General features: G+C 64.5%; 50 protein-coding genes, 1 other RNA gene and 1 CRISPR repeat array (1 of these 52 only partly in view). Of the genes, 25 read left to right on the top strand and 26 right to left on the bottom strand.

Going from position 1 to position 56,172, the window contains the following annotated elements:
• Together CK625_RS11085 and ribD are read left to right on the top strand one after the other, a co-directional pair.
• Positions 1-83 carry the 3' portion of a ParB/RepB/Spo0J family partition protein gene (locus CK625_RS11085; RefSeq protein ID WP_095540386.1) on the top strand. It extends 865 nt beyond the left edge of the window, so 83 of the gene's 948 nt are visible here — the last part of the coding sequence; its start codon lies beyond the left edge, outside the window; its stop codon occupies positions 81-83.
• 112 nt (positions 84-195) lie between these two features.
• Entirely contained in the window at positions 196-1,350 is a 1,155-nt protein-coding gene (gene ribD / locus CK625_RS11080) for a bifunctional diaminohydroxyphosphoribosylaminopyrimidine deaminase/5-amino-6-(5-phosphoribosylamino)uracil reductase RibD (protein WP_095540417.1), read from the top strand.
• A 10-nt stretch (positions 1,351-1,360) separates the two neighbouring features.
• Here the strand turns inward: ribD and CK625_RS11075 are convergent, their stop codons facing one another.
• On the bottom strand, positions 1,361-2,443 hold the full coding sequence (locus CK625_RS11075; RefSeq protein WP_095540385.1) for an MBL fold metallo-hydrolase: 1,083 nt from the start codon (positions 2,441-2,443) through the stop codon (positions 1,361-1,363).
• A gap of 268 nt (positions 2,444-2,711) precedes the next feature.
• On the opposite strand from CK625_RS11075, the gene CK625_RS11070 reads away from it, so the two are divergent.
• Positions 2,712-3,893, top strand: a complete 1,182-nt coding sequence (locus CK625_RS11070; protein WP_095540384.1) for an isovaleryl-CoA dehydrogenase — start codon at positions 2,712-2,714, stop codon at positions 3,891-3,893.
• A 74-nt stretch (positions 3,894-3,967) separates the two neighbouring features.
• On the opposite strand, the gene CK625_RS11065 is transcribed toward CK625_RS11070, so the two are convergent.
• Positions 3,968-4,513, bottom strand: a complete 546-nt coding sequence (locus CK625_RS11065) for a hemerythrin domain-containing protein (RefSeq protein WP_095540383.1) — start codon at positions 4,511-4,513, stop codon at positions 3,968-3,970.
• Positions 4,514-4,745: 232 nt separating this feature from the next.
• Between CK625_RS11065 and can the strand changes: the two genes are divergently transcribed.
• Positions 4,746-5,453, top strand: a complete 708-nt coding sequence (can, locus tag CK625_RS11060) for a carbonate dehydratase (protein ID WP_095540382.1) — start codon at positions 4,746-4,748, stop codon at positions 5,451-5,453.
• 9 nt (positions 5,454-5,462) lie between these two features.
• Here can and cas2 read toward each other — a convergent pair whose 3' ends face one another.
• The 18 genes from cas2 to csm6 (CK625_RS10975) all read right to left on the bottom strand — a co-directional run bounded on the left by cas2 (position 5,463) and on the right by csm6 (CK625_RS10975) (position 27,821).
• A complete protein-coding gene (gene cas2 / locus CK625_RS11055; protein ID WP_095540381.1) occupies positions 5,463-5,780 on the bottom strand; it encodes a CRISPR-associated endonuclease Cas2 in 318 nt (105 codons plus the stop codon).
• A 6-nt stretch (positions 5,781-5,786) separates the two neighbouring features.
• Entirely contained in the window at positions 5,787-6,791 is a 1,005-nt protein-coding gene (cas1, locus tag CK625_RS11050) for a CRISPR-associated endonuclease Cas1 (RefSeq protein ID WP_095540380.1), read from the bottom strand.
• Positions 6,792-6,866: 75 nt separating this feature from the next.
• Positions 6,867-7,145 (bottom strand): CRISPR-associated endonuclease Cas2, encoded by a 279-nt coding sequence (locus CK625_RS11045; RefSeq protein ID WP_095540379.1) that lies wholly within the window; start codon positions 7,143-7,145, stop codon positions 6,867-6,869.
• 108 nt (positions 7,146-7,253) lie between these two features.
• Positions 7,254-7,751 (bottom strand): hypothetical protein, encoded by a 498-nt coding sequence (locus tag CK625_RS11040; protein ID WP_095540378.1) that lies wholly within the window; start codon positions 7,749-7,751, stop codon positions 7,254-7,256.
• A 52-nt stretch (positions 7,752-7,803) separates the two neighbouring features.
• Positions 7,804-12,025: a CRISPR direct-repeat array (repeat unit 36 nt; unit sequence GTCTTAATCCCTTTGATATCAGGGTGGTCTCGAGAC).
• A 241-nt stretch (positions 12,026-12,266) separates the two neighbouring features.
• Positions 12,267-13,424, bottom strand: a complete 1,158-nt coding sequence (locus tag CK625_RS11035) for a Card1-like endonuclease domain-containing protein (protein WP_095540377.1) — start codon at positions 13,422-13,424, stop codon at positions 12,267-12,269.
• A 114-nt stretch (positions 13,425-13,538) separates the two neighbouring features.
• Entirely contained in the window at positions 13,539-13,802 is a 264-nt protein-coding gene (locus CK625_RS11030) for a hypothetical protein (RefSeq protein WP_095540376.1), read from the bottom strand.
• A gap of 1,083 nt (positions 13,803-14,885) precedes the next feature.
• A complete protein-coding gene (locus CK625_RS13940) occupies positions 14,886-15,032 on the bottom strand; it encodes a hypothetical protein (protein ID WP_172425149.1) in 147 nt (48 codons plus the stop codon).
• Positions 15,033-15,652: 620 nt separating this feature from the next.
• Positions 15,653-16,801 carry a CRISPR-associated ring nuclease Csm6 gene (gene csm6, locus CK625_RS11025; RefSeq protein WP_172425148.1) on the bottom strand — a complete coding sequence of 383 codons (1,149 nt, stop codon included), beginning with the start codon at positions 16,799-16,801 and terminating at the stop codon, positions 15,653-15,655.
• Positions 16,802-16,820: 19 nt separating this feature from the next.
• Positions 16,821-17,987: a TIGR02221 family CRISPR-associated protein gene (csx2, locus tag CK625_RS11020; RefSeq protein WP_095540375.1), complete on the bottom strand. Its 1,167-nt coding sequence runs from the start codon at positions 17,985-17,987 to the stop codon at positions 16,821-16,823.
• Positions 17,988-18,017: 30 nt separating this feature from the next.
• On the bottom strand, positions 18,018-18,347 hold the full coding sequence (csx16, locus tag CK625_RS11015) for a CRISPR-associated protein Csx16 (RefSeq protein WP_095540374.1): 330 nt from the start codon (positions 18,345-18,347) through the stop codon (positions 18,018-18,020).
• Positions 18,344-19,594, bottom strand: coding sequence for a CRISPR system precrRNA processing endoribonuclease RAMP protein Cas6 (gene cas6, locus CK625_RS11010; protein ID WP_172425147.1), 1,251 nt, complete (start codon positions 19,592-19,594; stop codon positions 18,344-18,346). The genes csx16 and cas6 overlap by 4 nt, the downstream gene beginning before the upstream one ends.
• Complete coding sequence (gene cmr6, locus CK625_RS11005) at positions 19,594-20,745, bottom strand: type III-B CRISPR module RAMP protein Cmr6 (protein WP_095540372.1); 1,152 nt, start codon at positions 20,743-20,745, stop codon at positions 19,594-19,596. Before cmr6 ends, cas6 begins: the two co-directional genes overlap by 1 nt.
• 25 nt (positions 20,746-20,770) lie before the next feature.
• Complete coding sequence (gene cmr5 / locus CK625_RS11000) at positions 20,771-21,178, bottom strand: type III-B CRISPR module-associated protein Cmr5 (RefSeq protein ID WP_095540371.1); 408 nt, start codon at positions 21,176-21,178, stop codon at positions 20,771-20,773.
• A gap of 14 nt (positions 21,179-21,192) precedes the next feature.
• On the bottom strand, positions 21,193-22,086 hold the full coding sequence (gene cmr4, locus CK625_RS10995; protein WP_095540370.1) for a type III-B CRISPR module RAMP protein Cmr4: 894 nt from the start codon (positions 22,084-22,086) through the stop codon (positions 21,193-21,195).
• A gap of 32 nt (positions 22,087-22,118) precedes the next feature.
• Entirely contained in the window at positions 22,119-23,324 is a 1,206-nt protein-coding gene (locus CK625_RS10990) for a type III-B CRISPR module-associated Cmr3 family protein (RefSeq protein WP_095540369.1), read from the bottom strand.
• Positions 23,321-25,306: a type III-B CRISPR-associated protein Cas10/Cmr2 gene (gene cas10 / locus CK625_RS10985; RefSeq protein WP_095540368.1), complete on the bottom strand. Its 1,986-nt coding sequence runs from the start codon at positions 25,304-25,306 to the stop codon at positions 23,321-23,323. The genes CK625_RS10990 and cas10 overlap by 4 nt, the downstream gene beginning before the upstream one ends.
• Positions 25,299-26,522 (bottom strand): type III-B CRISPR module RAMP protein Cmr1, encoded by a 1,224-nt coding sequence (gene cmr1, locus CK625_RS10980; RefSeq protein ID WP_095540367.1) that lies wholly within the window; start codon positions 26,520-26,522, stop codon positions 25,299-25,301. The genes cas10 and cmr1 overlap by 8 nt, the downstream gene beginning before the upstream one ends.
• Positions 26,523-26,561: 39 nt before the next feature.
• A complete protein-coding gene (csm6, locus tag CK625_RS10975; RefSeq protein ID WP_172425146.1) occupies positions 26,562-27,821 on the bottom strand; it encodes a CRISPR-associated ring nuclease Csm6 in 1,260 nt (419 codons plus the stop codon).
• 773 nt (positions 27,822-28,594) lie between these two features.
• On the opposite strand from csm6 (CK625_RS10975), the gene aceK reads away from it, so the two are divergent.
• The 4 genes from aceK to CK625_RS10955 all read left to right on the top strand — a co-directional run bounded on the left by aceK (position 28,595) and on the right by CK625_RS10955 (position 33,378).
• On the top strand, positions 28,595-30,424 hold the full coding sequence (aceK, locus tag CK625_RS10970; RefSeq protein ID WP_238945637.1) for a bifunctional isocitrate dehydrogenase kinase/phosphatase: 1,830 nt from the start codon (positions 28,595-28,597) through the stop codon (positions 30,422-30,424).
• A 101-nt stretch (positions 30,425-30,525) separates the two neighbouring features.
• Complete coding sequence (locus CK625_RS10965; RefSeq protein WP_095540364.1) at positions 30,526-31,266, top strand: hypothetical protein; 741 nt, start codon at positions 30,526-30,528, stop codon at positions 31,264-31,266.
• Between the two features lie 4 nt (positions 31,267-31,270).
• Positions 31,271-32,452, top strand: a complete 1,182-nt coding sequence (locus CK625_RS10960; protein WP_095540363.1) for an acetyl-CoA C-acyltransferase — start codon at positions 31,271-31,273, stop codon at positions 32,450-32,452.
• 290 nt (positions 32,453-32,742) lie between these two features.
• A complete protein-coding gene (locus tag CK625_RS10955) occupies positions 32,743-33,378 on the top strand; it encodes an MSMEG_1061 family FMN-dependent PPOX-type flavoprotein (RefSeq protein WP_095540362.1) in 636 nt (211 codons plus the stop codon).
• A gap of 452 nt (positions 33,379-33,830) precedes the next feature.
• Here the strand turns inward: CK625_RS10955 and CK625_RS10950 are convergent, their stop codons facing one another.
• The gene (locus CK625_RS10950) at positions 33,831-34,409 is read right to left on the bottom strand and encodes an adenine phosphoribosyltransferase (protein ID WP_095540361.1); all 579 of its coding nucleotides are present in this window, start codon (positions 34,407-34,409) and stop codon (positions 33,831-33,833) included.
• A 244-nt stretch (positions 34,410-34,653) separates the two neighbouring features.
• Here CK625_RS10950 and CK625_RS10945 point away from each other — a divergent pair, with 244 nt between their 5' ends.
• The 3 genes from CK625_RS10945 (at position 34,654) to CK625_RS10935 (ending at position 37,937) form a co-directional block, all read left to right on the top strand.
• The gene (locus CK625_RS10945) at positions 34,654-35,502 is read left to right on the top strand and encodes a 3-hydroxybutyryl-CoA dehydrogenase (RefSeq protein ID WP_095540360.1); all 849 of its coding nucleotides are present in this window, start codon (positions 34,654-34,656) and stop codon (positions 35,500-35,502) included.
• A 120-nt stretch (positions 35,503-35,622) separates the two neighbouring features.
• Positions 35,623-36,840: a nicotinate phosphoribosyltransferase gene (gene pncB / locus CK625_RS10940; protein ID WP_095540359.1), complete on the top strand. Its 1,218-nt coding sequence runs from the start codon at positions 35,623-35,625 to the stop codon at positions 36,838-36,840.
• Between the two features lie 11 nt (positions 36,841-36,851).
• Positions 36,852-37,937, top strand: coding sequence for a bifunctional nicotinamide-nucleotide adenylyltransferase/Nudix hydroxylase (locus tag CK625_RS10935; RefSeq protein WP_095540358.1), 1,086 nt, complete (start codon positions 36,852-36,854; stop codon positions 37,935-37,937).
• 455 nt (positions 37,938-38,392) lie between these two features.
• On the opposite strand, the gene CK625_RS10930 is transcribed toward CK625_RS10935, so the two are convergent.
• The 4 genes from CK625_RS10930 to CK625_RS10915 form a co-directional block, all read right to left on the bottom strand.
• Complete coding sequence (locus CK625_RS10930) at positions 38,393-39,151, bottom strand: ABC transporter substrate-binding protein (protein ID WP_095540357.1); 759 nt, start codon at positions 39,149-39,151, stop codon at positions 38,393-38,395.
• 38 nt (positions 39,152-39,189) lie between these two features.
• Positions 39,190-40,314, bottom strand: a complete 1,125-nt coding sequence (locus CK625_RS10925) for a D-alanyl-D-alanine carboxypeptidase family protein (protein ID WP_095540415.1) — start codon at positions 40,312-40,314, stop codon at positions 39,190-39,192.
• A 157-nt stretch (positions 40,315-40,471) separates the two neighbouring features.
• Positions 40,472-41,137, bottom strand: coding sequence for an alpha/beta hydrolase (locus CK625_RS10920; protein WP_095540356.1), 666 nt, complete (start codon positions 41,135-41,137; stop codon positions 40,472-40,474).
• Between the two features lie 41 nt (positions 41,138-41,178).
• Positions 41,179-42,438 carry a PQQ-dependent sugar dehydrogenase gene (locus CK625_RS10915; RefSeq protein ID WP_238945633.1) on the bottom strand — a complete coding sequence of 420 codons (1,260 nt, stop codon included), beginning with the start codon at positions 42,436-42,438 and terminating at the stop codon, positions 41,179-41,181.
• A 306-nt stretch (positions 42,439-42,744) separates the two neighbouring features.
• Between CK625_RS10915 and CK625_RS10910 the strand changes: the two genes are divergently transcribed.
• Positions 42,745-43,215 carry a Crp/Fnr family transcriptional regulator gene (locus CK625_RS10910; protein WP_095540355.1) on the top strand — a complete coding sequence of 157 codons (471 nt, stop codon included), beginning with the start codon at positions 42,745-42,747 and terminating at the stop codon, positions 43,213-43,215.
• An 18-nt stretch (positions 43,216-43,233) separates the two neighbouring features.
• Here the strand turns inward: CK625_RS10910 and rnpB are convergent.
• Positions 43,234-43,569: RNase P RNA component class A (gene rnpB / locus CK625_RS10905), an RNA gene on the bottom strand.
• A gap of 123 nt (positions 43,570-43,692) precedes the next feature.
• On the opposite strand from rnpB, the gene ruvB reads away from it, so the two are divergent.
• From ruvB to CK625_RS10840, 13 genes are all read left to right on the top strand, one after another.
• The gene (ruvB, locus tag CK625_RS10900; protein WP_095540414.1) at positions 43,693-44,763 is read left to right on the top strand and encodes a Holliday junction branch migration DNA helicase RuvB; all 1,071 of its coding nucleotides are present in this window, start codon (positions 43,693-43,695) and stop codon (positions 44,761-44,763) included.
• 81 nt (positions 44,764-44,844) lie between these two features.
• On the top strand, positions 44,845-45,447 hold the full coding sequence (locus tag CK625_RS10895; RefSeq protein ID WP_172424893.1) for a YceD family protein: 603 nt from the start codon (positions 44,845-44,847) through the stop codon (positions 45,445-45,447).
• A 234-nt stretch (positions 45,448-45,681) separates the two neighbouring features.
• Complete coding sequence (gene rpmF / locus CK625_RS10890) at positions 45,682-45,867, top strand: 50S ribosomal protein L32 (RefSeq protein WP_095540413.1); 186 nt, start codon at positions 45,682-45,684, stop codon at positions 45,865-45,867.
• 344 nt (positions 45,868-46,211) lie between these two features.
• Positions 46,212-47,228 carry a phosphate acyltransferase PlsX gene (gene plsX / locus CK625_RS10885; RefSeq protein WP_275250572.1) on the top strand — a complete coding sequence of 339 codons (1,017 nt, stop codon included), beginning with the start codon at positions 46,212-46,214 and terminating at the stop codon, positions 47,226-47,228.
• 37 nt (positions 47,229-47,265) lie between these two features.
• The gene (locus CK625_RS10880) at positions 47,266-48,243 is read left to right on the top strand and encodes a beta-ketoacyl-ACP synthase III (protein ID WP_095540353.1); all 978 of its coding nucleotides are present in this window, start codon (positions 47,266-47,268) and stop codon (positions 48,241-48,243) included.
• 109 nt (positions 48,244-48,352) lie between these two features.
• A complete protein-coding gene (gene fabD / locus CK625_RS10875) occupies positions 48,353-49,312 on the top strand; it encodes an ACP S-malonyltransferase (protein ID WP_095540352.1) in 960 nt (319 codons plus the stop codon).
• Positions 49,309-50,049, top strand: a complete 741-nt coding sequence (gene fabG / locus CK625_RS10870) for a 3-oxoacyl-ACP reductase FabG (protein WP_095540351.1) — start codon at positions 49,309-49,311, stop codon at positions 50,047-50,049. The genes fabD and fabG overlap by 4 nt, the downstream gene beginning before the upstream one ends.
• 280 nt (positions 50,050-50,329) lie before the next feature.
• Positions 50,330-50,569, top strand: coding sequence for an acyl carrier protein (gene acpP / locus CK625_RS10865; protein WP_095540350.1), 240 nt, complete (start codon positions 50,330-50,332; stop codon positions 50,567-50,569).
• A gap of 105 nt (positions 50,570-50,674) precedes the next feature.
• Positions 50,675-51,919, top strand: coding sequence for a beta-ketoacyl-ACP synthase II (gene fabF, locus CK625_RS10860; protein ID WP_095540349.1), 1,245 nt, complete (start codon positions 50,675-50,677; stop codon positions 51,917-51,919).
• 80 nt (positions 51,920-51,999) lie between these two features.
• Positions 52,000-52,539, top strand: a complete 540-nt coding sequence (locus CK625_RS10855; RefSeq protein WP_143326262.1) for a hypothetical protein — start codon at positions 52,000-52,002, stop codon at positions 52,537-52,539.
• 106 nt (positions 52,540-52,645) lie between these two features.
• Entirely contained in the window at positions 52,646-53,275 is a 630-nt protein-coding gene (gene rpoE, locus CK625_RS10850) for an RNA polymerase sigma factor RpoE (protein WP_095540347.1), read from the top strand.
• Between the two features lie 81 nt (positions 53,276-53,356).
• Positions 53,357-54,163 carry an RseA family anti-sigma factor gene (locus CK625_RS10845; protein ID WP_095540411.1) on the top strand — a complete coding sequence of 269 codons (807 nt, stop codon included), beginning with the start codon at positions 53,357-53,359 and terminating at the stop codon, positions 54,161-54,163.
• A gap of 218 nt (positions 54,164-54,381) precedes the next feature.
• Positions 54,382-55,947 carry a DegQ family serine endoprotease gene (locus CK625_RS10840; RefSeq protein ID WP_095540346.1) on the top strand — a complete coding sequence of 522 codons (1,566 nt, stop codon included), beginning with the start codon at positions 54,382-54,384 and terminating at the stop codon, positions 55,945-55,947.
• Positions 55,948-56,172 lie beyond the last annotated feature (225 nt).

Raw genomic sequence — 56,172 nt, 5'->3', positions numbered from 1 at the left:
GCGAAATCCGCATCCCGTTTGCCTCCATCGAGGTGCTCAATGGCGTGCTCGAACGCATCCAGGGCCGCCAGGAGGAGTTCTGATCTCGCCATGATGGCCACGCCGCACACCGCGCCCTCTGACAGCGCCGATCTCTTGGCCAATCTGGCCACCACCGATGCCGCCAGCCACGCCGCCGCTCAGCCCAGCGAATGGATGCAGCGCAGCCTGGCGCTGGCGCGGCAGGCCGTGGGCCTGTCCAACCCCAACCCGGCCGTGGGCTGCGTCATCGTCAGCGCCGATGGCCGCACGCTGCTCGGCCAGGGCCACACCCAGGCCGTGGGCGGGCCGCATGCCGAGGTCATGGCGCTGCGCGATGCCGCCGCGCGTGGCCACAGCGTGCGCGGCGCGCAGGTCTACGTCACGCTCGAGCCCTGTGCCCACCATGGCCGCACGCCGCCGTGCTGCGATGCGCTGGTGGCCGCCGGCGTGGCGCGGGTCGTGGCCTCGCTGGCCGACCCCAATCCGCAGGTGGCCGGCCAGGGCCTGGCGCGCCTGCGCGCGGCCGGCATTGCCGTGGAGCTGGGCGATGGCCAGGCGCAGGCGCGCGATATCAACATCGGCTTTTTGCAGCGCATGGCCACTGGCCGGCCCTGGGTGCGCGCCAAGGCCGCGGCCTCGCTCGATGGCATGACGGCCTTGCCCAATGGCCAGAGCCAGTGGATCACCAGCGCGCAGGCGCGCCGCGACGGCCAGGCCTGGCGCCAGCGCGCCTGCGTGGTGCTGACGGGCATCGGCACCGTGCTGGCCGACGACCCGCTGCTGAACGTGCGCGACTGGCCTAGCGCGCGCCAGCCCCATCTGGCCATTGCCGACAGCGCGCTGCGCACGCCGCTGCAGGCTCGGCTGTGGCAGGTGCCCGGGCGGCAGGTGCTGGTGTTTGGCCGCCCGCCGCAGGCTGCTGCACAACGGCAGGCCTGGCAGGCTTGGCAGGAGCGGCGCGCGGCGCTGCAGGCCCGGGGCGCGCAGGTCGTGGCGCTGGATGGGCAGGAGGCGGTCGGCAGTGGGGAGCAGGGCGGCGGCCCAGGCCTGGATCTGGCCGCGCTCATCGCCCATTTGGGCCGCCTGCCGGTCAACGAAATCCACGTCGAAGCCGGCGCGCGCCTCAACGGCGGCCTGCTGCAGGCCGGGCTGGTCGATGAATGGCTGGTCTATCTGGCGCCGCAATTACTCGGCGCCGGCCGCCCCATTGCGGCGCTGCCGCAGCCCTGGAGCCGCCTGGAGCAGGCTGCGCGCCTGCACTGGCACGGCATGCACATGCTGGGCGACACGCTGCGGCTGCAATTGCGCGCCCGGCCATTGCAGGCATAGCCCTTGTGCATCATCGCCCGTCGGCGCTGGCCGAGCACTGGCCGGTTTTGGCGCCGCTGTGCAGCGCGTAGATGTCGCAGTCCTGCGCGAAGGCCAGCGGGCCGCCGTAGTGCCGGGCGATGGCCTGGGCCGTGGCCTGCTGCACGCCCTCGGTGCGGCGCATGAAGTGCGACAGCACCAGGCTGCGGCTGCCGGCCTGGGCGGCGATGCGGCCGATCTCCGAAGGCGGCATGTGCAGCAGCCGGGCAATGCGGTCCTCGCTGTCCTCGGGGATGGCGTTGTGCGCGATGAACACATCCGCGCCCTGGGCCAGCGCATCGAGCGTGCGGCCGCGGTTGCTGGTATCGCCGGAGACCACCAGCGCGCAGCCATCCTTTTCGATGCGCCAGGCCAGCGCCGGCACCAGCCCATGCTCGACGGGCATGGCCGTGAGCGCAAAGCCGGCCAGCTCGGTGCGAAACGGCACGGGCTGGGCCCGATCGGCGGCCACGGCCACGGGCTTGAGCGTGAAGGATTCATCGCCGTTGAGGTAATCGGCCAGATAAGGGTAGACGCCCTGCGGGCCGAACTGGCGCTGCACGAACAGCGGCGTGGTCGGGAAAAGCTCGCTGCCCGTGGGCCCGTACAGCGGCAAATCCTGGCTGCGCCGGCTGAAAAAGGCCGCCTTCATCAGCGCCGGCAGATCGCCGACGTGGTCCACGTGCAAATGCGTGAACAGCAGCGCCTGCACATCCTCGATGCGGCCCTGGGCGCGCTCGAAATTCAGCGCCGCGCCCGGCCCCAGGTCGATCAGAAAGCGCGCCTGGCCATTCTCGCGCAGCAAATAGCTGCTGGAGGCGCGCCGGTCGCCCAGCTCCGGCCCGCCCGAGCCCAGCACCACCACATCCAGCCCGGCATTGCGGCAGCGCGCAGGCGCGGCAGGGGTTGCCGCCTGGGCCAGCGGCGGCGGGGCGTCGGCAACGGCATTGGCGGCGGCATCGGTAGTGGCATCGGGCGCGGCCGCAGCCTGCGGCGCAAGCACGGCCCCGGGCAGGGCCAGGGCCAGCGCGCACAGCCAGCGGGCGGCGGGCAAGGGCGGTGACAAGAAGGACATGGGCAGATTGGCTGTGGTCAGGCAAAGCCGTGCATTGTGCGCGATGCGCCAGGCCAGGCCATTGGTGCACAGGGCTATTGGTGGCGCAGACCTTCTCCTAGGGGCAGCGCCCAAGCCTGCAAACGGGGTTGCGTTTCGTGCCAAGCATGGCAGGGCAAAATCCCCATGCCCATGTGCAGCGGGCACAATGCGCGCTGCCTGCGCGCAGCGCAGTCTTGCCCGTTGCACGGCCGTTTTTGTCCAACACACCCCTGAAGGAGACATCCCCATGAGCAACCTGCCCGGCCTGAACTACCAGCTTGGCGAAGACATCGACGCGCTGCGCGACGCCGTACGCAGCTTTGCGCAAGACCAGATCGCCCCGCGCGCGGCTGAGATCGACAAGAGCGACCAGTTCCCCATGGACCTGTGGCCCAAGATGGGCGAGCTGGGCGTGCTAGGCATCACCGTGCCCGAGGCCTACGGCGGTGCCGACATGGGCTACCTGGCGCACATGATCGCCATGGAGGAAATCAGCCGCGCCAGCGCCAGCGTGGGCCTCTCGTACGGCGCGCACTCCAACCTGTGCGTGAACCAGATCAAGCGCAATGGCAACGAGGAGCAGAAGAAAAAATACCTGCCCAAGCTGATCTCCGGCGAGCACGTGGGCGCGCTGGCCATGAGCGAGCCGGGCGCAGGGTCTGACGTGGTGAGCATGAAGCTCAAGGCCGAGGACAAGGGCGGCTACTACCTGCTCAACGGCAGCAAGATGTGGATCACCAACGGCCCCGACGCCGACACCATGGTCGTTTACGCCAAGACCGAGCCCGAGCTGGGCGCGCGCGGCATCACCGCCTTCATCGTCGAAAAAGGCATGAAAGGCTTTGGCACCGCGCAAAAGCTCGACAAGCTGGGCATGCGCGGCAGCCACACTGGCGAGATGGTGTTCGACAACGTGGAAGTGCCCGCCGCCAACATCCTGGGCAGCCTCAACGGCGGCGCCAAGGTGCTGATGAGCGGCCTGGACTACGAGCGTGCCGTGCTCGCCGCCGGCCCCATCGGCATCATGCAGGCCGTGATGGACAACGTCGTGCCCTACATCCACGACCGCAAGCAATTCGGCCAGAGCATTGGCGAATTCCAGCTCGTGCAGGGCAAGGTGGCCGACATGTACACCGTGCTGCAAGCGGGCCGGGCCTTTCTCTACACCATCGGCAAGAATCTGGATGTGCTGGGCACCGAGCACGTGCGCCAGGTGCGCAAGGACTGCGCCAGCGTCATTCTCTGGTGCGCCGAGCAGGCCACCAAAATGGCCGGCGACGGCATCCAGCTCTTTGGCGGCAACGGCTACATCAACGAATACCCGCTGGGCCGCCTGTGGCGCGACGCCAAGCTCTACGAAATCGGCGCGGGCACCAGCGAAATCCGCCGCATGCTCATCGGCCGCGAGCTGTTTGCCGAGACGATGTAAGCCAGCCAGCCCCGCCCGATGCCGGCCCACGCCCCATGGCGGGGCGCAAAAACCGGGCCGGGGCTGCCCTCGTTTTAGCGTGAGCGTCCGGTATGGCCGGTGGCGCGCCGCACGGCGGGGGTGTCGGTTTGCCCGGCGCGCTCGGCGGCATAGCCCCAATCGGCCGCGTACTTGCGCTTCATGCGCGCGTAGTCGCGCAGGTATTGCGAGCCCAGGCGGGTTTTTTGCGCCTCGGTCAGGATCTTGCCGCTGACCTGGAAAAAACCGCGCTCCTCTTCTTTGAGGTGGTGCCGCACCTCGTGCGCCAGCGCCTTGGCTTTTTCTCCCCAGGCCTGGCCTTCGGGCGCCAGCGCGCCCAGCTCGGCCACCAGCTCGTCCAGCTCGTGATGCTCGGCCAGGGCGTGGCGCGCGCTGTCCAGGCCCATGTCGTCCATCATCATGGGCGAATACAGAAAACGCTCCTCGGCGGCCGCGTGGGCGGCCAATTCCAGCTTGAGCATCAGAAAGGCATCGCGCCGGCCCTGCGGGTTGGTGGCGCGGGTGCGTGTGAGGCGGGTGCACCACTGGCGCTGGATGTCGTGGCTTTCGCGCAGGGCTTCGTAAATCGTGGGGGCGGACATAAAGGGTGCTTTCATCGAGGGAAGGGGCGCATGGCCTGGCCTGATGCGGCGGCGCATGCACGAGCATGGTAGCGCGCCGCATGGTTTCGCGTTGGCATTGGCCCTGCGCTCGGCCACCTCTGTGGGCCAGACAGCCATCGCAGGCCGGCAGCGCGCCCAGTTCGTGCTAACTTGCGGGGCTTTGGAACCTGCCCACGCCAGCGCCCCGAAAACAGGCCCTGGCACATCCCCCATGACTGAACCCAACAGCCTCCAACACCTCATCGACGCCAACCACGCCTGGGCCGAACAGGTGGCGCGCGACAGGCCCGGCTTCTTCGAGAACCTGGCGCACCAGCAAACGCCCAAATATCTGTGGATCGGCTGCTCCGACAGCCGCGTGCCGGCCAACCAGGTCGTGGCGCTGGCGCCGGGCGAAGTCTTCGTGCACCGTAATGTGGCCAACGTCGTCGTGCACTCCGATCTGAACGCGCTCTCGGTCATCCAGTACGCGGTCGATTTCCTCAAGGTCGAGCACATCATGGTCGTGGGCCACTACGGCTGCGGCGGCGTGCTGGCCGCGCTGCACGGCACGCGCGTGGGCCTGGCCGACAACTGGCTGCGCCACGTGCACGACGTGAAAATGCGCCACCGCGGCCGCCTCATGCACCTGTGCCGCCACGAGCAGGAAGACGCGCTGTGCGAGATGAACGTCATCGAGCAGGTCGGCCACATCGCCACCAGCACCGTGCTGCAGGACGCCTGGGCGCGCGGCCAGCAAGTGGCCGTGCACGGCTGGTGCTACGGCCTCAAGGACGGCAAGGTCAAGGACCTGGGCGTGACCATGACCTGCCGCGAGCAGGTACTGGAGGTCTACCGCGCCGCCATCAAGCGCTACCCGCGCCGCTCCGACCCGCTGCCCACGGAACTGGTGATCGACGACCTGCAGGACGGCGATTGAGACCGGCCGTCATCCATCGGGCTGGCCTGCCTGTGGCATGCCATCCAGTGCAGGCAGGCCGCTCCAGTGCACCCCTTCGGGCAACAGCCGCCTGCCCAGCAACAATCGCATCCCACGGGCTGGTAGCGGGTAGGCGCGCACATCGTCTTGTGAGAGATCGAGCAGCCCCTCCAGCTGCTGCAGGCAATCCTGCAGCGCCGTGGCACTGCCCTGGAACAGGAAGACCGAATACTGCAGCGCCATGGCCTGGGCTGCCAGCGTGCGATGCACCCGCGCCAGGCGCCGGTGGTCGCCAATGTCGTAGCAAATCACGTAATGGCGTGGCATTGGCGATCACTCACAGGGTTCCTGGCACTGATCCTGGGGCGCCGCAGGCAAAACGGCCTGCCCGGCGGTGGCAGGCTGTTGATCGGTCTGCAGCACATCCTGCAGCCAGGCCACTTGCTGCGCAATGGCGCTGCGCAGTGGCGCCGCCTGTGCTTCATAGGCCTCGTAATAGCGCACGCGCCCAGCCTTGCCCAGCAGGCAGGCGCCCTCGGCCTGACTGAAATGCGCTGGCGTCAGCGTCTGGCTGGCGCACAAATGCAGGCACAGCCGATCGGCCAGCGGGCGAATGGGCTCGAGCACATCGCTGGCCAGTGACTCCCGCCCCCAGCTGGGCTGGTGGTAAAAGCCGATGCAGGGATCCAGCCCAGCGCCATGCAAGGCCATGGCCACCTCGGCATGCGCCATGGTGTAGGTGAGCGACAGCAGCACATTGAACGGATCGCGAGGAGGGCGGCGGTTGCGCTCGTGGAAAGCGAAACTGGCCGGGACGACCTCGCGCAGCCCCGCGAAATACGCCTGGGCCGCAGCACCCTCCATGCCGCGCAGGCTTTCCAGTTGCCGGGCCTGCGCCAGTTGCGATCGCTGCGCCTGCAATTGCCGCATGGCGCGCGTCAGCGCATATCGGGCCCTGGGGTAGGTGCTGCGCAACTGATCGAGCCAATCGTGCTGGCGCGTGAGCTTGCCATCGAGCAACTGGCGTGCCACCTGCAGGCAAAAGCCCTCGTCCAGGCTCATGCGGGTTTGTTGCACACGGCGGCTGGCATCGTGGTGCGGCAAGCTCAGCAACAGACTGGGGCGCGCCAGCCGACCCGAAAGCACCACAACCCCCACGCCCCGTTCCCCCAGCTTGCCCAGCAGCGAGGCCTCCAGCGTCACGCTGCCGCGCAAAAAAACCCGGCGGATCGGCGCCAGCGGCACCGTGCCCACGCGCTGGCCGTTCTCGCGGAACACCAGCGCGCCGGCATCCAGCTCCAGATGCACATTGCGGCGATCGACGAACAGACTGCTCATGCTGCAACAACCAGACATTCAGGCAGGCAGCAGCGCAGGGCCCCGGCAGGGCCGCTGCGCCACCGGCCGGCGGCATCAGACGATGGCGAAATAGCCAGCGCGGAAACTGCTGGCCTGCCCCAGGCAATGCGGCGGCAGGCGCGGATCGAGCGCAATGAGCAGGATGCGGTCTGAAGCCGCATCCATCCAGCGCTGCAAATCGGCGCAAATGGCGCGCAGTTCCGCCGGCGTGACCCAGATCTCCGGCACCGACTTCTGCCCGGCCACACGAAAACTCTTGAGATAGCGCTGGATGCGCAGCCGCGTGCGATCGCAGGCGATGTCGTAGGCAACCAGATACAGCGTGCGGGCCATCGCAGAGCTCCTTTCATGGCATGGCCCCCCAGGGCAGGCACGGCGCCTGCAAGCGCCGCAACGGCTTTGCCTCGAGGAATTTCATGGCAAGACGGGCATTCATTTCAGCTACTCGAAATCGTTGCACAAACCCAGATACGGAGTGTCGAACCACGCCCTGGCTTCATCATCGGCCCTGCGATAGTCCTCCAACGTTGCCTGTTGCACCTTGGCCGGATGGAAGTGATGAAAGATGCGAATGATGTTGAAGACACTCCAGTTGTGGTGGATTGTGAAGAGATTTTTGAGTTGCACCGCCTTGATGGACACAGGCGAAGCCCTCAATGACAAAACGTCATCGAGCCAGAGGATCTCCTGCATGAAATCCTTGGCGAAGTAAGACGATGTCGCGGGGTGCTCGCTGATCTGCGCGATGGCACAGCAGGCCCTCGAGCGAAAACCGGTTTTTTGCTTGCGCCTGTCTTCAATTTCGAGAATCAGCCTGACCTCAGGCTGTCGCCCGGCGATGTCCTCGATCTGGGTGTTGTAGGCCAAGGCATTGAACAGCCCCTGGATCACGGTGCCGAATCCGGGCACGTCTTTGGCCTCAAAAGGTTTTTGCTTCATGTCGCGCTCCCTTGGTCTTGAATCAAAACCGGTCATGAATCTGCCGCGTGGAGTTTTAATCCCTTTGATATCAGGGTGGTCTCGAGACTATACCGACCTCTCAAAACGTCCATCGATTTCGTCTTAATCCCTTTGATATCAGGGTGGTCTCGAGACGTTAACACTCGCATTGGTTGTGCAGTTGCTTTGGTCTTAATCCCTTTGATATCAGGGTGGTCTCGAGACGCGAGGCGGCCTTGACGCGGATCCAGTCGGGCGTCTTAATCCCTTTGATATCAGGGTGGTCTCGAGACGCCGAATTGGTCGTTGGCGGGAAAACTTACCGGTCTTAATCCCTTTGATATCAGGGTGGTCTCGAGACCGCATGGTTAGCCAATACCGACCTAAACCCAGGTCTTAATCCCTTTGATATCAGGGTGGTCTCGAGACTAATGCCTTCGATGTTGCGATTGTAGATACCTAGTCTTAATCCCTTTGATATCAGGGTGGTCTCGAGACTTTCTAGAGACTGGATGTCGTCACTAGATTCATGTCTTAATCCCTTTGATATCAGGGTGGTCTCGAGACCGGAAATCTCCGTCAAGGACTTCGAAAATTCGTCTTAATCCCTTTGATATCAGGGTGGTCTCGAGACTTTACAGCTTCCGTAACTCCGAAAAGGGTTACAAGTCTTAATCCCTTTGATATCAGGGTGGTCTCGAGACTTTCTCGACGTTTTGAATCACGTCATCAGGTACGGTCTTAATCCCTTTGATATCAGGGTGGTCTCGAGACTCCAAGAGATCCAAAGACACGTCAAAGACCACGTCTTAATCCCTTTGATATCAGGGTGGTCTCGAGACCAAGCCCTGTGCCAGCAGGGCAAGGGCTGCTGGGTCTTAATCCCTTTGATATCAGGGTGGTCTCGAGACTCAGATCCTTGGCAAGAAAGTCGCCAAGCTTGTGTCTTAATCCCTTTGATATCAGGGTGGTCTCGAGACCTAAAGTTCAAACCGCAGGTCGCATTGCTGCTGTCTTAATCCCTTTGATATCAGGGTGGTCTCGAGACAATAACAGTGTTTTGACCCATCCAACCAAATGGGTCTTAATCCCTTTGATATCAGGGTGGTCTCGAGACGAAAGCATTGAGCAACTGCCAGAAGGCGAATTCGTCTTAATCCCTTTGATATCAGGGTGGTCTCGAGACACTTGGTCTTTTCGATTAGGATCGAAATAAAAGGTCTTAATCCCTTTGATATCAGGGTGGTCTCGAGACGGCAAGCGCGCGCCCAATCCGAAGTTTCTCAGAGTCTTAATCCCTTTGATATCAGGGTGGTCTCGAGACGGATGACGGCTTCAGGGCCTGGCTCGTTCAGGGTCTTAATCCCTTTGATATCAGGGTGGTCTCGAGACAGTCCGCTCTGCGGTGGGTAAAGGCGATTTGGGTCTTAATCCCTTTGATATCAGGGTGGTCTCGAGACGCAGCTTCTGCCCAAGACAACACTACCTCTAGCGTCTTAATCCCTTTGATATCAGGGTGGTCTCGAGACCAAAACGTTCACAAAGCTGCGTGGCTGGAGAAGTCTTAATCCCTTTGATATCAGGGTGGTCTCGAGACAGACAAGACTGCCAGAGCAGCAGCAGCAATCGGTCTTAATCCCTTTGATATCAGGGTGGTCTCGAGACTTTACACGAATGGCAGCCTGACATCCTCTCCGTCTTAATCCCTTTGATATCAGGGTGGTCTCGAGACGCCATCGACCGCTATAACGATTCGACCGACCTGTCTTAATCCCTTTGATATCAGGGTGGTCTCGAGACTTCTTAGCTGGAACAGATGACGACAAGACCATCGGTCTTAATCCCTTTGATATCAGGGTGGTCTCGAGACCCTACTGCCACAGACCAAGGAGCGAAAAGTTCAGTCTTAATCCCTTTGATATCAGGGTGGTCTCGAGACCATCACCAAAGCCAAGGAGAATACATGAGTACGTCTTAATCCCTTTGATATCAGGGTGGTCTCGAGACAGATCCTCCAAAGCGTCCAGTTGCTGGACGCCGGTCTTAATCCCTTTGATATCAGGGTGGTCTCGAGACCGCAGTTGCGTCGCAGCAGCTCTTCCATGATGGGTCTTAATCCCTTTGATATCAGGGTGGTCTCGAGACAGTACGCATTGAAACCCACGTCAGCACTGTCGAGTCTTAATCCCTTTGATATCAGGGTGGTCTCGAGACTCAAACCTCTTTAAGGAGAAAATCATGATCACGTCTTAATCCCTTTGATATCAGGGTGGTCTCGAGACCCAGCAAACGTGTTGCGCCGGTGCAAATCTGTGGTCTTAATCCCTTTGATATCAGGGTGGTCTCGAGACGTCTCGCGCGAGGATGTCAGTATCGGCGGGGATGTCTTAATCCCTTTGATATCAGGGTGGTCTCGAGACGACACGCCATCCTCAATGGTGCAGCACGGGCAGGTCTTAATCCCTTTGATATCAGGGTGGTCTCGAGACGTAGGCGCGCAAGAAGGCGCTGATGCCCATGAGGTCTTAATCCCTTTGATATCAGGGTGGTCTCGAGACGCAAGCCGCTGATGCTGCAGACCAAGAAGAGGGGTCTTAATCCCTTTGATATCAGGGTGGTCTCGAGACCAATGGGTGAGTAAATCGTTCTCTTGATTGCGTCTTAATCCCTTTGATATCAGGGTGGTCTCGAGACCTAGACAGCCTAGCCCCTATGACGCCCTGGCGTCTTAATCCCTTTGATATCAGGGTGGTCTCGAGACGGACTCCTCCTTCAAAGAGCTTGAGTTCGGTGAGTCTTAATCCCTTTGATATCAGGGTGGTCTCGAGACTCCAATCCGTAGTAACCGAGGTTGCGCAAGATGTCTTAATCCCTTTGATATCAGGGTGGTCTCGAGACACCAAGTAAAAACTTCCCGCCGTCTATGACGGGTCTTAATCCCTTTGATATCAGGGTGGTCTCGAGACCCAATCGCCTCACCTCTCCAGACGTGCGAAGAGGTCTTAATCCCTTTGATATCAGGGTGGTCTCGAGACACATTGAAGGCGATGGCACGACTGCATCACCGTCTTAATCCCTTTGATATCAGGGTGGTCTCGAGACAAAGAAACAACAGTGATCGCACTGTTACTGCCGTCTTAATCCCTTTGATATCAGGGTGGTCTCGAGACGCCAACGCCGCGAAGAGCGTTGGGAAATCCTTGGTCTTAATCCCTTTGATATCAGGGTGGTCTCGAGACTAAACACTTCATCTCAACCAACACACTCGAAAGGTCTTAATCCCTTTGATATCAGGGTGGTCTCGAGACTTCAGTGATGGAGGTATTGGGCAAAGCTACGATGTCTTAATCCCTTTGATATCAGGGTGGTCTCGAGACACCACCGCGCGGCCAATCCAGAACGCGCACTTCGTCTTAATCCCTTTGATATCAGGGTGGTCTCGAGACTCTTTGTCTATGCTCTACATGACCGCATCCAAGTCTTAATCCCTTTGATATCAGGGTGGTCTCGAGACGAACTTGCCATGGTCGTCGTAGATGACCACGGTGTCTTAATCCCTTTGATATCAGGGTGGTCTCGAGACCAATTCATTGTCCATGGCGTGCGGCAATGTCGGTCTTAATCCCTTTGATATCAGGGTGGTCTCGAGACCGAATCGCCCGCCAAGCCGAGCTGCGCAAGAACGTCTTAATCCCTTTGATATCAGGGTGGTCTCGAGACCCATCAAAGATGCCACCTGTGCACAAGTGGCTCGTCTTAATCCCTTTGATATCAGGGTGGTCTCGAGACGAACTTGCCATGGTCGTCGTAGATGACCACGGTGTCTTAATCCCTTTGATATCAGGGTGGTCTCGAGACGAAGGCAAGCTGCTCATCTGCGATGAGATGCTGGGTCTTAATCCCTTTGATATCAGGGTGGTCTCGAGACTTGGGGCGCGCAGCAAGCAGTCACTATCTGACCGTCTTAATCCCTTTGATATCAGGGTGGTCTCGAGACCCAAGCGTATCGCGAAAAGCGCCAAGAGCTGAAGTCTTAATCCCTTTGATATCAGGGTGGTCTCGAGACCGCGTGTGGCGGCCGATGCCTCTTGCACGCCGGGGTCTTAATCCCTTTGATATCAGGGTGGTCTCGAGACATAACTAGCTTGCCAAGGAGTGGTGTGATCGTGGTCTTAATCCCTTTGATATCAGGGTGGTCTCGAGACCAACTGGGTCGAACCCTCGGAAAAGCCCTGAAGGTCTTAATCCCTTTGATATCAGGGTGGTCTCGAGACCGTAAACCGTTAAAAACCTTTATTGATCAAGCACTTGCCAGCGCTGTGATGAATTTTTTGCAGGGTGAGCAAACCTGTGTTTATGTGTGGCATACGGCAAGGCCAGATTGTAGGCCAAATCACGTCGAAAAAATCAAAGCCGGTGCTGCGCGGCAGTGGCGGGAGGTCGGGATTTTCCCGCATGTCCTGCATTACCTGGGCGGCGCGCCGCCCTTGTGCTGCATGTGTTTTTCATTTCCCATTACGCGCCATCACGCCATGCGCGCAGAAAATCGCCGAGCTGGGTGATGCCGGGGCCATCAAGTACGCTGATGCGCAAGTCCCTGGCGCGGGTTTTGCTGGCGGGTGTGATGGGGTGAATGCTGAGGTAGAGCGCCTGGCCGGCAGCCCCGCCGATTTCGTTGCGCAGCTGGCCAAGCTTGTAGAGGGCGTCGCGGGCATCGGCTTCGTTTTGTTTGCCGGTTTTGCATTCGAGCAGCAGGGTGCGATTGCGGTGGACGACGATGCCGTCAAGCTCGTTGGGGGTGCTTTGGCCTTTGCTGTGGCGCTCGATTTTTACGCTCATGGCGTATTGCCCATCCTTGAAATGGCTGTCCAGCTGCAGGAAGGCGTGTTCTTCTAGCCAGAGACCGGCAAAGTACCGGGCGTCGTCCCGGCTGGTGAATTGGACTTGCATGGGTTCGTGCTCGCTCCAGTGCAGCAGGCCGTGGCGATGGGCTTCACGCAGGATATTGGCCAATGCCCTGGAGGGAGGGTGGTGAAACTGCGCCTGCAGCGTGGCTTGGCTGGCAGTGGCGGTCAGAGCGCGCAGGGCCCCGGCGGTGAGCCCGGGGGCCTGCTGGGCCAGGATGCGGGTCATGCCTTGGCGTTTGAGAACCTGCTCCCAGGCGGTCTGGGGTCGGGTGTCGCTGGCGGTGCGGTAACCCTGCAGCAGAAACTGGTCCTGCAGCGTGAGCACATCTTGCATGTCCTGCTGGTTGGTGCGGCCATCGGGGCTGTACCAGTCGAGTTTTTGCTTGAAGGTGTCGGCGTAAACGAGCTGCAGCGTGCCCGTGCCGGCTTCGACCATTTTGAGTTGGTCCTGCAAGGCCAGCACCATGAGCTTGGGGCCGCCGGTGATGTGGAGGATGGTGTGCCGGCCGTCGAGCTTCTCTTCAACCAGGTGGGCTGCGCTTTCCACGATGCTTTGCGGGCTGCTGTCATCGAAGTCAATGCGCTCGGCCTGCACATCCTTGGGCAGGGCGTGTTGCAGGTTTTTGCCGCTGCCTTTGGCCTTCATGTCCGGGGTTTCCAGAATGAGCACGTGTTTGGCCTGCAGCTGCTTGAGCGGGATGAGGTTGGCGGCATTCTGGCCTGTAGCGATGCAGACGTGGACGGTGGCGGCTGGGTGGTGGTTCATGGTCTGGTATGAAGATATTGCATTGGGGAGGGCAGCGGTCAAAAGGGCATGGGGTGCTGCCCATGGCCGGCCGGTTGTGTCGCTTGGGTGGGGTGGTGCAGGGGGCGAGTGGGCCTAGTCCCAGAGGCTGCGGATGAAGCTGACGGCGCCTGCGACAGCGGCGACGGGGACGACCACGGGCGCGGCTGCAGTGGCCAGCGCACCTGCGCCGATGGCGGAGGCTGCGACGACGACGGAACCGGTGGCGGTGGCACCCAACAGGGCGCCAGAGCCCGCCGCGACGACGCTGCGGCCTGCGCTGACTTCTTTGGTGCCGGTGATGGTGCGGGAGAGTTTTTCGCCAGCCAGGCCGATGAAAACAGCTTTTTCGATTGCCATATTGGATGTCCTTCACGTGGGGGTGGATGGGTTTGGTGTGAACAGTTGTTGTGGCGGTGTCTGTCCGGTGTCCGCCATGCGCTGCCGGTGGCAGCGGTGCAGTTTGGGCCGCCTTGCAGCAGCCGGCGCCACGTTGGGCGCGGGGCTCAGGCCCTCAGTTTTTTTCCTCGGACTGGTTTTGGGCTGCGGAGGCCTGGCGGAGGGCTTCGGTCAGGGCGGCGAGGGCGGCGGCGAGGGCGATGGTGACGTAGTTCATGAAGATCTCCTTAACAGGTTTGTTGGTAAGTGGCTGGAGCAGTTGTTGTGGCGGTATCTGTCCGGTGTCCGCCATGCGCTGCCGGTGGCAGCGGTGCAGTTTGGGCCGCTTTGCAGCAGCCGGCGCCACGTTGGGCGCGGGGCTCAGGCCCTCAGTTTTTTTCCTCGGACTGGTTTTGGGCTGCGGAGGCCTGGCGGAGGGCTTCGGTCAGGGCGGCGAGGGCGGCGGCGAGGGCGATGGTGACGTAGTTCATGAAGATCTCCTTAACAGGTTTGTTGGTAAGTGGCTGGAGCAGTTGTTGTGGCGGTATCTGTCCGGTGTCCGCCATGCGCTGCCGGTGGCAGCGGTGCAGTTTGGGCCGCTTTGCAGCAGCCGGCGCCACGTTGGGCGCGGGGCTCAGGCCCTCAGTTTTTTTCCTCGGACTGGTTTTGGGCTGCGGAGGCCTGGCGGAGGGCTTCGGTCAGGGCGGCGAGGGCGGCGGCGAGGGCGATGGTGACGTAGTTCATGAAGATCTCCTTAACAGGTTTGTTGGTAAGTGGCTGGAGCAGTTGTTGTGGCGGTGTCTGTCCGGTGTCCGCCATGCGCTGCCGGTGGCAGCGGTGCAGTTTGGGCCGCCTTGCAGCAGCCGGCGCCACGTTGGGCGCGGGGCTCAGGCCCTCAGTTTTTTCCCTCGGACTGACGCTGGGCTTGCTCCAGGACGGCGAGGACGACTTTGAGGGCGGTGGTGATGAAATCCATGGAAATCTCCTGTGAATTGAAGTTGGCTTGAAAGATGCGTTTTTCCTGTTACGGCCTGGGGCGAAGTATTGAGCTTGACAGTATTAATTTCAATGTTCGTAAGCTTGCTGAATGGGGAGTGTTTTCCTTTCTTTTGCCTGAATCGAAGTATCTGCGCCGTCTGTATTGGTTTCAAGTTTCGTAAGCTTGCCGGAATGGGTGGTTTCTTGAAATGCCTGTTCAGGTCCTTGCTGCATCCTGTGCATTGCTGCGTTCTGAATCGAAGTATCTGCCTTTAATGCGCTGGTTTCAATGTTCGTAAGCTTGCCGAATGGGGTGTTTTCCTTTCTTTTGCCTGGGTCGAAGTATCTGCGCCGTCTGTATTGGTTTCAAGTTTCGTAAGCTTGCCGGAATGGGTGGTTTCTTGAAATGCCTGTTCAGGTCCTTGCTGCATCCTGTGCATTGCTGCGTTCTGAATCGAAGTATCTGCCTTTAATGCGCTGGTTTCAATGTTCGTAAGCTTGCCGAATGGGGTGTTTTCCTTTCTTTTGCCTGGGTCGAAGTATCTGCGCCGTCTGTATTGGTTTCAAGTTTCGTAAGCTTGCCGGAATGGGTGGTTTCTTGAAATGCCTGTTCAGGTCCTTGCTGCATCCTGTGCATTGCTGCGTTCTGAATCGAAGTATCTGCCTTGAATGCGCTGGTTTCAATGTTTGTAAGCTTGCCGAATAGGGTGTTTTCCTTTCTTTTGCCTGGGTCGAAGTATCTGTGCCGTCTGTATTGATTTCAAGTTTCGTAAGCTTGCCGATGGTTTTAGGGTTGAATAAAAAACCACGCGGCATACATGGTGCGGCGTGGTTTTTGCAGGGGGGGATGAAGATTAAAAATCAGGCCAGATGATGGTGATGCTCTCTTTTGAGATGGGTAGTCTGTAGGCTTTGCTAATATTTTTTGGAGCGTATTTTTCCCAGCCAATCGGAAGTTGTTTTTTGATGTGATTTTTCAATTTTGAGTTGAGTGTGTCAAACTGTTTTTTGTGGTCTTCCGGGGCATCGTCTTGCAGGAGCTTAAACAGGCTTGTGCCATGCTTTACCTTTTGTTCTTCCAAATATTCTTTGAATTTCTGAGGATCCTTGATGCCAAGGACTTGTTTGTAGATTTCTAGAAAGGAATTGCGCAGTTCATCTTTTCTGAGGAAATCTGCTCGGGTTGGATAGATTCCTTCGGAGTTCAATTGGGCCCACCAGGTTAGCCAGGCGAGCTCACGAGGGGGGAGAGGGAATTGTGTTTTGTCGCAAATGACTTCTTGGCTGCGCAAATCGATGATCAGGCGGGGCGGGTCGAGGCTTTCCTGAATGGCGGCCACGGTGTCGCTGTAGCTGGCTTTGCCTTCAAGCAGGGCCTGAGGCTGGCCGTGGCGCAGCCGAACGATGGGAATGGCCGCCAGGGTGATATGGGCGTTGGCGGTGCTGACGTCGGTGCTGTTGATACGCAGTGTGCGCGGTTGTGCAGGCGGGAAGAAGAATTGCGGCTGGCTCTCGAACGGGCTGGAAACCAGCACGTGGGAGAGTTGATCCTGGGGCCGCGCAAACAGGGAGAAGGCATAGCCGACAAAGAAACCCATGGTCTTGCGCCCGCCGGAGATGGAAACGTGCAGGGCGGATTGCGCATCACTGGTCAAGTCCGCCATCAATTGGGTGATGGTGTTGGCGGCCTGGGTGTTTTCTTCTTCGCTGGTGATGTCGTCCAGCGGCTGGCCGGCGCTGTCGCGGATGACGTGGATGTGGCTTTCGTCAAAGCGGGGCTGGCCGAGTTGCGGATAGTCCTGCAAAAGCGCTTGGAAATGGCCCTTTTCAAGCAGGCCTTCCATGGCGATTTTCTTGCCGGTCTGGGTGGTGACCAGATGCACCTCGGTCGGGATGAAGGCGTGCTCTGGCGCCTGCTGGCTCAGTGCATAAAGGGTTTCGGTCACGACCTGTGGCGATATGCCGGTGACGGCCAAAAGAATTTTCCGAGGGGTGGTGTGCATGTGCGCGACTCCGGGTGGCTTATCTGAAAATTGCCTTGCGCAGGCGTTGCAGTTCCTTGGCCAGGGCCAGCTCGTCTTGCAGCAGGCTCTTGACTTCATGGTTGAAGGGGCGCACGCCATGCGCCATGGCGTTGCGCAGGTGTTCCAGGCGCTTGAAGTCCGGGTTGGCCTTGGCGTCGTGGCGTGCGTCTTCGCGATGTTCGTATCGGTTGAAGTTGCCGCCGCTGTCGCGCACGGCGTGTGAGATACGGCTTTCGAACAGGTAGACGATGGCACGCAGGTAGTCCTTGCGCTCCAGGTAGCGATCGGCCATGGCCAACTCCCACTCGGGGCGCTGGCCGTGGCGAAACCAGCCCACGTGCTGGGCCAGGTGGCCGCTGAAGAGCGTGCCCAGCGCGCCCTGGTGTTCCTGGATGTGCCTGAAGGCGCCGGTGAGGTTTTGCGCGGCCTGTACGGGGTTGCTGCTGCGCTCGAAATAGGCTGCCTGCGAGAGCATTTGGGTGCGCTGCTGTGCCATGCCGTCGGCTTCAAACAGCGGGGCGAATACGCCGTAGTTGCCGCTGTTTTCATAGACGGCCAGTGCTTCCACCCAGTCCAGCATTTGCAGCATGCCGCCCAGGTTCAGGACGGGCGTTTGCCTGTCTTGCGGGTCAGTCATTTCGAGGGCGCCGTAATACACGTCCTGCACCTGCACCTGGCGCACGTGACGCAGGTAGCGCGCGGCCACCAGGGCCAGCATGGGCAGATGGCGAAAGCCGTGGGTGACGTCCAGAACGACGGTCTCGCCCGGCTGCACGGCGTTTGCCAGTGTGGTCAGAATGGCTGCTTGCTCCTGCGCATTGCGGGCATAGGGGATGAGGTGGCATTCCACCGGCAGGCCGAGCTTCTGGCTGACGTAGGTCTGGTGTGGGGCCAGCATTTCGGGGGTGACCGCTTCGCTGCGCACGGCGTCCACCAGGGCGAGGATGGTGTCATCCTCGCTGCCCTGGTGATCGAAAAAGATGTCCCACATGCTGCCGCTGGTGCCGATGAGGATGAGTTTGTCGGCCTTGATTTGCTCGGCAAGCACCAGCCCGAAGTACGGTGATTCTCGGGTGGTGCCGTCTGTAAAACGGTAGTTTGCGGAGCGGTAACCGGTTTGCTGGTTCAACTGGCTTTTGCCGAGCAGGCTGATGAGGGTGGTCATGCACTGATTTCCTTGGCGATGCGGTGGAGGTTAACGGGTGTTCGCAGGGGTCGCAGGGGGCAGCTGTGCGGGGAGTTTGCGCACCTCGAACCGTTCCAGAACGGCGCCCAGGGCTTGCAGTTCCTCGGCGCTGAGTTCCTGGCCACGCGCATGGGGCGGCATTTGCAGCGAGAGATTCCAGTACTGGGCGCCGCGCTCGCAGACCTGGGCGGCGATGTTGATCGGCAGGGTGCCGATGACGGTGTCGCCGGCTTCGATGTGGGCCGCGTCCAGGTGGGAGAGGTGGCGATCATAGGTTGGGCCATGGGTTTGCATCCATTGGATGGCGCCGGGATGGCGGCTGATGAACCAGGTGGTCATGGGCTGGCTTTCGTGAAGAGCGCATCGGCGGCGGGTTTGCCGAGGCGGAGGATGGGGCGCTGCGCGCGCACGGGTATGGAGTGCACTGCGGCTGGGCCGGGGGTGATGGCAGCGGCTGCGCTGACCAGGCCCGGGTGCAGGCTGTAGCGGCCCAGGCCAAAGGTGGTTTCCTTGCCCAGGTGCAGCCATTGGCCCAAGTGCAGCAGCTCGATGAAGGGGGCCAGGGCAGCGGCCGGGCCGCTCAGCTGCAGCGTGCCCAGCAGGCCGCCCATGGGCATGCTTTGGCGCTGGCGGTTGGAGTAGCGGCTCCAGTCGTACCAGTTCAGGCAGCGGGCATCGATCTGGATCTGCTGGGCGCATGCGGTCAGTGCGCCAAAGTCTTGCTGCGGCGCGGCGGGGCCAAGCTGGGTGTCGAGCAGCAGCTGGCAGCGCCGCGCCAGGGTGATGAGCAGATCACGGGCGGTGAGGCTGGCGCGCGTGGCGGGCTTGCCTTGCTGTTGCAGGCGCAAGGGGGTGTGCAGGTGCAGGCTGAGGCGACTGGTTGTGCAGGTCTGCCGGGCGCTGGCTGATGCGGCGGCCTGGGCGGGTGTGGCTTGATCGGTTTGGGCGTTGGCAGCCTGGGTCAGTTCGCCCAGCCAGGCGGGCATGGGCGGCAGCGTCAGTGCGGCGGCGTCCAGCGGCTGGGGCGCGCCCTGGCCGGCTTGCCAAAGCGGTTGCGCCACGCCCTCGCGGTGCACGGCCAGCAGCGTGCAGGCGGCCTTGCCCGCACCCAGGCCGCGTTGGCAGGCCTGCTGCCAGGCCAGCACCAGGGTGGGCAGGTGTTGCAGGGCCAGGCCGATGAGCACCAGGCCGAAGCTGAAGGTCTCGCCCGCGCGCAGCGTGCGTGGCCCGTGGGCGCTGGCGCTGGTGGCTCGGATCGCAGCCTGGTTGTCGCTTGGCTGGTCGGCGGGCGCGCCAAATGGTGGAAATGGCGGCTCGATGACATAGGGCGCGGGCATCTGGCTGAACTTTTGCAGGCGGTGCTCCTCGCGCGGCACGGGGGCGAAGACCTGGCAGTAGGCGCAGCGCGTGTGCAGGGCGCAGGGCTGGCCGTCGCCGTGGGGCAGCGGCATCATGGCTTTGAGCGCATGCCCCCAGGCACCGCGCAGCATGGAGCCGGCATAGGCAGGCAGCGCCAGCGCCGCATCGGTGCGCACCAGCAGGCGCAGGCGGACGATGGGCAGGGGCGGGCGTGCAGGGGCACTCATCACTGGCCTTTGAGGGTGTTGAGCTTGAATTGCTTGCGCACTTCTTTGGGATCGAGGCCGTTGACCAGCTTGGGCAACCATTCCTCGATCGCGCTGGCTGCGGCTTGCTTTTCTTCGGCGCTCCAGTCGGCTGCGGCATGGGCTTTTTTGGCAAGCTCGCGCGCTTGGTTATGGATGGTGGCGTTGAGGTTTTCCTTCTTGCCGCGCAACTGCTGGTGACGCTCTTGCCATTGCTGTGCCAGTTTCATGATGTCTTGCATGACCGGGCTGAGGGTTTGCAGCTGGGCCGCGCGCTGTTCGGCCTGCAGTGCTTCTTGCAGGCTGGCTTCGGCCTTGGTGTCGCGTTGCATGAGGCCGAAGCCGATGGCGGTTTTGGCGCCTGCGCCCAGGTATTGCAGGCCGTGCTCCAGCGCTTGCCAGAGATCGTCCAGTTCTTTGGCCAGTGCGTCCGCCTCACCGGCGCCGGGGCGCGGCAGGATGATGAATTGCAGCTTGATGCTGCGGGCAGTGAGGTAGCCGATGGGCACGGGGGCGTGCCAGTCGCCGGGCTGGGCGTCGGCCGTCAGGGGGGTTTTGCTGCCTTGTTCGTACCACTTGCCCATGTGAGGGGTCATGACTTCCACGTGCAGCTGGCATGGCTGTACGGGCAGGGCGTCGAGAAAGATGAACTGGCCGCTGTGCTTGGCCACATCGCCTTTTTCGGCGGAGCCGAACCAGCGTTGCAGCAGCGCGCTTTTATCCTCGCCTTGGTAGGCAGTCTCGATGACGGCGCGCACCAGCCCCTTGACGGCGCTACCGCTCAGGTAGGGTGTGCCCAGGGTGGGGTGCCAGAGAAAGCCGTTTTCCAGCGGATGGGCGTTGCCCGTGCCGGTGACGAAGTTGCCTGCGCAGTGGTAGACGCGGGCCTGGCCGCGCTGGGCGGCGGCGAGTTGCAACAGGCGCTGGGCGTGTTTTTGCAGCGATTGGCCCTGGCCTGTGGGCTTGCGGCTGAACCGGTTGAGCCAGAGCTTGCGCGCATCGATGCCAACGGCGCTGAAATCGCTTTCATAGGCGTCAAAAAAGCGTTCGAACCACAGGCCCTGGTTCATGGCGTTGAAGTCGGGCTCAGGTGCAGCGCTGCCGTGGTAGAGGGGGAGATGGGATTCGGTCATGCGAGGCGTGGATGTGAGAGAAGGGTCAGGCTTTCTTCAGCAATGCCAGGGCAAATTTCTTCAGCCATTCGAGCAGGGCCTGGGCTTCGTTTTGCGCGGCCATGTAGTGCGGCATGTCGGAGCGGGTGATGGCCGTGAGCAGGTCGTCGGCTTCGTCAAAGATGCGCCCTTTGCTGTCCGCGCCGCACAGCCAGTCGCCCAGGATGCGGTAGATCCTGTCGTGGGTGCTGCCATTGCCTTGGCTGCGGTAAAAGGCCAGGGCCTGGCCCAGGCCGTTCATATGGATGAGCGCGGGCAGGCCGTTGAGGTAGCGGCGCATTTCGGCCTGAATGCTCTCGCTTTCTTGGGCAATGGCCTGAATGCGCGCCAGCGCAAACTGGGCGCGCTCTTGTTCCATGGTGCGCAAGGCGGTGCTGGGGTTGCTGGGGTTCATGCTGCGCTCCTCCTTCAAGCCTGGGCCTTGTGGATGCCTACGCGGCACCAGCCCATGCCGGTGGTTTCGTTGCCGCCCAGTTGCAGCCAGTTTTTGCCGGCGGGCAGCAGTTGTTCGAAGCGCTCGAGAAGTTGTGCGGCGCTGCGTTCGCTGCCTTTTTTGCGCGAGGCGGTGGCGGTCAGCGGGATGTAGAGCAGGGTTTCGGGCGGTAGCGACTCCTCGTGCCACAGCGCGCCGTCCTTGACGGTTTTGCTGGCCGCGTCGATGGCGATGTGGGCGTTGACGGGGGTGGCGTTTTGCACCAGGAAGGCAAAGATGTCGTTGCTGACCACCACCAGCTGCGCCTCGAGCGTGGGCGCATCGAGGCCGCCGCCGCTGAGTTGGGCCAGGGTTTGCGCCAGGGGGGCAATGTCCGTGTTTTGCTGTTGCGCGAAACGGAATTCCTCCAGGAACAAGGGACCTGCCTTGCCGCCCAGCGCGGTTTGTGCGTCGGGCGCGAAGCCTTGCGGGATGTTCAGGTTCAGCCCCAAGCGCTCGGCATGCTGGGCAAAGCGCCGCAGCGCGGCGGGGCAGGTGACCCACTTGAAGGCGCTTTGCAGCGAGCGCACGGGCAGGGCCAGCAGCAGGGCATCGCCCACCAGCAGGGCGCCGGCATGGCTGCTGTCGCGCTCGCCGGCGGCGGCGGCGTGGTCGGGGCCAAAAAGCTCAATCAGATCGTCTGGCTTGAAGTCCGGGTGGTGGAAGGCATGGGCGCGCAAGGCGCCCTTGACGGCGGAGCCGAACACGCAGGGCCAGCGGTTGTGGGCCTCGCGCTGGATGGGCAGATCCACGCCGGCGGCGGATTGGCCTGTGCCCGCGTGCAGCGGGGTGGCAGCGGTGAGCAAAAGCAGGGCGGATTGGGTGGTCATGCAGTCGTCCTCGAAGCAAGAAAAGCGAGTGGTTAAAGAGATTGGGGTTGGGGGCCGGGCAGGGTGCCCAGCAGAAACTGGCCGCGCCCGTTGGCGTCGGCCGGCTGTGCAAAGGCGCTGGCCTGCAAGGGCTGCCCATCCAGGCTTTGCACGTACAGCACGCTGCCGGGGGCCAGCAGGCTTTGCACGGGGCGGGCGCGGTGGCTTGCCAGATCCCAGCCGCCTTCGCGCAGGGCGCGGCCATTGGCGACGCTGAGGATGCGTAGGCGCTGGCCTGCCAGCTCGCCTTCCCACACTTGGGCGGGTTGGCCCTGGTCATTGGCAGGCTTGTAGGTGGAGGGCTGGAATTGCGGCGGAATACCAGCAGGCAGGTTGGCGCTGCACGGCAGAGGCGTGAGGGCGTAGAGCACGGCGGCTTGGGTGGGCCGGTTGTGGGTGGAAGCGGGCGCGCAGGGCAGGGGGGCATTGGAGTCTTGCCGCACTTGCAGGGCAGCTTGTCGCCCCTCGCCGCCCAAGCGGATGACCGTGCGCTCGGGCAGCAGGCTGGCATCGGCCAGGCCATGCAGGTGCAGCTCGACGCCCACGCCGGGGCGCAGGCGCAGGTGGCGGGTCTGGTACAGCAGCCCTTCCTGCACGCCCTTGCGGCGGTTGTCGCGGGCAATGCCCAGGCGGGGCTCGCTGACGAACAGCTCGCTGGCCTCCTTGACGTCTTCGGCTTTGGGGGCTTGGCCGCTCAGCACGTTTTGCATGCCTTGCTGCGTGAGCCAGCCGCCCTGCACCGGGGTGCTGCCCGCCAGCTCATCCAGGCCGGGCACCTGGCGAGGGAACTGTGGCAAATGCACGCGGCCCAGGTCGCATGCCACGGGCTCGCCCAGCTCCAGCAGGAAGTAGTGCGTCACACCCCCCTGCTGCTTGCGCATGAGGTTGGCGGGCGCGGGGTAGAGGCGTTGGCCATCCAGCGTGATGAAGGGGCCGCCAAGGCGCAGCGGGCCCAGGTCGTCCCCGTAACCAATGATGCCCGCCAGCGGGCTGCTTGCCTGAAAGCTGCGCCAATCGCTGCCGTGCCGACTGTGCCAGGCATCGCCGATGAGGGTGCGCAAGGCACCGGCCAAGGTGCGCACGGGCGGCGGGAACACGCTGCCCAGCTCGCTGCTGCCCACGCTGCCGTGGGGGCGCGATTCGCGGAAAAACCAGGTGTCGAACGGGGTGAAGTGGCAAATGAGTGTGGCGGTGGTCATGCCAGGGCTCCTTGGTCCTTGTCCAGGCCCTTGCGGGCCAGAAAGCGCACGAGCAGGGCGGCGTCCGGGTTAAGAGGGGCGTCTTTTTTCAGCTTGGCCTCGGCGCCGGCGTGAGGGCGTTGCCATTGCCAGCATTGGTCCAGCAGTTTGTTGAGCTGTTTGTTCAGCTGTTCGGTGTCAGGTTGGGCGCTGCGCTGACCCAGGTCGCCCCAGGAGTGCAGGTATTCGGCCAGCAACAGTTTTTCCAGGGTGGCCTGATCGGCGTCGCTGAAGCGCTCCAGCACCTGCTTCATGCGGAAGAAGAACTTGCTGGAGAAGGCCGCGTCGTCGTCGCCTTGGCGGGCGAACTCTTGGGCCAACTGGGCGAGCTTGACCACCTGTCCGCCCTGATCCAGCGCTTTCTCCCACGGCATGGCCCATTGCGCGGCCATGCCCGAGGGTTTCCAGACGCGCACGGCGATGGCATTGCGGCCGGTTTGCTCCTTGGCCACGTCGTCGAGCAGGCGGTGGGCATCCTGCAAGACGCGCGTGAGCGGGCTGCGAAAGTGCACGTACTCGATGGCGCCGGAGAGGGTGGAGTCGATGGGCTTGCCCTTGGGGCTGTGTTGCGCAAACAGGTCGCGGTACTTGGCTTGCAGCGCGGCGGCGGCAGGCAGGGCGTCTTCCAGCGGCAGCAGGGCCAGCACGTCGTCGCCGCCGGCGTAGATGAGAAAGCCGTTGTGCGCACGCACGATGTCGCCCACGGCCTGGGTGAAGTCGTTGAGCGCCTGGCTGATGGGGGTTTGCTTGTCCTCATCGCCCATGTGCTTGCCCAACTGGTCGCCATCCATCAGCAAGATGGCGTAGTAGGGCGAGGGCAGGTCTTTTTGCCCGGCGGCCTGGCGCAGTGCGTGCAACTGCCGCAGCACGGCGCGCGCCTGGGGCTGCTGGTCGCTGCCGAAGATGCGCGGGTTTTCCAGCGCGGTGGGGAAATACACCTGCCCGTCCAGCCCGGCCCAGTGGCGCTTGAAGCCCTGCCGCTGCCTGGCGGCCTCGGCCACGCAGCGGATGTCGATCTCGAAAGCTTGCTCTCGCATCACATGAGCGGACTCGCTTGCTTCTGTGACGGCGCTTGCATTCTGGAAAAAGCGCTCGAATGCTTCCGGGGGAGCTTTGCCTATGGTGTCGGCCAGCCAGGGCGCGGCAGCCAGAAAGGCCACGGAGGGCACGGCCGTGGGCACCTGCCAGCCGCCCACCTTGCCCAGCGTGCCGGGCAGTTCGGCCTCGACCGTATGGAAGCAGCGCGCAAAACGGCGCTTGATGAAAGCCACAGCACACAAGCGTTCGCCGTCGCCCAGGTCGGTGCAGATGCCGGGGGCATTTTGTGCCTTGAGCCGTTCCCAGAACTGGTCGACTTTGGCATTGCTGGTTTCGGCAACGCCGGAAAGCTCCTGCCAGCCGTCCATCATCATGCATTTGTGGCCCGGCTCTTCGGGCAGCACGGTATCGCGCCAGTTCTTGCGCCTGTCCAGCAGGCTGGGAGCGCTGGCGGCGTCGCTGAGCACCCAGGAGATTTCCCAGAAACGGCCGACCTGCCGCTGCCAGATTTCGCGTGTGGCTGGCAGGTCCATGGACCCGAGGTCTTGCCGCCAGACCGCGTCGGCCAGCGCTTGCCATGCGTTCTGCACGGCCTGTTCAACCCATTGGGGCTGAAAGTCTGCGGGCACCTTGGCAGTGGTGGCCATGAAGCGGTTGGGAATGCTGCCTTGCTGGGGCAGACGATCGTTGCAGCCGAGTTCGCCGCGCAGCGCACGCAAGTAGTCCGCATCTGGCACTGGAAACTTGACTTCACCCCTTTGCTTTTGGATGCACTCCACGGCCACGCCGGTCAGCCAGGAAAGAATGAACGAGCCGGCCCAGAAATCGCGCGTGCGCCGAGCCTGGGCCACAAAGCCTTGCACAGGCCCCAGGGTGAACTGAAAGATTTGGGTGGATTCAGCCATGGCGGCGCAGCTCCTTGTAATTGGCTTTGGTCTCGAGTTTGGTTTTGAAGCCGTCCATGTAGCGGTGGATGACGGCGTAGTCTGTAATGGGGTTGGGAATGGTCTGTGCCCTGCCTTTGCCGGGTTTGGCTTCGATGGCCATGTCCTTGTGCAGGTACAGGGCCGGCAGCAAGAGCTGAAGCGCAACGAAGCGCGAGTCCTTCAAGGCGTGGACATGGATGAACAAGGGTGATGCGCGGCGGCCACCGTTTTCCGGTGCGATGTCCATCTTGTGCCCGGTGGATGAAAAGAAATAGTTGTGCGGCAGGCCGAAAACGGCGCGTTTGGGCAGCTCCTTCAAGGAGGAGGCGCCTTGCACCAGATCGTGGTCGTCTTTGAAGTTCTGACGCGCCCGCTGACCGAGGACTTCATGTTGGCCAGTCTTGGGGTTGTGCCGACCATAGCCGCGATAAAGCTGCATTTCGTCACCGATGACTTTGAGAGTCTTGATGGCATCACTGCCTTCGCCGCTGATGTCGATGCGGCTGGCCTGACTGAAGGCCGTGAAGGGCGGCAAGGGCGTTGCGGGGGCGGAAAAGTCCAGTGTGTTGTTGACGAAGGCTTCGATGGCATCGCGTGTTTCAAACTCCTGCTTGTCTCCCTGGGTCGGTTGCAGGTACTGGATGGACAGCGAGCCCAGCCCCTTGCGCGAGCGGCTGCCCAGGCCGCCAAACAGGCCCAGTGCAATGGCGGCGTGCTCGATGCCGGAAATGTCATCTGAGGACAATTCGCAGGCGTATTGCAGGGTGACTTGCAGCTGGGATGGGGGAAGGTAGTCGCGCAGGACTTTGTCCCTGAAGTGGTAAAGCCCCAGCCCCAGCAGATAGCCGATGCCTTCCAGTTGCGTATCCAGGTCTTTTTTGTTGCACGGCTGGCCGCTGAGCGTGGACTGAACACGCACGGCGCTTTGCCGGGAGTCATTGCCATCGCTGGCTTTGCCAAACAGGGTGCCTTCCTTGTGGTGCAGGTTTTTCAGGGCCTGTGTCACATCGCCCTGAGCCTCGCGCAGAAACCGGCCCCAGAGCAAGGCGCGCCACCAAAAGCGCAGGGCGCCCTTGAAGGATGCGTTGCGAAACTGTGTGGCGTCAACCTCTTGAGGCTCTGCGCCGCCCAGGAACATCGGCGTGGTGATGCGGTAGTCGATGGTGGTTTGCGGTGGTTGGGTCAATGTCAACATGGCATGTGCTTTGGGGCTGGTGGATGGGGGCGGCAATCATCAATGGCGGTGGAGCGCCTCGACGATGCGAATCTGCGCCGCAGGCAGTGGCAGGCCGTAGCCGCCGCGTTTGGGGGTGGTGTCCTGCAGGCGCCAGTCCAGGCGCTGGCCGGTTTCGCTCCAGACGATGGCCGGGGCCAGCCATTGCGCCAGCTTGGCGGGCAGGCGCTGGGCGAACAGTTGGCCCAGGGTGTTCTTGCGCGTGTCGAACCACGATTGCGACACGCCTTTTTGCAGCGTGGTCAGGCTGGCGTCCTTGAACTCGGCGCGGGTGATGTTCCAGTTGCTCAGGGCATTGAGATCCTGGCGCCAGTCGCCGCAGCTTTGCAGGCCGCACAGGGGCATGAGTTCGTCGAGCATGAGCTTGGCCAGGCTGGGGTCGGCCTTGCCGCTGGCAGGGCGGGTGATGTCGTTTTCGTGTGCGATGCTGGCGCGTGCCATCAGGCAGAAAAAGGCCAGGTCGATGGCGCTGGGGTGGAATACCAGGCACAGCGCGGGAGCGGCACTTTCCAGGCGGATGCAGCGCTGGCGTATGTCCACGATGAGTTGCAGCCCCTCGGGGTTTTCGCCCAGGTTGATAAGCTGCACGAGCTGGGCGAAGCGCACAGGCTCGGGCTCGGGTGCGCTGGCTTGCAGCAGCACCTCGGGCAGGTTGTGACGGTGGCGGATGAAGGGGATGGGCGCGAGGGTGACGCGGGCGGCGCTGGCGTCCAGCGTGTGGCCGCTGGCCGTGCGGATGTGGCGGTGCGCATCGGCGTTGGTGGGAAACCAGAAGTCCGGGATGTTTTCGTAGCCCTCGCTGACCAGCACGTGCGAGAGGCTGTCCTGCGCGCGGCCGAACAGGCTCATGGCGTAGCCCATGTAAAAGGTCATGGTCTTGCGCCCACCGGCCAGCGAGGCATGCAGGCTGCAATGCGGCTGGGCAGTGCGGTTGCGTACCTCGGTCATGATGAAGTCGGCCAGGGCCTCGTGGTCGGCCAGGCTGCGGGCGTCTTCCACCGGCTCGCCCTGGGCGTTGGGCACGACCAGGATGTGGCTTTCGTCGAAGGCGGGCAAGGGGCGCTGCAGTTGCTGACACAGGCGCTGCAGATGGCCTTGCGCGATCAGCCCTTGCTGCGCCTTGGTTTTGCCCAGGCGGGTGGTGATGAGATAGATCTCGTCAGGCCATGTGCGCCGTTCGTGGGCGATGGCATACAGGGTTTCAGTGATGACTTGGGGCGAGGAGCCCGTGGTGGCAAGCAGAATGTGCAGAGGCTTCATGGAATGCGTTACCCGTTGATCAATTCGGGAGGCAGTGTCGCTTGATGCGTGAGTCAGATGCTTGAAGCCAAGCTTGGGTGACGGCAGGAAAGGTAAAGCCCCTTTGGGGCTGCCTGCCAAGACGTCGTCTGGCATGGTTGGTTGTATAGGCCGGGCGCATTGCCGAAAGAGACGACTCAAGCCCAATGGAACAAAATGTATCTTAATAAAACATTGTGTTAGTTTTGTTTTTGCCGGGGTTTTCCCTGGTGCCTTGGGGTTTGGGCTGGGTGGGACTCAGAAACAGTGGGCCGATGAGTGGGCCGGTGGATCGCGTGGTTACACTTGGGGAGGAATTGCACGAATCCAGCGGCCAAGTGCGCGCTGTGGTTCGGTATGGGATGCGAAGCGCGAGCCGCAGCAATGGCCTCTCGCCATTGCGGGGACGAGCAACGGCGCAGACCGCCCGAATCTGCAGATGCGCATGGCGCAGCGGTCCGTGAAGATTCGTCTTTGAGCCATGACGCGGCGACAGTGCGGCTGGTTGTTGTTCCGGTGGGGCTGCCTGGATGGATCGGCGTTGCTGCGGGTCCGTGTCGATAGTTAATGGTTTTTTTATTTCGCCTCTCAGGCCAGCTATGAGCAAACAGCAATCGAACCCGCGCAGCGGGCGCAAGCAGGCGGCCTTGGCCGCGCAGGAGGTGGTGGCGCAGCCGCAGGCGGCCGCCGTGCAGGGGGGCGGGGCGCTGCCGCAGTTGTTGGAGTCTTCGCTGGCGCGCGACATTGCCCGGGCGATGATGGATGGCTTCAACCGCCACTACCGCCTGTTCCGTCAGGAGACGGCGCGCGCCAAGCACCGTTTCGAGACGGCCGATTGGCATGGCCAGCAGCGCGGCCAGCGCGAGCGCATCGAGTTCTACGACGTGCGCGTGCGTGAGTGCGTGCAGCGGCTGGAAAAAGAGTTTCGCGCTGGCTCGCAGCCCATGGAGGTCTGGCACGAGGCCAAGCTGCTGTACATCGGCCTGCTGGTGGGGCATTTCCAGCCGGAGCTGGCCGAGACCTTCTTCAACTCGGTGACGACCAAGATCCTGCACCGCACGTATTTCCAGAACAGTTTCCTGTTCGTGCGCCCGGCCATCAGCACGGAGTACATCCAGATTGACGAGCCCTCGGAATCGACCACTTTCCGCTGCTATTACCCGCGGCGCGATGCGCTGGAGGAGGTGGCGGCGCAGATGCTGGAGGACTGCCGCCTGCAGCGCGCCTTCACCGACCGCGCGCGCGACGTGCGGCGCGTGGCGCAGGCGCTGTCGGCCATGCTGGGCGATGCCAAGATCCGCACCAATTTCCAGATCCAGGTGCTCTCCAGCCTGTTTTACCGCAACAAGGGCGCGTACCTGGTGGGCAAGCTCATCAACGGCTTTGACGAGATGCCCATCTGCCTGCCCATCCTGCACGACGAGCGCGGCGGCCTGTACGTGGACGCGCTGCTGCACACCGAGCGCGACATGCACACGCTGTTCTCGTTCTCGCGCGCCTATTTCATGGTGGACATGGAAATCCCCTCGGCCTACGTGCAGTTTCTGCGCAGCATCATGCCGCGCAAGCCGCGCAACGAGATCTACAACTCGCTGGGCCTGGCCAAGCAGGGCAAGAACCTGTTCTACCGCGACTTTCTCAGCCACCTGCGCAGCTCCACCGACAAGTTCCGCATCGCGCCGGGCATCAAGGGCATGGTGATGCTGGTGTTCGACCTGCCGAGCTTTCCCTACGTGTTCAAGCTCATCAAGGACTACTACCCGCCGCAGAAGGAAACCACGCGCGAGCAGATCAAGGGCAAGTACCGCTTGGTCAAGCAGCACGACCGCGTGGGCCGCATGGCCGACACCATGGAGTACAGCGAGGTGGCCTTTCCGCGCGCGCGCTTCGAGGACGAGCTGATCGCCGAAATCCAGAAGTTCGCCCCCAGCCAGCTGGAAATCTCCGACCGCGACGGCGACGGCAACGTGGAGGTCATCCTCAAGCACCTGTACATCGAGCGGCGCATGATCCCGCTGAACATCTACCTGCAAGAGACTTTCGACGCCGGCGAGGGCGACGCGCGCGCCCAGCGCCAGATGGAGCACGCCGTGATCGAATACGGCAACGCCATCAAGGACCTGGTGGCGGCCAATATCTTCCCCGGCGACATGCTGTGGAAGAACTTTGGCGTCACGCGCCACGGCAAGGTGGTGTTCTACGACTACGACGAGATCGAATACCTGACCGACTGCAATTTCCGCAAAGTGCCCGCGCCGCGCAACGAGGAGGAAGAAATGAGCGGCGAGATCTGGTACAGCGTGGCCAGGAACGACGTCTTTCCCGAGACCTTCGGCCCCTTCCTGCTGGGCAACCCGCGCGTGCGCGACATTTTCATGCAGCACCACGGCGATTTGCTGGAGCCGCAGTTCTGGCAGCAGCACAAGGAGCGCATCCAGCAAGGCCATGTGTACGATGTGTTCCCCTACGACGGCAGCAGCCGCTTTGCGGACGAGGGCGGCGCAGCGCCTGCCGATGCCGCCGCCAATGCCGCCGCACTGGCCCCGCCCGGCGGCACGGCCCAGAGTGGCAATGTGCCCGCCTGAGTGTCAGCGCGTGCCGTGCCGTCTGGCGTTGGCAGATGCGCTTTGAGTCTTGTGAACAGCCCTCTTGCTTGCCGCGCCTGCCCGCTAGCCGCCTTACCCCCATGACATTGCCCGCCGCGCAACCCCAGCACATCTGGCGCATCAACGCCTACCTCATCCTCATCACCTGTGCGCTGGCCTCGGCGCTGCTGCTCGTGGGCCTGGCCCTGCTGGCGTGGGAATGGCAGCGTGCGCGCCCAACGCCGGTGGCGAACCTGGTGGCCACGGACGTGAGCGGCCATGTGCAGCGCGAGCGTCTGTCCTACCGCCTGCGCCACACCCAGGGCGACGTGGTGGTGCTGGACGTGGTGGCCGACCAGCAGATCGAGCAGGCGATGGGCTCCAAAATTGCCTCGGGCGTCATGCGCAACCAGTTGTTCGTGAACGTGGCCGATGGCAGCAGCGCGCGCCTGTTGCCCGATGATCGCGGCTTGGTCGTGCAAGTCTGGGCCGTACGTGGTGACGGCGCGGTGAGCAGAACCTATGGGCCTGAAACCGATGAGCGGCCGCTGCCGGTCGTGCGCGCGCGCCTGTACGAAGTGGTCAGTCAAGACAGCAACGGCGACGGCCGCCTGAGCGCCAGCGACCAGCGCCGCCTGCTGCTGGCGCGCGCCGACGGCAGCGCGCCCGTGACCCTGGCCGAAGGCATGGCCCGCATGGACGGCGCCGCGCTGGACGCAGCGGGCGAGCTGCGCCTGACCGCCGTCCCGGCCGGCGGCGGCATGCAGCTATACCGTTTTGATCTTTCACGCTGGGCGGCCTTGCCGCCCGTTTCCCTTCCCTCATTGCCAAAGGAGCACTGAACCCATGTCCGAATCCATCGTCATCGTCTCCGCCGCCCGCACCCCTATGGGCAGCTTTCAGGGCGACTTCGCCGCACTGGCCGCGCACGATCTGGGCGGCGCCGCCATCCAGGCCGCTGTGGAGCGCGCTGGCGTCAAACCCGAGCAGGTCGATGAAGTCATCTTCGGCAACGTGCTGATGGCCGGCCAGGGCCAGGCCCCGGCGCGCCAGGCCACGCTCAAGGGCGGGCTGCCGCTGTCCACCGGCGCTGTGACCGTGCACAAGGTCTGCGGCTCGGCCATGAAGACCATCATGATGGCCGCCGACATGCTCAAGGCCGGCTCGGCCGAGGTCATTGTCGCCGGCGGCATGGAGAGCATGACCAACGCCCCCTACCTGCTGAAAAAAGGCCGCGGCGGCTACCGCCTGGGCCACGACAAGGTCTATGACCACATGATGCTCGACGGCCTGGAAGACGCCTACGAAGAAGGCCGCAGCATGGGCACCTTCGGCGAAGACTGCGCCGCCAAGTACAGCTTCACGCGCCAGGCGCAGGACGAATTCGCCATGACCAGCGTCAAGCGCGCGCAAGAGGCCATCGCCCAAGGCGCGTTCAAGGACGAAATCACCCCCGTCACCGTCAAGGAGCGCAAGGGCGAGCGCGTGGTGGACACCGACGAAGGCCCGGGCCGCATCAACCCCGAGAAGATCCCCACCCTCAAGCCCGCCTTCAAGAAAGACGGCACCATCACCGCCGCCGCCAGCTCCAGCATCAACGACGGCGCCGCCGCCGTGGTGCTGATGACCGAAAGCAAGGCCAAGGCCCTGGGCCTGAAGCCCCTGGCGCGCATCGTCAGCTACGCCACGCACGCGCAAGAGCCCGGCTGGTTCACCACCGCCCCCGTGCCCGCCAGCCAGAAGGCGCTGGACAAGGCCGGCTGGAAGGTCGAGGACGTGGACCTGTGGGAAATCAACGAAGCCTTCGCCGTCGTGCCCATGGCCCTGATGCACGATTTGAACGTGCCGCATGACAAAGTCAACGTCAACGGCGGCGCCTGCGCCCTGGGCCACCCCATCGGCGCCAGCGGCGCGCGCATCCTGGTCACGCTGCTGTACGCCCTGAAAACCCGCGGCCTGAAAAAAGGCCTGGCCACGCTGTGCATCGGCGGCGGCGAGGGCACGGCGATGACGGTGGAGATGCTGTAAGAACCGGTTCAAAACCCTGGCGCGGCGGGCACGCAAGCGGATTGGGGCAGGCTGCGCCTGGCATCCCATCCCCAACCGCTTGTTGCCCACGCGCGCCGGGGTCTTGACCAGGTTCCAAGCAGCACGCGGCCTGCATGCCTGACCGGGGCGTGCCCCAGGCCGCACCGCAGCCGCGGCGCAGCCCGGAAAAGTGCTGGGCCGCTCCTGAAAAAATAGCGCCATCGCCTGACAATAGGGCGATGGCGCTATTTTTCATTCATACCACCCAAGCAAGAAAGGCCCGCCCCGCCATGATCGAGTCACTGCAAGCCCTGCGCCAGCTCTACCCGCAAGCCTCGGCGCGCTCGCGCGCCAAGCAGCTGGACCATCTGGACGCCGCCATGCGCCGCTTCATTGCCCACGCGCCGCTGTGCATCCTTGCCAGCGCGGGCGCGAACGGGCATGGTCTGCTGGACGCCTCGCCGCGCGGCGGCCTGCCCGGCTTCGTGCAAGCGCCCGATGCGCGCACCCTGCTCATCCCCGACGCCACGGGCAACAACCGCCTGGACACACTGGAAAACCTGCTGGCCGACCCGCGCCTGGGCCTGCTGTTCCTGCTGCCTGGCGTGGACGAGGTGCTGCGCGTCAACGGCACGGCGCGTCTGCGTGACGAAGCCGCCTTCACCCAGCGCTTTGCGGCAGGCGGCATCCGGCCGCCGCGCCTGGTGATCGAAATGGCCGTGCAAGAGGCCTACCTGCACTGCCCCAAGGCCTTGATGCGCGCCCGCCTGTGGCGGCCCGAGGCGCAGGCGGCGCCAGGCGCCTTCCCCAGCATGAACGCCATGCTGCGCGCCCAGCTCGGCGCGCAGGTCGTGCCTGAAACGGAGGAAGAAGCCCGCCAGCGCTACCGCGCCCAGCTGCGCGAGGAAGGCCTGGACACGTTCTAAGAGCCTGTTCAAACTCTTTGCACGGCGGTCAAGAGAGCGGATTTGGGCGGTCTGCCGCGTTGCAAAGCCTCGCCATAGCCCAGCTATGGCTGCGTTTTGCGCCTTGCAGCCCACCCCAAACCGCTTCTTGCCCACCCGCGCCGAGATTTTGAACAGGCTCTAAGGAGGTGGCGAGATTGGGTTGGCGAAGCGGTTTTTCGAGGCAAAAGCCGCAGATGCCAAGCAAACATGCGCGCAAGGTCGCAGGCGCCGCGCACGCATTTTCAACGCAGCAGATGCGGCGTTTGGGCCGAAAACACCGCTGCGACACTCAATCTCAACAGCCCCTGGAGTGCGTTTCAAGTCTCGGAGCGGTGGGCAACGACCGTGCAGCGCAGGCATTACCAGGCATTGCAGGCATTGGCCATTGGGCCTGCGCAAGTGTTTTGCCGGCCTGCGCCCGGCCTTGGGGCTCAGTGCCCGTCGAACTGCACCAGCGTCAGCAGCGGCGTGCCGCGCTCGCGCACCTTGGCCGAGCCGCCCAGCTCGGGCAGATCGACGATGACAGCGCATTCCATGACCTGAGCGCCCAGGCGTTCGAGCAGCTTGATGCCGGCCATCATCGTGCCGCCGGTAGCGATCAGGTCGTCGATCAGCAGCACGCGCTGGCCCTGGTGCACGGCGTCGGTGTGCAGCTCGACGGTGGCGCTGCCGTATTCGAGCTCGTAGGTCTCCTCCACCGTGGTGAAGGGCAGCTTGCCTTTCTTGCGGATCGGGATGAAGCCCACGTTCAGCGCATAGGCCACGACCGAGCCGATGATGAAGCCGCGCGCGTCCAGCCCTGCGACCACGTCTGGGCGCATGCCGGCGGCGCTGTAGCGCTGCACCAGCACGTCGATGAGCACGCGAAACACCTGCGGGTTCTGCAGCAGCGGCGTGATGTCACGAAATTGCACGCCAGGGCTGGGCCAATCGGGCACGGTGCGGATGTGCTGGCGCAAAAAGGTGCGGGGGTCGAGTGCGGGCTGGTGCAAGGCGGCGGGGCTGGGCATGGCGTGTGGCGTTGGCGTGTGGGGCAGGGCGCGCGCGTGCGGGACACACGAGCGTCCGCCGCACCGGCTGCGATGGCTGGTGCGGCGGGCTGCGTAGTGTAAAGTCCCGGCGGGTCGGGCGGCGCCCCCGCGCCCATGACCTTGCACTACGCTCGCAAGGCAGCGTCTCGGTTGTGGCGGCGCGTTTTTCACCCCCCTCTTTCTTCAACCGCTTGCCAGTGGCAAGACAACAGGCAGTACGAACATGAGCATCCAGACAGTAGGCATCATCGGCGCAGGCACCATGGGCAACGGCATCGCACAGGCAGTGGCCGCCGCAGGGCTACAGGCCATCATGGTGGACATCTCCCAGGCGGCGGTGGACAAGGGCCTGGCCACCATTGGCGCCAGCCTGGATCGCCTGGTCAAGAAGGACAAGATCAGTGAGGCCGACAAGGCCGCCATCCTCGCGCGCGTGCAGGGCGCGACGGACTACGCCGCGCTCAAGCCGGCGCAGATCATCATCGAGGCCGCCACCGAGAACTACGAGCTCAAGCTCAAGATCCTCAAGCAGGTCGAGGATGTGGCCGCGCCGGGCACCATCCTGGCTTCCAACACCTCGTCGATCTCAATCACCAAGCTGGCTGCGCACACGCGCGAACCCGAGCGCTTCATTGGCATGCACTTCTTCAACCCGGTGCCGATGATGGCGCTGGTGGAAGTCATCCGCGGCCTGCAGACCTGCGATGCCACGCACGATGCCGTCACCGAGCTGGCGCGCACGCTGGGCAAGACGCCGGTGTCCGTGAAGAACGCGCCGGGCTTCGTCGTCAACCGCATTCTGGTGCCGATGATCAACGAGGCCTTCTTCGTGCTGGCCGAAGGCTCGGCCGAGCCCGAGGCCATCGACGAGGCCATGAAACTCGGCGCCAACCACCCCATTGGCCCGCTGGCGTTGGCTGACCTGATCGGCCTGGATGTGTGCCTGGCCGTGATGGAGGTGTACCTGGAGGAGTTTGGCGACAGCAAGTACCGCCCCGCGCCGCTGCTGCGCGAGCTGGTTGCCGCCGGCTACCTGGGCCGCAAGACCAAGCGCGGCGTGTACCAGTACTGAGCCTGCCCCAAGAAGCCGCGCCGGGCGGCCATGGCCTGAGGGCCTTGGCCGCCGGCTTCGTGCCCAACCGAATGAACCGCCGGTGGCGCTGGCGCGCCACCGGGCCCGGGAGCTGCCGCCATGTCCAGCCCGATCATTACCAGCCTGCTCGACACCGACCTGTACAAGTTCACCATGTGGCAGGCCATGCTGCACCGCCATCCGCAGGTGCAGGCCCAGTACCGCTTCGTCTGCCGCAAGCCGCCCAAGATCCCGCTCAGCGGCCTGCTCGATGCGGTGGACCGCGAGCTCGACCACCTCTGCCAGCTGCGCTTTACCGAGCAGGAGCTGCGCTACCTGGGCGCGCTGCGCTTCATCAAGTCGGACTTCATCGACTTTCTGCGCATCTTCCAGTTCCAGCGCGCCTTCATTCGCGCCTATGCCGAGGGCGACGAGCTGCACATCGAGGCCGCAGGCCCGCAGGTGCACGTCATGGCCTTCGAGATCTTCGTGCTGGCCATCGTCAACGAGCTGTACTTCCGCCAGTTCGACGCCCAGGCCGCGCTGGCCGAGGGCAAGAAGCGCCTGGCCGTCAAGGTCGAGGAGCTCAAGACCCTGGGGCGCGAGGCGGCGCTGCGCCACCCCTTCGAGCTGTTCGACTTCGGCGTGCGGCGGCGCTACTCGCGCGACTGGCAGCACCACGTGGTCAAGACCTTTGCCGAGCAAACCCCGCAGTGGTTCAAGGGCACCTCCAACGTGCGCCTGGCCATGGAGCTGGGCATCGTGCCCATTGGCACCATGGCGCACGAATACTTCCAGACCTACCAGGCGCTGGGCGTGGTGCAGCTGCGCAACTTCCAGAAGGCCGCGCTGGAGAGCTGGGTGCAGGAATACCGCGGCGATTTGGGCATAGCGCTGACCGACACCGTCGGCATGGACGCCTTCATCCGCGACTTCGACCTGTACTTTGCCAAGCTCTTCGACGGCCTGCGCCACGACTCGGGCGACCCCATCGTCTGGGGCGAGAAGGCGCTGGCGCACTACGCGCAGCTGCGCATCGACGCGCACACCAAGCGCCTGGTGTTCTCCGACGGGCTGAACGTGCCCGAGGCGCTGCGCATCTACCACCACTTTGCCGACCGCACGCAATGCGGCTTTGGCATCGGCACGCAGCTGACCAACGACATGGGGCTGGAGCCGCTGTCCATCGTCATGAAGCTCACCAGCGCCAACGGCCAGCCGGTGGCCAAGCTCTCGGACTCGCCGGGCAAGCTGCTGTGCGATGACCAGACCTTTCTGGACTACCTGCGCCAGGTCTTCAACGTCCCCCCCGAGAGCGCTGGCGCTGCGCGCGCCTGAGGGCCTGGGCCATGAGCGCCGCGCCGCAGCCCCAGTACGACGCCGCCGTCTTCATCGGTCGCCTGCAGCCGCCGCACCGCGGCCACCTGGCCATGCTGCGCCATGCGCTGCGCGTGGCGCCGCAGGCCGTGGTCGTGCTCGGCTCGGCCCACCAGGCGCGCAGCCCCAAGAACCCCTTCACCTGGCAGGAGCGCCAAGCCATGGTGCAGGCGGCGCTGACGCCCGAGGAGCGCCAGCGCGTGCACTTTCTGCCCATGCGCGACTTCTACGACGAGGCGCGCTGGGTGCAGGCCGTGCGCCAGGGCGTGCAGGCCCTGCTGGCGCCGCTGGCCTTGCCGGCTGCGCCGCGCATCGCGCTGGTGGGCCACTTCAAGGACGACAGCAGCGCCTACCTGGCGCAGTTCCCCGACTGGGCGCTGCTGAACCTGCCGCGCCAAAACCAGACCGACGCCACGCTGGTGCGCGAAGCCTGTTTCGCCACCGCGCCCGATGCCGACGCCAGCGCCCAGACGCAATTGCAGCAATTGCTGCACGCGCACCTGCCGCCGGGCGTGGCGCAATGGCTGTTGCAGTGGCGCAGTGCAGAGGTTTTCCAAAGCCTGCGCCAGGAATGGCAGATGCTGCGCGCCTACCGCCAATCCTGGGCGGCGGCGCCATTTGCGCCGACCTTCGTGACCGTCGATGCGCTGGTGCAATGCCAGGGCCATGTGCTGCTGGTCGAGCGCGGCCAGCCGCCCGGCCAGGGCCTGTACGCGCTGCCCGGCGGCTTTTTGGAGCCGCGCGATACGCTGTGGCAATCCTGCCTGCGCGAACTGCGCGAGGAAACGGCGCTGGCGCTGGACGAGGCCGCCTGGCGCGCCGCGCTGCGCGGCAGCCGCGTGTTCGACCACCCCGACCGAAGCCTGCGCGGGCGCACCATCACGCATGTCTTCCACTTCGACCTGGGCCATGGCGCATTGCCGCCAGTGCGCGGCGCCGACGACGCCCGCGCAGCCCTGTGGCTGCCCATCGCCCAGGTGGCCAGCCAGCCCGAGCGCTTCTTCGACGACCACTTCTTCATCCTCGACATGCTGCTGCGGCTCACGCATGAGCTGTGAGTGCAGTTCGCCGCGCGCCGTGGTTCTGGCGCGCTGCTGGGCGATTGCGCCCGGTAGTGGCTGGCGGTGTTGGCTTTGAGTGTCGGGGCCGGGATGTGCGCCCGGCGGCGCAGTCACTTTCTTTTTTGTCGAAAAAAGAAAGTGACCAAAGAAAAACGACCCTGCTGCCTGCGTCCCCGGCGCTGTGCGCCGGGGCAACCTGGGCCGCTGGCCTGCCTGAGCGGATGCTGCGGAAACTCGCTGCGCGGCTTTGCCGCTACGCTCAAACAGCCGCAGCGAAATTTGATGAACGAAGCAGGCCCACTGTGTGTGGGCCTGTCCGCCCAGGCAGGCCAGCGGCCCAGGCGCAGGCAGAAGGGACTTTGTTCGGGCCATCGCTGCGCTCGGCCCTTGGGTGGGCGCTGGCGCGCCCACTTTGTGCTGCGCAGAGTTCTTGAATAGGCTCTCAGGCTGTCTCAAGCGCCAGCGCCAGCCGTGGCGGCGGGCGCGACGCGGGCGCCGTGGATGTGGTGGCGTTGCAGGGCCTGGGCGACGAAGCCGCTGGCCTTCATGTCCTCGACGAAGGCGGCCAGGTACTGGGCCAGCTCGGGGCCGCGCGCCTTGGGCAGGCCCATGGCCTGCTCGATGACCATGAAGCTCTCGGGCAGCATGCGCAGCGCGTGCTGCCCGGCCAGGCGCTGCACGTCGGCTTCGAGCTGCTGCTTCACGCCGGCGGCCACTTCCAGTTGCTGCTCCAGAAAGGTCTGCACCACGGTTTGCGAATTGCTGGCGCGCACCAGCTGGGCCTGCGCCAGGGCGCGCGTCAGGTACAGGTCGTAGGCGCTGCCCGCGCCCACCACCACGCGGTGCTGGGGCTGGTCAACCTGGGCATTGGTCTGGATGGGCGAATCCTGCGCCACCAGGTAGCAGCCTTCGATCAGCACGTAGGGGGCGGTGAAGGCGATGCCCGCGCCGCGCGCCGGGTCGATGGCGAAGAAGCCGATGTCGGCCGCTTGCGTGCTCACGGCCTCGACCGATTGGCTGGCCTTTTCAAACACCAGCGGCTCCAGCTCCAGGCCCAGGCGCTGCGCCAGCGCGCCGGCCAGATCGACGGACACGCCGCAGGGCGCGCCCGAGGCATCGAGGCTGGCCAAAATGGGGTTGCCCAGATTGATGGCGGCGCGCAGCCGGCCGGTGGGGGCAAAAGCCGCAAGGGCTTGGGAGGGCAGGGTCATGGTGGCGTCCTTTCGAGTGCGTCGAGGCCAGTCGGGGGTTATTTGATCCACAGCAGCATGGAATCCCACATGCGGCCGAAGAAGCCGGCCTCGCCCACGCTCTCCAGCGCGACCACGGGCACGCCCTTGAGGGTTTGGTCGCCGATGCTGATCTTGAGCGTGCCCAGCGACTGATCCAGGTGCACGGGCGCCAGCAGCGGGTCGGGGCGCTCGATGACGGTGCGCACCTGACCGACCGAGCCGGTGGGCAGCGCCAGGTACACGGCCTCGTGGCTGCCGATCTTGACGCTTTCGCGCTCGCCTTTCCACAGCTCGGGGGTTTGCATGGCCTGGCCGGCGTCGAAGAGCTTGACCAGATCGAAGGCGGTATAGCCCCAGTTGAGCAGTTTCTGGCTTTCGTTGGCGCGGGCGTTTTCGCTTTCCGCTCCCAGCACGATGGACAGCAGGCGGCGAGCGCCGGTGTTGGCTGTCTCGCGCTGCGCCGTGGCCACCAGGCAAAAGCCCGCTGCCTGGGTGTAGCCGGTTTTCAGGCCATCGACCGTGGGGTCGCGAAACAGCAGCAGGTTGCGGTTGTTGCCGTTGGCCGCGGGCGTGCCGGGGTAGCGGTATTCCTTGGTGGCGTAGTAGTGCATGTATTCGGGGAATTCGCGCATCAGGCTGACGGCCAGCACGCTCAGGTCGCGCGCCGTGGTCAGGTGGCCCGGCGCGGTCAGGCCCTCGGGGTTCATGTACTGGGTGCGGGCCATGCCCAGGGCCTTGGCCTGGTCGTTCATGAGCTTGACGAAGTGCTCGACGGTGCCGCCCACGCCTTCGGCCAGGGCGATGGTGGCGTCGTTGCCCGATTGCACGATCATGCCCTTGAGCAGGTCGTCAATGGGCACTTGCATCTTGGGGTCGATGAACATGCGCGAGCCGGGCATTTTCCAGGCCCGCTCGCTGACGGGCAGCTTTTGCTCCAGCGTGATCTTGCGCGCGCGCAGCGCGTCGAAAACGATGTAGGCGGTCATCAGCTTGGTCAGCGAGGCCTGCTCGACGGGCGCGTCAATGTCTTTGGCGGCCAGCACCTGGTTGGCCGTGACGTCCAGCAGCAGGTAGTTGCGCGCGGCGATCTCCGGCGGCGCGGGCACTTGTGCGCGGGCGCCGGCAGCGCCCAGCAGCAGCATCAGACAGGCGCACAGCAGCGCGGCGCAGTGCGCCCAGTGCCAGGGGTGAAGCTTTCGGGTGTTGAGCATGGTCACGGTGTTCATCAAAAGGCCAATGGCAGGCAGCCTGGGCTGGTCTGCGGCGGTTGGCCGGGGCTGTAGGCTTGGATGTGGCGGGTCATGGCTGCGCGGGCGGGGGCATTTGCCGCACGGCCAGCATGTGGCGCACCACCAGCTCCTTGAGCTGGACCTGGCGGCCATGGAAGAAGTGTTCGCCGCCGGGGATGACCGTCAGCGGCAGCGATTGTTGCCGCGCCCAGTCCAGCACGGGGCCGATGGGCACGGTGTCGTCCTGCTCGCCATGCACCACCAGGCTGCGCCCGTGCAGGGGCTGGGGGATGGGGGCCACGGCAAAGCGGCTGGCGGCGGTGCCCACCAGCACCACGGCCTCGATGCGGCCGCTGGCCTGTAGCTGCGCCAGCACCTGGCTGATGACGTAGGTGCCGAACGAAAAGCCCGCCAGCACCAGTGGCCCCTGCGGGGCCACTTGCTCGATGACCTGCAGCAGGTCCTGCGCCTCGCCCCGGCCCTCGTCGTACACGCCTTCGGACTGGCCCACGCCGCGGAAGTTGAAGCGATAGGCATCCCAGCCGGTGGCCACCATGGCGCGCGCCAGGGTCTGCACCACCTTGTTGTTCATCGTGCCGGCAAACAGCGGGTGCGGGTGGGTGATGATGGCGCTGCCGGCTTTGGCCGCGCCGCCCTGCAGCTGGGCGTGGTCTTTAAGGGCTTCGATGGCGCCAGCGGCGCCGCTGAGGGTCAGTCGTTCGGTCTGTGCGTTCACGGCGGCTGGGTGTGATGGTGGTGCTGCGGCCTGCGCCGCACTCATTGGGCGACTGGCGCAGTGGCCTGCGCAGGCGCTGGCGGCGCGACGTGCACCGGCTCGAATTCGCCGGCCGAAGGTTGGGGCGCGGCAGGCGGCGGCGCAGCGCTGGCGGCTGGCTCGGGCTCGGGCTCGGGCGCCTTGGGCGGCTCCACGCGCAGCAAGCGGCCATCGGGGCGGTCGGTCAGCACGTAGAGCAGCCCGTCCGGGCCTTGGCGCACGTCGCGCACCTGCTCGCCTTCGGCAATGCGGTGCCAGGACTCCTGCTGCACCACGTCGTCCACCACTTTCAGGCGCACCAGCGCGCCGTGGCGCAGCGAGCCGATGAAGAAGCTGCCTTGCCATTGCGCGCCGTAGCGGTCGCTGTCCAGATAGGTCAGGCCCGAGGGCGCAATGGCTTGGCCCCAGTAGTGCACGGGCGCCTCCAGCGCGACATTCTTGCGCGGCTGGCCGGCGCGCGGGCCAGCGCCTTGGGCGCGGCCATAGGTCACCAGCGGCCAGCCGTAGTTGGCGCCGCCGCGGATGTGGTTGAACTCGTCGCCGCCTTGCGGGCCATGCTCGTGCGCCCACAGCTCGCCATCGGCGGTGATGGTAAGCCCTTGCGGGTTGCGGTGCCCCCAGCTCCAGGTCTCGGGCAGGCCCTTGCCCTTGGCGCGGGCCAGGGGGTTGTCGGCAAAGGGCTTGCCATCGGGCTGCAGGCGCACGATGGAGCCCAGGTGGTTGCTGGTGCGCTGGGCCTGCTCGCGCGCAATGGAGCGCTCGCCCAAGGCCAGGAACAGCGAGCCGTCCTGCGCCTGAGCGATGCGGCAGCCAAAGTGGGCGTCGCTGCGCACGCGCGGCATCTGGTGGAAGATGACCTGTACGTTTTCCAGGCGGGTGCGGCGTTCGTTGAGCTGCGCTGAGGCCAGCGCCGTGCTGCTGCGGCTGGCATTGCTGGGGTCGGGTTCGGAGAAGCAGAAAAACAGCCTGCGGTTCTGTGCAAACTGCCGATCCAGCGCCACGTCCAGCAGGCCGCCCTGACCTTGCGCAGCCACGGCCGGCACGCCAGCGATGGGGTGGCCGATGCGGCCATTGGCCTGCACCACGCGCATCGTGCCCTCGCGCTCGGTGACCAGGAAATCGCCGCCGGGCAAAAAGGCCAGAGCCCAGGGTTGCTCCAGGCCGAAGGCGATTTCGGTCAGTACCAGCGGCTCGGCCTGGCTGATGTCCCAGGTCGATGCGCTTTGGGCCAGCGCAGTGCCAGCCGCGCCGCTGCAAAGCAAGCTGGCCCATGTGATGCGGCACGCTGTTTGTGTCAGCTGGCGCAGGGGGCCCCGGCCAGGAAAAGAGGAGGCCCGTTGCGGCCGGGCATTCAAGTGCGGATCCTGCATACTGTGCCGCCCTTGGCATGGCGATCGGCGTGTGCACGCAGCACGCATCTGCCAAGGACGTGGAGAACGAAAAGGCGGCAATCCTAACGCAGCGCGCTGCGCCGCCCGGCAAAACCCCATGAGGCCTGCGCCGGGCTTTGCCCACATAATCTTGCGCGCAGTGGGCAACTATATGAACAGGTTCTAAGGATTGACGATATGAGCAACATGCGCCTGGCAGACTTGGCGGCGGCCTTCGCCGCGCCACTGGACCCGGAGGCCATCAGCAAGCCCTTGGCTGCAAATCATTGGGAACTTCTGGCCGGTTTTCTCACGCCCACAAACCTGATGGAGGGCGAGACGCTGTTCCAGCGCTACCGCGACGAGCGCAGCCTGTACTTCTTGGAAAGCGGGCGCGTGACCATTCACTACGAAAACGAAAAAGGCACGCTGCGCGTGGCGCTGGTGTCCTCAGGCACAGTGTTTGGCGAGGCCAGCTTTCTGGGCAATATGCCGCGCCAGGCTTCGGCGCAGGTGGCCACGGCCGGGCGCGCCTGGCAGCTCTCGCGCCTGAAGTTCACCGAGCTGTACCAGCGCCATCCCAGTGTGGCGCTGGATGTGGTGCAGCTGGCCTCGGCCACGCTGGCGCGGCGCAGCCGCGATGCCCGCCGCCGCCGCGCCATTGCGTGAGCAGGCCCCAGGAAAAAAGTGTGAAGCAGGCCGATACGCCGGATTCTGTGCACGGCCATGTGCATGGCCGCGTGGCCGCCATTAATCTGGGCTGGCAGGTCGCCCTGCCAGCTCGGTGCTACCTACCCGCATGCTCGCCGGAGCCAGTTCATCGCATGCCTATTTGGTATTGCTGCGCGTAGAGATTGCCCGTTTCACCCGCCCCGCAGCGCGCTGCGGGGCGACTCGTCTCTGTTGCTCTGATCCTCACCTCACGGTGGGCAGGTGTTACCTGCTACGCTGCCCTGTGCAGTCCGGACGTTCCTCCAATGCCTGTGTTGCCACCTTGGCATCAGCGGCGGCCTGGCCTGCTTCACAGTCGCGCATTATGGCAATGAAGCGCAGGCCGCGCCGCCTGAGCTCGCTGCGGCAGGCATGGCAGAATCGGCGGCGCAACCGCCCTGCCTGCGCAGGCGTTTTTCTCCCTCTTTTTGCACCATGAGCATCCAGACCGACAGCTGGGCCGCAGACGGCCCCGCGCCACGGGCCGAGCGCCTCATCAGCGCCGAGCTGCGCTCAGGCCGCGAGGAGGCGCTCGAGCGCGCGTTGCGCCCCAAGGCCCTGCAGGAGTACGTGGGCCAGGCCAAGGCGCGCGAGCAATTGAACATCTTCATTGGCGCGGCGCGCAAGCGCGGCGAAGCGCTGGACCACGTGCTGTTGTTTGGCCCGCCCGGCCTGGGCAAGACCACGCTCAGCCACATCATCGCCACAGAACTGGGGGTAAGCCTGCGCCAGACCAGCGGCCCGGTGCTGGAAAAGCCCCGCGATCTGGCGGCGCTGCTGACCGGTCTGGAAAAGAACGACGTGCTGTTCATCGACGAAATCCACCGCCTCAGCCCGGTGGTGGAGGAAATCCTCTACCCCGCGCTGGAGGACTACCAGATCGACATCATGATCGGCGAAGGGCCGGCGGCGCGCAGCATCAAGCTCGACCTGCAGCCCTTCACGCTGGTGGGCGCGACCACGCGCGCGGGCATGCTCACCAACCCCTTGCGCGACCGCTTCGGCATCGTGGCGCGGCTGGAGTTCTACAGCCCTGAGGAGCTGGCGCACATCGTGCGCCGCAGCGCCGGCCTGCTGGACGCGCCCATTGACGACGACGCCAGCCTGGAAGTGGCGCGGCGCTCGCGCGGCACGCCGCGCATCGCCAACCGCCTGCTGCGGCGCATCCGCGACTACGCCGACGTCAAGGGCACGGGCCGCATCACGCTGGAGATGGCGCGCCAGGCGCTGGCCCTGCTGGACGTGGACCCGGAAGGCTTCGACCTGATGGATCGCAAGCTGCTGGAGGCCGTGCTGCAGCGTTTTGACGGCGGCCCCGTTGGCCTGGACAACATCGCCGCCAGCATTGGCGAGGAGCCAGGCACCATCGAGGACGTGATCGAGCCCTACCTGATCCAGCAAGGCTTCTTGCAGCGCACGCCGCGCGGGCGGGTGGCCACGGCCGCCGCCTACCGCCACTTTGGCCTGCTGGCCCCCGAGCGCCAGGGCGGCGATTTGTTTGGTTGAGCGCCTGTCAAAGCAGGCCGCGCCATGGCCGGCGCGATGGTGCGATGGTGTGCATCCCCCGCCTTTCTTCTTCATCGACACATGGAAAAAAACTTCAACCCACGCCGGCTGGACGTGCTGGCCTTTGCCCAGGCAGGCGGCCAGATCAGTCAGGAGACGGCGCTGCATGAATTCCCGCGTCTGGCGCGCGAATCCTTGGGCGGATTCTTGGGCGATGCCGCGCCAGCCGCCAGCGTGCACTGGCAGGCGCAGGCCAGCATGCGCCGCAGCGCCGACGGCCAGGCCGCGCCGTGGCTGCACTGCCAGGCTCAGACCATCTTGCTGCTGCAATGCCAGCGTTGCCTGCAGCCCGTGCCCATCACGGTCAGCAGCGACCAGTGGTTTCGCTTTGTCGCCACCGAGGCCCAGGCCGAGGCCGAGGACGAAGACGCGCAAGAGGACGTGCTGTCGCTGGAAAGTGGCCCGTTGGATCTGCTGGCGCTGATCGAGGACGATTTGCTCATGGCCTTGCCCCCGGTGGCCAAGCATGCGGACTGCACGCCGCCAGCACCGCTGGTGCACCAGGATGCTGCCTTCGACGCAGCCCAGGCGCAAAAGCGCAATCCATTCGCCCAGCTGGCCCACCTGGCCACCCGGCCCTTGCAGGCAGGCAATGGTGGTGACGGTGGCGAGCAAGCCGATTGATCCAGGCAGACCCCGGCCTTCCTTTGAGGCAGAGTGCCATGCGCCTTGGCAGTGCCGGGCAGCATCGCCTATAATTGCCGACTTTTGCGCAAAAAGTGCCGGCCTTTAAGGCTGTGTTTTTTTGCGCCGCGCCATTTCCCATTCATCCATCTCGCACGCTGCTTTGCCTATTGGCCGCCAAGGTTGCCAATGGCCAGTCAAGTGGGGCGTGCGTCTTTTTTTCAGGAGCCGATCATGGCCGTTCAACAAAACAAAAAGTCGCCTTCCAAGCGTGGCATGCACCGTTCGCACAATGCGCTGAAGGCCCCTGGTATGGCCATTGAGCCAACCACCGGCGAAGTGCATCTGCGCCACCACATCAGCCCGGACGGCTTTTACCGTGGCCGCCGCGTGCTCAAGAGCAAGTCTGCCGAGGTCTGATCGGGGGCCAGGCCCAATCATCACAGTGTCTGACTGGGGCGCTCCAGCGCCTTGGCCTGTGTTTGGGCACATGGCCTGCGCCGTGGCAGGCTACTGCTCTTGCATCGCCGGCCTGCAGCGGTTTTGAGCACGCGGCCTTTCGCCCCGGCGCCGCAGATGCCGGCCTAATCGGTCGTATTGCCACAGACACACAAACAAACCGCCCAAGCGCAGACCATGCCCTTGGGCTTTTTCCGGGCTGGCCGGTGTGCGGGCGGTTGGGCGCAACGCTGACAGCAGGCGCCGACAGTGGCGCCTGCCTGCCGCGCACTCGCACATACAGCGCACATAAGGACAGCAAGCTCTTGGCTGATCAAGCAACCACCATCGCCGTCGATTGCATGGGGGGCGACCACGGCCCCAGCGTGACCGTGCCTGCCTGCCTGGCATTGCTGGAGCGCCATGCGCAGCTGCGCCTGCTGCTGGTGGGGCGCAGCGATGCCCTGGGGGCAATCGCGCACCCGCGCGCCGAGTTGGTGCATGCCGAGGAAGTCGTCGCCATGGACGACCCGGTCGAGGTTGCCATGCGTCACAAGAAGCGCTCTTCGATGCGCATAGCCCTGGAGCTGGTCAAGGAGGGGCGTGCCCAAGCGGCGGTTTCGGCAGGCAACACAGGCGCGTTGATGGCCATTGCGCGCTATGTGCTCAAGACGCTCGACGGCATCGAGCGCCCGGCCATTGCCTATCCATTGCCCAATGTCACCGGTGGCGCCACTACGGTGCTGGATCTGGGCGCCAATGTGGACTGCACCGAGCACCATCTGCTGCAGTTTGCCGTGCTGGGCTCGGCGCTGGACATGGCGCTGAAATCGCGCGACAAGCCCAGTGTGGGCCTGCTCAACATCGGCTCCGAAGCCATCAAGGGCAATGACATGATCAAGCGCGCGGCCGAGCTGCTGCGCGAGGCCGATCAGAAATCGCTGATCCACTACTACGGCAACGTCGAAGGCAACGACATTTTCAAGGGGACGACCGACATCGTGGTCTGCGACGGCTTTGTCGGCAACGTCACGCTCAAGGCGACCGAGGGCCTGGCTTCCATGGTTTCGACCATCCTCAAGCAGGAGTTCTCGCGCAATGCCTTCACGCGCCTGGCGGCCCTGTGCGCCATGCCGGTGCTCAATGCCTTCAAGCGCCGCGTAGACCACCGGCGCCACAACGGCGCGGCCCTGCTGGGCCTGCGCGGCCTGGTGTTCAAAAGCCACGGCAGCGCCGACCAGTTGGCATTCGAGCACGCCTTGAGCAAGGCCATCGACGCCGCCGAGCACCAATTGCTGCAGAAAATCCAACACCGGGTGCAACAGGCCGCCACGCTGTTTTGAACCGTGGCGGGCACCGCACGCACCACAGGCCCTAGTCATGCAGACCTACTCCAGAATTACCGGCACGGGCAGTTACCTGCCACCCAACAGGGTGACCAATCAGCAGCTGGCCGAGCAGCTGGCCCAGCGCGGCATTGAAACTTCGGACGAATGGATCGTCGAGCGCACTGGCATCCAGGCGCGTCACTTCGCCGAGCGCGATGTGCCCAGCAGCGCCCTGGCCTTGCCCGCGGCCCAGCAGGCCCTGCAGGCAGCAGGCCGAGAAGCGCAGGAGCTGGACCTGATCATCGTTGCCACCTCTACGCCTGACATGGTATTCCCATCGACGGCCAGCATTTTGCAGAACAAGCTGGGTATCAGCGGATGCCCGGCTTTTGATGTGCAGGCCGTGTGCAGCGGCTTCATCTATGCCCTGACCGTGGCCGATGCCATGATCCGCGCCGGCAGCGCCCGCACGGCCCTGGTGGTCGGAGCGGAGGTGTTCAGTCGCATTCTGGACTTCAACGACCGCACCACCTGCGTGCTGTTCGGCGATGGGGCTGGGGCTGTGGTGCTTGAGGCCTCGCAACAGCCGGGCGTGCTGGCCTGCGACATCCATGCCGATGGTCGGCATCGCGAGATTTTGTGTGTGCCAGGCAACGTCTATGGTGGCCAGGTGCTGGGCACGCCACTGCTGCACATGGACGGCCAGGCCGTCTTCAAGCTGGCCGTCGGTGTGCTCGAAAAGACGGCTCGCGCCACGTTGGACAAGGCCGGCCTGCAGCTCAGCGACATCGACTGGCTGGTGCCGCACCAGGCCAACATCCGCATCATGCAAAGCACGGCCCGCAAGCTGCGGGTGCCCACCGAGCGCGTCGTCGTGACCGTGCACGAGCACGGCAACACCTCAGCGGCGTCGATTCCGCTGGCGCTGGACCACGCGGTGCGCGCCGGGCAGATCCAGCCCGGCCAGCGCGTGCTGATGGAAGGCGTGGGCGGCGGCTTCACCTGGGGCTCGGTGCTGGTGCAGATGTGACGCAGCACGCCCCGCGCCATGTGATGCGTGGCGTATGGCATGTGGCGTGGCGCAGGGCGCATCGCCTCGCCACCCCTTCCCGATTCATTGGCAGTTTGATGGAGCGACCATGAGCGCATTTGCTTTCGTTTTTCCCGGCCAGGGCTCCCAGGCCGTTGGCATGCTGGACGTCTGGGGCGAGCACCCCGCCGTGGCGCAGACCCTGCAAGAAGCCAGCGATGCCTTGGGCGAAGACCTGGCGCGGCTGATCCATGAAGGCCCCAAGGAGGCCCTGGCCCTGACCACCAACACCCAGCCCGTGATGCTGGTGGCCGGCGTTGCGGCCTGGCGCGCCTGGAAGGCCGAAGGCGGCGCAGACCCAGCGGTGCTGGCCGGCCACTCGCTGGGCGAGTATTCGGCCCTGGTGGCCGCTGGCGCGCTGACGCTGGCCCAGGCCGCGCCGCTGGTGCGCCTGCGCGCCGCAGCCATGCAGGAGGCCGTGCCCGTCGGGGCTGGCGCCATGGCCGCCGTGCTGGGCTTGGCCGCCGAGCAGGTGCAGGCCGTGTGCGCACAGACCACACAGCAACTGCAGGCCCAGGGCAGCGTCGATGTGGTCGAGGCCGTGAACTTCAACGACCCGAACCAGACCGTCATCGCCGGCACCAAGGCCGGGGTCGATGCGGCAGCGCCAGCGCTCAAGGAGGCTGGCGCCAAGCGGGTGCTGCCGCTGCCGGTGTCGGCGCCGTTTCATTCCAGCCTGATGCGGCCGGCGGCCGAAAAGCTGCGCCAAGCGCTGCAGCAGCTGGACATCCAGACGCCACGCATCGACGTCATCAACAACATCGACGTGGCCGTGCAGCAGGAGGCCGAGGCCATCCGCGATGCGCTGTATCGCCAGGCTTTTGGCCCGGTGCGCTGGGTCGAATGCGTGCAGGCCATGCAGCGCCGCGGCCTGAGCCACATCATCGAATGCGGGCCGGGCAATGCGCTGACCGGCATGGTGCGGCGCATCATCCCCGATGGCCAGGTACAGGCCGCAGCCATCTGCGATCCCGCCAGCCTGCAAACAGCAAAGGAAGCATTGCAATGAGCACAGACACCACCACCGGACAAATCGCCCTGGTCACCGGGGCTTCGCGCGGCATCGGCGCGGCCATCGCCAAGGAACTGGCCGCGCAGGGCTACCGCGTCATCGGCACCGCCACCAGCGCCGCTGGGGCCGAGAAGATCGGCGCTGCGCTGGGCGGCGAGCACCGCGGAGCGGTGCTCGACGTCAACGACGCCGCAGCCAGCGAGGCGCTGATCGAGGACATCGTCAAGCAGCATGGGGCGCTGCACGTGCTGGTCAACAACGCCGGCATCACGCGCGATACCCTGGCCATGCGCATGAAGAACGAGGACTGGGATGCCGTGCTGGATACCAATCTGCATGCCGTCTTCCACATCAGCCGCGCGGCCATCAAGCCCATGATGAAGCAGCGCTACGGTCGCATCATCAGCATCACCAGCGTGGTCGGCGCGATGGGCAACATCGGCCAGGCCAACTACGCCGCCGCCAAGGCCGGCGTGGCCGGCATGACCCGCGCGCTGGCGCGCGAGTTGGGCAGCCGCGGCATCACCGTCAACTGCGTGGCGCCGGGCTTCATTGCCACCGACATGACAGCCGCCCTGCCCGAGGCCCAGCAGCAGGCCCTCAAGACCCAGATTCCGCTGGGGCGCATGGGCGCGCCCGAGGACATCGCCGCCGCCGTGGCCTACCTGGCTTCGCCGCGCGCCGGCTATGTGACCGGTCAGGAGCTGCAGGTCAACGGCGGCATGCTGATGTGATGCCGCCCTGTGGTGCGCCCGGCCCGCTTGCCGCAAGTTGGCCAGACTCCTCTTCCCTAGCGTGTTTTTGCGCTGCGTGACAGCGGGTTGCCACTGATGGCGGCGGTCGGGGCGAAAACAGGTTCTACGGTACCATTACGACCGTGTTGATACCCGCCAAGCTGGCGAGGTGTCGCTTTCTTTTCTTGTGCCGCATTGCCCGGGCGGCCGGTTTTTCTGCAGCCGATGTGGGAACGACTAAAATTCCGGGTTCACATTGACTACCCTCAAGGGACCATACATGAGCGATATCGAAGCACGCGTTAAGAAAATCATTGCAGAGCAGCTGGGCGTTGAAGAGTCCCAGGTGACCAATGAGAAGTCCTTCGTGACAGATCTGGGCGCTGATTCTCTGGACACCGTGGAATTGGTCATGGCGCTGGAAGACGAGTTCGAAATCGAGATTCCGGACGAGGACGCTGAGAAGATCACCACCGTTCAAGCCGCCATCGACTACGCCAATTCCCACCACAAGGCCTGAGCCCGGCCTTTCGCTTGGCAAGCACAGTGCGCCGCCTGCCCGGGCGCCTTTTCTTTGGCTTGACGCGGGCAGGATTGCGCTTACACCGTTGAAGGATCTCACCGCATGAGTCGACGCAGAGTCGTTGTCACCGGGTTGGGCTGCGTCAGCCCGGTGGGCAACACGGTCCCGCAAGCGTGGGCCAATATCCTGGCCGGCAAGTCGGGCATCGGCCCCATCACCAAGTTCGACGTGTCGGACTTCGCCGCGAAAATCGCCGGGGAAGTCCGCGATCTGGACATCGGCCCCTACATCAATGCCAAAGAAGCCCGCACGATGGATACCTTCATCCATTACGGCATCGTGGCGGCACACCAGGCCTATGCCGATGCGGGCTTGCCGGCGGGCGAAGCGCTCAGCGATGCGCAGGCCGAGCGTTTCGGGGCCGTCATTGGCTCGGGCATTGGCGGCCTGCCGCTGATCGAAGCCAACCACGGCGACTTCATGACCCGTGGGGCGCGGCGCATTTCCCCATTCTTCGTGCCCTCCACCATCATCAATCTGGTGGCGGGCCAGGTTTCCATCCGGCTCGGCCTCAAGGGGCCGAACCTGTCGCTGGTCACGGCCTGCACGACGGGCCTGCACTGCATTGGCGATGCGGCCCGGCTGATCGAGTACGGCGACGCCGACGTGATGCTCGCCGGCGGCGCGGAGTCCACCGTTTGCCCGTTGGGCATTGGCGGTTTCGCCGCGATGAAGGCGCTGTCCACGCGCAATGACGATCCGCAGGCCGCTTCGCGCCCCTGGGACAAGGACCGCGATGGCTTCGTGCTGGGCGAGGGCGCGGGCATTCTGGTGCTGGAAGAGTACGAGCACGCCAAGGCGCGCGGCGCGCGCATCTATGCCGAAGTGGCCGGCTTTGGCATGAGCGCCGACGCCAGCCACATCACCGCCCCCAACATCGATGGGCCGCGCCGCGCCATGCTCAATGCCTTGCGCAACGCCGGCGTCAACATCGACGAGGTGGACTACCTCAATGCCCATGGCACTTCCACGCCGCTGGGCGATGTCAACGAAAGCAATGCCATCAAGGCCGCCTTTGGCGACCATGCGCACAAGATCGTGGTCAGCTCCACCAAGTCCATGACAGGCCATTTGCTCGGCGGCGCCGGGGGGCTGGAGAGCGTCTTTACCGTGATGGCGCTGCACGATCAGAAAATCCCGCCCACCATCAACTTGCACAATCCCGATCCCGAGTGCGATCTGGACTACTGCGCCAACACCGCGCGCGATGCCAAGCTGAATGTGGCCGTCAAGAACAACTTCGGTTTTGGCGGCACCAATGGCACCTTGGTGTTCAAGCGAGTCTGAGAGCCAAGAGCCTGTTTGGCAGTCACCGCGCACCTGCGTGGTGACCGTGGTCTTGGTCTGGCGTGGATGAGCCATGCCTCATGCGCTACGCCCCTCGCAGCCTTCATTACCCCGTCGCTCGCAGCGCGAGGGCGGGGTTTCTCGTCTTGGCGGCCTGCGGCGCGGCCCTGCTGCCGCCGCTGCTCTGGAGCCTGTACGCCGGCTGGCAGGGCCGACCAGCGGCCTTGACGGTGGGCCTGCTGTTGACGCTGGCTTCGCTGCTTTGCAGCGCCCTGGCCTGGCGGCACTGGCGGCGCAGTGCGCAAGGCGTGCTGTTCTGGAATGGGGCGGCATGGCATTGGGCGGCAGGTCAGCAGCAAAGCCTTGAGGCCAGCGACCAAGCCGTCGCCACTGACGCGCAGCCCGGGCTGGACCTTGAAATTGTCTGGGATGGGCAGCACTTCATGCTGCTGCGGCAAGGCCCGCCCGCATGGCCGCAAGCCATCGGCAGGCCAGATGGCAACGCCGCGCCCCGCTGGCTGTGGATCGAGCAGGCGCAGGCCCCCGCGCTGTGGAGCGATGTGCGGCGCACGCTATACCATTGGCAGCGCCTGGGCCGCCGCCCTGGGGCCAGGCATTGAACTTCCTGGCGCCTGGCGCATCGCAGCAGCTCGCCCGCAAGCGCGCGATGAGACTTTGCGCAACGCACTCTCCTTGGCAGGCGCCCCATTTCCCTTTTCATCCCGAATGACAGACACGCCCTCGGCCCCCCGTGAAGCCTCCAGCGACTGGCAGCTGGTCGAGCGCACCCTGGCGGGCGATCAACGCAGCTTCGAGCTGCTGGTGCTCAAATACCAGCGCCGCATCGAGCGGCTTATCGGCCGCATGGTGCGCGATCCCGGACTGATCGAAGACATCGCCCAGGAGACCTTCATCCGCGCTTACCGCGCGCTGCATCAGTTCCGTGGCGATGCGCAGTTCTACACTTGGCTGTACCGCATCGCCATCAACTCCGCCAAGAAGGCCCTGGCCGATCAGCGGCGCAACCGCGCCATCAGTGAAAGCGCGCTGCGCCAGCGCGATGATGAAGAGGAAACTTCTGCGCCGCTGTGGGAACCAAGCACTGCGGAGACGCCCGAAACCCTCATGGCCGCCAAGGAGATCGCGACCGCCGTCAATGCGGCGATGGAGGGCCTGTCCGACGAACTGCGTCAGGCCATCACGCTGCGTGAGATCGAGGGCCTGAGCTATGAGGACATCGCGCAGGCCATGAATTGCCCCATCGGCACCGTGCGCTCGCGCATCTTCCGCGCCCGTGAAGCCATTGCCAGCAAAGTCAAGCCATTGCTGGAAAACCGCAGCGGCAAGCGCTGGTAGCGCCCCGCAGCCTCTTGCCTTGTTGCTCCTAACCAGAGAACTCCCAAGCCCTGTGCCTTTGCCCTCCTGCAGGTGATGCCCATGACTGCCCATAGCCCCTCCCCACCCCACGCCGCGATCGGTGGCGCACAGCCTATCGGCGCTACGCCAGAGACGGTGCGTGAATGGCTCTCGGCGCTGGCCGATGGCGAGCTGCAGGCCCAGCAGTGCAGTCAGCTCATGCAGCACATCGACGCCCTGTGCAGCGCGCATGGCGATGCCGGCTTGCCGCAGCCCTTGCTGGCCTGGCAGCACTACCAGCTCATCGGTCAATGCCTGCGCAGGCCGGTCGAGCCGGCCGCGCCGGCCAGCGACTCGGCGCTCTTTCTGCAGCGCCTGCGCCTGCGCCTGGCCGAGCAGACCCCTGAGGCCCTGACGCGCGCCACGGCGCAGCAGCCATCCCAGGCGGGCGCGCCCGGGCAGCCCGGCATTCAGACGCAGCAGCCAGCCGCGGCCGCCATGCCGCAAGAGGCCGCCAATGCCGCCGTGCTGCGCTGGAAAGTCGCTGCTGGCCTGGCCTCGGTGGCGGCCGTGGCCGCCATGGGCTGGCATGGTTTCTCGCTGCTCTCCGGCCCGGGCTTAGGCGGTCAGCAACTGGCCAGTGCGCCGGTGCAACGCCAAGAGGCCGCGCCAGCCGCCGCGTTGACCACCACGGCCGCCAGCGCCACGGCCAGTGCCGTGGGGCCAGTGCCGCCAGTGCCGCCAGCGCCGCCAGTGGGCCAGGGCGTGCTGATCCGCGATCCGCAGCTCGATGAGCTGCTCAATCGCCATTACGCCAACACCCAGGCGCTGCAACAGCCAGCCCCATTTCTGCGCAACGCCAGCGTGGCGGGCCGCAGCGCGCCATAAGAAAGAACCAGTTCAAATCCCTGCGTGGGCGGGCAATGACGCGGATTGGGGCGGTCTGCGGCGCCCGCAAAGCCGCGCCATGGCCCCAGCCGTGATTGCGAAATGTGCGCTGGCTGGAACCAAATGCCCCGGGCCGTTTCATAGACAACGCCGCTGGGCATGGCAATCGCGCCGGCCCCGGATCTTTTCCCGCAGCATCACAAGAGGTCGAATCCACCATGCACCACTCCCACCACACCGTTTCCACTCCCCCGGCCTTCCAGGCTGCAGCACAGCCACAGCGCAGAGCGCATCGCGTGGCTGGGGCCGCGGCCACGCTGCTGCTGGTCGCCAGCGGCGCTTTGGCGTTGCACAGCAGCCCCAGCCAGGCCGAGCAACCGGCCGCGCCGGCGATCGCCGCGCCCGCGGTCGTGGTCGGCGGCCTGCCCGACTTCACGCAGCTGGTCGAGCGCGTGGGCCCATCGGTGGTCAACATTCGCACCACGGCCCGCGTGCCCATGCGCGGCCTGCGCGGCGGCCTGCCCGGCATGGACGAAGACATGATGGAATTCTTCCGTCAGTTCGGCCTGCCCGTGCCTGGCATGCCGCCCCAGCGCCGCGGCCCGCGCGGCGACTCTGAATCGCGCACCGTGCCCAACGGCGTTGGCTCGGGCTTCATCATCAGCGGCGATGGCTACATCCTCACCAATCACCACGTCGTGGAGGGCTCGGAAGACGTCATCGTCACCCTGACCGACCAGCGTGAATTCAAGGCCAAGGTCATCGGCTCGGACGAGCGCACCGACGTGGCCCTGATCAAAATCGACGCGCACAACCTGCCCACCGTGCGCATCGGCAACGTCGAGCAGCTCAAAGTCGGTGAATGGGTCATGGCCATCGGCTCGCCCTTCGGGCTGGAAAACAGCGTGACCGCTGGCATCGTCAGCGCCAAGCAGCGCGACACCGGCAGCTACCTGCCCTTCATCCAGACCGACGTGGCCGTCAACCCTGGCAACTCTGGCGGGCCGCTGCTGAACATGCGCGGCGAAGTCGTGGGCATCAACAGCCAGATCTACTCGCGCTCGGGCGGCTTCATGGGCATCTCCTTTGCCATCCCCATCGACGAGGCCATGCAGGTGAGCGAGCAGCTCAAGGGCAACGGCCGCGTTGTGCGCGGGCGCATCGGCGTGCGCATCGGCCCGGTCAGCGCCGAAGTGGCCGAATCCCTCGGGCTGCAGCGGCGCAACGCCGGCGCCCTGGTCTCGGCCGTCGAGCCCGATTCGCCAGCGGCCAGCGCTGGCCTGCAGGCCGGCGACATCATCACCCATTTCAACGGCAAAGCCATTGACAGCGTCTCCGACCTGCCGCGCCTGGTCGGCAGCACCGCCCCCGGCAGCCAAGGCACGCTGCAAATCTTCCGCCACGGCAAGACCCAGCAACTGAACATCACCGTGGGCGAAACCCCTGCCAGCGCCAACGAAGCGGGCGGCGCGCGCAGCGGCGGCGCATCCCAGCAGGAGCAGGCCAAGGCCAACGCCTTTGGCCTGGCCGCCCAGGACTTGAGCGAGGCCGAGAAGAAAACCCTGGGCGTGCGCGGCGGCGTGCGCATCAGCGCCGTCAGCGGCGCTGCCGAACAGGCAGGCATCGAAGTGGGCGACGTGGTGCTGGCCATCGGCCAGACCGAAGTGCTCAACCGCCAGGACTTCGATACCGCATTGGGCAAGGCCGACGCCAAGCGCCCCATCAGCGTGCTCATCCGCCGCGACGACTGGGCCCAATACGTGCTGATCCGCCCACAGGGCTGAAGCCCACACCAGCCGCCGCCCAATGGCGGGCGGTTGCAGCAAAAAGCGCACTTGCCAGCCATGGGACGTGCGCTTTTTTGTTCTGCGAAGGCATGGATTAGAGCATTTTCGATTTAATTAATTACATATCCAGCTGATCTGAAGTAATTGGCACACTCTTGAGCCGAGAACAGATCAACCAGTTGCCCCATGCGCCGCCACAGCGCATCCACCGTGCGCTCGCCG

It is taken from the genome of Vandammella animalimorsus (assembly GCF_002285265.1).
GTDB lineage: Bacteria > Pseudomonadota > Gammaproteobacteria > Burkholderiales > Burkholderiaceae_C > Lampropedia.
This window is presented reverse-complemented; position numbering and strand designations above follow the sequence as displayed.

Bases quoted from the DNA above. Each gene is read 5' to 3' on its own strand.
- cas6 (WP_172425147.1), bottom strand. From the start codon at position 19,594: ATGAGTGCCCCTGCACGCCCGCCCCTGCCCATCGTCCGCCTGCGCCTG.
- CK625_RS10840 (WP_095540346.1), top strand. From the start codon at position 54,382: ATGCACCACTCCCACCACACCGTTTCCACTCCCCCGGCCTTCCAGGCT.
- rpmF (WP_095540413.1), top strand. From the start codon at position 45,682: ATGGCCGTTCAACAAAACAAAAAGTCGCCTTCCAAGCGTGGCATGCAC.
- CK625_RS11070 (WP_095540384.1), top strand. From the start codon at position 2,712: ATGAGCAACCTGCCCGGCCTGAACTACCAGCTTGGCGAAGACATCGAC.
- CK625_RS10990 (WP_095540369.1), bottom strand. From the start codon at position 23,324: ATGACCACCGCCACACTCATTTGCCACTTCACCCCGTTCGACACCTGG.
- CK625_RS11030 (WP_095540376.1), bottom strand. From the start codon at position 13,802: ATGGCAATCGAAAAAGCTGTTTTCATCGGCCTGGCTGGCGAAAAACTC.
- CK625_RS10945 (WP_095540360.1), top strand. From the start codon at position 34,654: ATGAGCATCCAGACAGTAGGCATCATCGGCGCAGGCACCATGGGCAAC.
- fabG (WP_095540351.1), top strand. From the start codon at position 49,309: ATGAGCACAGACACCACCACCGGACAAATCGCCCTGGTCACCGGGGCT.
- aceK (WP_238945637.1), top strand. From the start codon at position 28,595: ATGATGGATGGCTTCAACCGCCACTACCGCCTGTTCCGTCAGGAGACG.
- cas1 (WP_095540380.1), bottom strand. From the start codon at position 6,791: ATGAGCAGTCTGTTCGTCGATCGCCGCAATGTGCATCTGGAGCTGGAT.
- cmr1 (WP_095540367.1), bottom strand. From the start codon at position 26,522: ATGTTGACATTGACCCAACCACCGCAAACCACCATCGACTACCGCATC.
- CK625_RS11040 (WP_095540378.1), bottom strand. From the start codon at position 7,751: ATGAAGCAAAAACCTTTTGAGGCCAAAGACGTGCCCGGATTCGGCACC.
- CK625_RS10925 (WP_095540415.1), bottom strand. From the start codon at position 40,314: ATGCTGCTGCTGGGCGCTGCCGGCGCCCGCGCACAAGTGCCCGCGCCG.
- csx2 (WP_095540375.1), bottom strand. From the start codon at position 17,987: ATGACCACCCTCATCAGCCTGCTCGGCAAAAGCCAGTTGAACCAGCAA.
- CK625_RS11035 (WP_095540377.1), bottom strand. From the start codon at position 13,424: ATGAACCACCACCCAGCCGCCACCGTCCACGTCTGCATCGCTACAGGC.
- CK625_RS10960 (WP_095540363.1), top strand. From the start codon at position 31,271: ATGTCCGAATCCATCGTCATCGTCTCCGCCGCCCGCACCCCTATGGGC.
- can (WP_095540382.1), top strand. From the start codon at position 4,746: ATGACTGAACCCAACAGCCTCCAACACCTCATCGACGCCAACCACGCC.
- CK625_RS10935 (WP_095540358.1), top strand. From the start codon at position 36,852: ATGAGCGCCGCGCCGCAGCCCCAGTACGACGCCGCCGTCTTCATCGGT.
- CK625_RS10895 (WP_172424893.1), top strand. From the start codon at position 44,845: ATGGAAAAAAACTTCAACCCACGCCGGCTGGACGTGCTGGCCTTTGCC.
- cmr6 (WP_095540372.1), bottom strand. From the start codon at position 20,745: ATGACCGAATCCCATCTCCCCCTCTACCACGGCAGCGCTGCACCTGAG.
- CK625_RS10845 (WP_095540411.1), top strand. From the start codon at position 53,357: ATGACTGCCCATAGCCCCTCCCCACCCCACGCCGCGATCGGTGGCGCA.
- fabF (WP_095540349.1), top strand. From the start codon at position 50,675: ATGAGTCGACGCAGAGTCGTTGTCACCGGGTTGGGCTGCGTCAGCCCG.
- pncB (WP_095540359.1), top strand. From the start codon at position 35,623: ATGTCCAGCCCGATCATTACCAGCCTGCTCGACACCGACCTGTACAAG.
- CK625_RS13940 (WP_172425149.1), bottom strand. From the start codon at position 15,032: ATGCAGCAAGGACCTGAACAGGCATTTCAAGAAACCACCCATTCCGGC.
- CK625_RS10855 (WP_143326262.1), top strand. From the start codon at position 52,000: ATGCGCTACGCCCCTCGCAGCCTTCATTACCCCGTCGCTCGCAGCGCG.
- CK625_RS10955 (WP_095540362.1), top strand. From the start codon at position 32,743: ATGATCGAGTCACTGCAAGCCCTGCGCCAGCTCTACCCGCAAGCCTCG.
- csm6 (WP_172425148.1), bottom strand. From the start codon at position 16,801: ATGCACACCACCCCTCGGAAAATTCTTTTGGCCGTCACCGGCATATCG.
- rpoE (WP_095540347.1), top strand. From the start codon at position 52,646: ATGACAGACACGCCCTCGGCCCCCCGTGAAGCCTCCAGCGACTGGCAG.
- CK625_RS10930 (WP_095540357.1), bottom strand. From the start codon at position 39,151: ATGACCCTGCCCTCCCAAGCCCTTGCGGCTTTTGCCCCCACCGGCCGG.
- CK625_RS11045 (WP_095540379.1), bottom strand. From the start codon at position 7,145: ATGGCCCGCACGCTGTATCTGGTTGCCTACGACATCGCCTGCGATCGC.
- cas10 (WP_095540368.1), bottom strand. From the start codon at position 25,306: ATGGCTGAATCCACCCAAATCTTTCAGTTCACCCTGGGGCCTGTGCAA.
- acpP (WP_095540350.1), top strand. From the start codon at position 50,330: ATGAGCGATATCGAAGCACGCGTTAAGAAAATCATTGCAGAGCAGCTG.
- CK625_RS10910 (WP_095540355.1), top strand. From the start codon at position 42,745: ATGAGCAACATGCGCCTGGCAGACTTGGCGGCGGCCTTCGCCGCGCCA.
- CK625_RS10950 (WP_095540361.1), bottom strand. From the start codon at position 34,409: ATGCCCAGCCCCGCCGCCTTGCACCAGCCCGCACTCGACCCCCGCACC.
- CK625_RS11075 (WP_095540385.1), bottom strand. From the start codon at position 2,443: ATGTCCTTCTTGTCACCGCCCTTGCCCGCCGCCCGCTGGCTGTGCGCG.
- CK625_RS11065 (WP_095540383.1), bottom strand. From the start codon at position 4,513: ATGTCCGCCCCCACGATTTACGAAGCCCTGCGCGAAAGCCACGACATC.
- fabD (WP_095540352.1), top strand. From the start codon at position 48,353: ATGAGCGCATTTGCTTTCGTTTTTCCCGGCCAGGGCTCCCAGGCCGTT.
- cmr5 (WP_095540371.1), bottom strand. From the start codon at position 21,178: ATGAACCCCAGCAACCCCAGCACCGCCTTGCGCACCATGGAACAAGAG.
- ribD (WP_095540417.1), top strand. From the start codon at position 196: ATGCAGCGCAGCCTGGCGCTGGCGCGGCAGGCCGTGGGCCTGTCCAAC.
- csm6 (WP_172425146.1), bottom strand. From the start codon at position 27,821: ATGAAGCCTCTGCACATTCTGCTTGCCACCACGGGCTCCTCGCCCCAA.
- CK625_RS10880 (WP_095540353.1), top strand. From the start codon at position 47,266: ATGCAGACCTACTCCAGAATTACCGGCACGGGCAGTTACCTGCCACCC.
- cas2 (WP_095540381.1), bottom strand. From the start codon at position 5,780: ATGCCACGCCATTACGTGATTTGCTACGACATTGGCGACCACCGGCGC.
- cmr4 (WP_095540370.1), bottom strand. From the start codon at position 22,086: ATGACCACCCAATCCGCCCTGCTTTTGCTCACCGCTGCCACCCCGCTG.
- ruvB (WP_095540414.1), top strand. From the start codon at position 43,693: ATGAGCATCCAGACCGACAGCTGGGCCGCAGACGGCCCCGCGCCACGG.
- CK625_RS10965 (WP_095540364.1), top strand. From the start codon at position 30,526: ATGACATTGCCCGCCGCGCAACCCCAGCACATCTGGCGCATCAACGCC.
- csx16 (WP_095540374.1), bottom strand. From the start codon at position 18,347: ATGACCACCTGGTTCATCAGCCGCCATCCCGGCGCCATCCAATGGATG.